Annotated in this window: 59 protein-coding genes and 1 pseudogene (1 of these 60 only partly in view); 29 read left to right on the top strand and 31 right to left on the bottom strand. The window is 47.3% G+C overall.

Translation table 11 applies throughout. The annotated features are described in order from the left end of the window. The 4 genes in view from rpsK to rplQ are tightly spaced (at most 59 nt apart) and all read left to right on the top strand, a layout consistent with a single transcriptional unit that may run on beyond the window. Positions 1-30, top strand: partial view of a 30S ribosomal protein S11 gene (gene rpsK / locus CIK95_RS04960; RefSeq protein ID WP_022311362.1) — the 3' portion only. Its footprint begins 360 nt before the window's first position; the window shows 30 of its 390 coding nt (coding positions 361-390); the start codon falls outside the window, past its left edge; it ends in the stop codon at positions 28-30. Between the two features lie 59 nt (positions 31-89). Next, positions 90-695 carry a 30S ribosomal protein S4 gene (rpsD, locus tag CIK95_RS04955; RefSeq protein WP_022311363.1) on the top strand — a complete coding sequence of 202 codons (606 nt, stop codon included), beginning with the start codon at positions 90-92 and terminating at the stop codon, positions 693-695. Positions 696-712: 17 nt separating this feature from the next. Continuing rightward, positions 713-1,705, top strand: a complete 993-nt coding sequence (locus tag CIK95_RS04950) for a DNA-directed RNA polymerase subunit alpha (protein ID WP_094386834.1) — start codon at positions 713-715, stop codon at positions 1,703-1,705. A 28-nt stretch (positions 1,706-1,733) separates the two neighbouring features. After that, positions 1,734-2,222, top strand: a complete 489-nt coding sequence (gene rplQ, locus CIK95_RS04945) for a 50S ribosomal protein L17 (protein WP_094388296.1) — start codon at positions 1,734-1,736, stop codon at positions 2,220-2,222. 209 nt (positions 2,223-2,431) lie between these two features. On the opposite strand, the gene CIK95_RS04940 is transcribed toward rplQ, so the two are convergent. The 3 genes from CIK95_RS04940 to CIK95_RS04930 are packed head-to-tail and all read right to left on the bottom strand — an operon-like array spanning position 2,432 to position 5,328. Then, the gene (locus tag CIK95_RS04940; RefSeq protein WP_094466445.1) at positions 2,432-3,232 is read right to left on the bottom strand and encodes a hypothetical protein; all 801 of its coding nucleotides are present in this window, start codon (positions 3,230-3,232) and stop codon (positions 2,432-2,434) included. 10 nt (positions 3,233-3,242) lie between these two features. Next, positions 3,243-4,706 (bottom strand): DUF4433 domain-containing protein, encoded by a 1,464-nt coding sequence (locus tag CIK95_RS04935; protein WP_094466444.1) that lies wholly within the window; start codon positions 4,704-4,706, stop codon positions 3,243-3,245. Continuing rightward, positions 4,699-5,328, bottom strand: coding sequence for a hypothetical protein (locus CIK95_RS04930; protein WP_216820582.1), 630 nt, complete (start codon positions 5,326-5,328; stop codon positions 4,699-4,701). Before CIK95_RS04930 ends, CIK95_RS04935 begins: the two co-directional genes overlap by 8 nt. A gap of 454 nt (positions 5,329-5,782) precedes the next feature. On the opposite strand from CIK95_RS04930, the gene CIK95_RS04925 reads away from it, so the two are divergent. The 12 genes from CIK95_RS04925 (at position 5,783) to CIK95_RS13145 (ending at position 14,505) form a co-directional block, all read left to right on the top strand. After that, positions 5,783-6,379 (top strand): DUF6088 family protein, encoded by a 597-nt coding sequence (locus CIK95_RS04925; RefSeq protein ID WP_094387109.1) that lies wholly within the window; start codon positions 5,783-5,785, stop codon positions 6,377-6,379. Continuing rightward, complete coding sequence (locus tag CIK95_RS04920) at positions 6,376-7,428, top strand: nucleotidyl transferase AbiEii/AbiGii toxin family protein (protein ID WP_094387112.1); 1,053 nt, start codon at positions 6,376-6,378, stop codon at positions 7,426-7,428. Before CIK95_RS04925 ends, CIK95_RS04920 begins: the two co-directional genes overlap by 4 nt. Before the next feature lie 94 nt (positions 7,429-7,522). Next, positions 7,523-8,464, top strand: a complete 942-nt coding sequence (locus CIK95_RS04915; protein ID WP_094387108.1) for a YafY family protein — start codon at positions 7,523-7,525, stop codon at positions 8,462-8,464. Continuing rightward, positions 8,461-8,952, top strand: coding sequence for a 3'-5' exonuclease (locus tag CIK95_RS04910; RefSeq protein ID WP_094466443.1), 492 nt, complete (start codon positions 8,461-8,463; stop codon positions 8,950-8,952). Before CIK95_RS04915 ends, CIK95_RS04910 begins: the two co-directional genes overlap by 4 nt. A gap of 27 nt (positions 8,953-8,979) precedes the next feature. Further along, positions 8,980-9,309 carry a hypothetical protein gene (locus CIK95_RS04905; protein WP_144007739.1) on the top strand — a complete coding sequence of 110 codons (330 nt, stop codon included), beginning with the start codon at positions 8,980-8,982 and terminating at the stop codon, positions 9,307-9,309. Between the two features lie 19 nt (positions 9,310-9,328). Continuing rightward, positions 9,329-10,498, top strand: a complete 1,170-nt coding sequence (locus CIK95_RS04900; RefSeq protein ID WP_158215095.1) for a hypothetical protein — start codon at positions 9,329-9,331, stop codon at positions 10,496-10,498. 97 nt (positions 10,499-10,595) lie between these two features. Beyond that, a complete protein-coding gene (locus CIK95_RS04895) occupies positions 10,596-10,895 on the top strand; it encodes a hypothetical protein (protein WP_094466440.1) in 300 nt (99 codons plus the stop codon). Position 10,896: 1 nt separating this feature from the next. Then, positions 10,897-11,922: a DUF6557 family protein gene (locus CIK95_RS04890; protein WP_094466439.1), complete on the top strand. Its 1,026-nt coding sequence runs from the start codon at positions 10,897-10,899 to the stop codon at positions 11,920-11,922. A 7-nt stretch (positions 11,923-11,929) separates the two neighbouring features. After that, the gene (locus CIK95_RS04885) at positions 11,930-13,219 is read left to right on the top strand and encodes a hypothetical protein (protein WP_094466438.1); all 1,290 of its coding nucleotides are present in this window, start codon (positions 11,930-11,932) and stop codon (positions 13,217-13,219) included. A gap of 6 nt (positions 13,220-13,225) precedes the next feature. Continuing rightward, positions 13,226-13,684, top strand: a complete 459-nt coding sequence (locus CIK95_RS04880) for a hypothetical protein (protein WP_144007738.1) — start codon at positions 13,226-13,228, stop codon at positions 13,682-13,684. Between the two features lie 12 nt (positions 13,685-13,696). Then, positions 13,697-14,011, top strand: a complete 315-nt coding sequence (locus CIK95_RS04875) for a hypothetical protein (protein ID WP_094386735.1) — start codon at positions 13,697-13,699, stop codon at positions 14,009-14,011. 260 nt (positions 14,012-14,271) lie between these two features. Next, complete coding sequence (locus CIK95_RS13145) at positions 14,272-14,505, top strand: DUF6140 family protein (protein ID WP_094386736.1); 234 nt, start codon at positions 14,272-14,274, stop codon at positions 14,503-14,505. Between the two features lie 732 nt (positions 14,506-15,237). Here CIK95_RS13145 and CIK95_RS04865 read toward each other — a convergent pair. From CIK95_RS04865 to CIK95_RS04835, 7 genes are all read right to left on the bottom strand, one after another. Beyond that, positions 15,238-15,921, bottom strand: a complete 684-nt coding sequence (locus CIK95_RS04865) for a hypothetical protein (RefSeq protein ID WP_254046425.1) — start codon at positions 15,919-15,921, stop codon at positions 15,238-15,240. Further along, positions 15,842-16,330 carry a hypothetical protein gene (locus CIK95_RS04860; protein ID WP_094466437.1) on the bottom strand — a complete coding sequence of 163 codons (489 nt, stop codon included), beginning with the start codon at positions 16,328-16,330 and terminating at the stop codon, positions 15,842-15,844. The genes CIK95_RS04865 and CIK95_RS04860 overlap by 80 nt, the downstream gene beginning before the upstream one ends. 11 nt (positions 16,331-16,341) lie before the next feature. After that, positions 16,342-16,728: a helix-turn-helix domain-containing protein gene (locus tag CIK95_RS04855; RefSeq protein ID WP_094466436.1), complete on the bottom strand. Its 387-nt coding sequence runs from the start codon at positions 16,726-16,728 to the stop codon at positions 16,342-16,344. Positions 16,729-17,103: 375 nt separating this feature from the next. Beyond that, positions 17,104-17,952: a hypothetical protein gene (locus CIK95_RS04850; RefSeq protein ID WP_094466435.1), complete on the bottom strand. Its 849-nt coding sequence runs from the start codon at positions 17,950-17,952 to the stop codon at positions 17,104-17,106. 273 nt (positions 17,953-18,225) lie between these two features. Further along, entirely contained in the window at positions 18,226-19,371 is a 1,146-nt protein-coding gene (locus tag CIK95_RS04845; RefSeq protein WP_094466434.1) for a site-specific integrase, read from the bottom strand. 176 nt (positions 19,372-19,547) lie between these two features. After that, a complete protein-coding gene (locus CIK95_RS04840; RefSeq protein WP_094466433.1) occupies positions 19,548-20,519 on the bottom strand; it encodes a helix-turn-helix domain-containing protein in 972 nt (323 codons plus the stop codon). 347 nt (positions 20,520-20,866) lie between these two features. Further along, positions 20,867-22,162 (bottom strand): leucine-rich repeat domain-containing protein, encoded by a 1,296-nt coding sequence (locus CIK95_RS04835; protein ID WP_094466432.1) that lies wholly within the window; start codon positions 22,160-22,162, stop codon positions 20,867-20,869. A gap of 343 nt (positions 22,163-22,505) precedes the next feature. On the opposite strand from CIK95_RS04835, the gene CIK95_RS13140 reads away from it, so the two are divergent. The 5 genes from CIK95_RS13140 to CIK95_RS04810 all read left to right on the top strand — a co-directional run bounded on the left by CIK95_RS13140 (position 22,506) and on the right by CIK95_RS04810 (position 29,359). Then, complete coding sequence (locus CIK95_RS13140) at positions 22,506-22,898, top strand: hypothetical protein (protein WP_052485229.1); 393 nt, start codon at positions 22,506-22,508, stop codon at positions 22,896-22,898. Between the two features lie 138 nt (positions 22,899-23,036). Continuing rightward, complete coding sequence (locus tag CIK95_RS04825; protein WP_044074736.1) at positions 23,037-23,807, top strand: phosphatase PAP2 family protein; 771 nt, start codon at positions 23,037-23,039, stop codon at positions 23,805-23,807. Between the two features lie 16 nt (positions 23,808-23,823). Then, positions 23,824-26,949, top strand: coding sequence for an efflux RND transporter permease subunit (locus CIK95_RS04820; RefSeq protein WP_044074737.1), 3,126 nt, complete (start codon positions 23,824-23,826; stop codon positions 26,947-26,949). Further along, positions 26,946-28,187 (top strand): TolC family protein, encoded by a 1,242-nt coding sequence (locus CIK95_RS13285; RefSeq protein ID WP_082030915.1) that lies wholly within the window; start codon positions 26,946-26,948, stop codon positions 28,185-28,187. The genes CIK95_RS04820 and CIK95_RS13285 overlap by 4 nt, the downstream gene beginning before the upstream one ends. Then, a complete protein-coding gene (locus tag CIK95_RS04810) occupies positions 28,184-29,359 on the top strand; it encodes an efflux RND transporter periplasmic adaptor subunit (RefSeq protein ID WP_094387147.1) in 1,176 nt (391 codons plus the stop codon). Before CIK95_RS13285 ends, CIK95_RS04810 begins: the two co-directional genes overlap by 4 nt. A 101-nt stretch (positions 29,360-29,460) precedes the next feature. Here the strand turns inward: CIK95_RS04810 and mobV are convergent, their stop codons facing one another. The 9 genes and pseudogenes from mobV to CIK95_RS04770 all read right to left on the bottom strand — a co-directional run bounded on the left by mobV (position 29,461) and on the right by CIK95_RS04770 (position 39,552). After that, positions 29,461-31,494, bottom strand: coding sequence for a MobV family relaxase (gene mobV, locus CIK95_RS04805; RefSeq protein ID WP_094387146.1), 2,034 nt, complete (start codon positions 31,492-31,494; stop codon positions 29,461-29,463). Between the two features lie 189 nt (positions 31,495-31,683). After that, positions 31,684-32,706 (bottom strand): DUF6371 domain-containing protein, encoded by a 1,023-nt coding sequence (locus CIK95_RS04800; protein WP_173849863.1) that lies wholly within the window; start codon positions 32,704-32,706, stop codon positions 31,684-31,686. A 114-nt stretch (positions 32,707-32,820) separates the two neighbouring features. Next, the gene (locus tag CIK95_RS04795; RefSeq protein WP_371591378.1) at positions 32,821-34,077 is read right to left on the bottom strand and encodes a DUF3987 domain-containing protein; all 1,257 of its coding nucleotides are present in this window, start codon (positions 34,075-34,077) and stop codon (positions 32,821-32,823) included. Beyond that, a pseudogene (locus tag CIK95_RS13635) lies at positions 34,067-34,135 on the bottom strand (hypothetical protein); the annotation flags it as partial. The gene CIK95_RS04795 and the pseudogene CIK95_RS13635, both read right to left, overlap by 11 nt. Positions 34,136-34,216: 81 nt before the next feature. Then, entirely contained in the window at positions 34,217-34,588 is a 372-nt protein-coding gene (locus CIK95_RS04790; RefSeq protein WP_094466430.1) for a helix-turn-helix domain-containing protein, read from the bottom strand. A gap of 108 nt (positions 34,589-34,696) precedes the next feature. Continuing rightward, positions 34,697-35,464 carry a hypothetical protein gene (locus CIK95_RS04785; protein WP_094466429.1) on the bottom strand — a complete coding sequence of 256 codons (768 nt, stop codon included), beginning with the start codon at positions 35,462-35,464 and terminating at the stop codon, positions 34,697-34,699. Between the two features lie 366 nt (positions 35,465-35,830). Further along, on the bottom strand, positions 35,831-36,952 hold the full coding sequence (locus tag CIK95_RS04780; protein WP_094466428.1) for a site-specific integrase: 1,122 nt from the start codon (positions 36,950-36,952) through the stop codon (positions 35,831-35,833). 128 nt (positions 36,953-37,080) lie between these two features. Next, complete coding sequence (locus tag CIK95_RS04775; protein WP_044074745.1) at positions 37,081-38,031, bottom strand: helix-turn-helix domain-containing protein; 951 nt, start codon at positions 38,029-38,031, stop codon at positions 37,081-37,083. A gap of 348 nt (positions 38,032-38,379) precedes the next feature. After that, positions 38,380-39,552 (bottom strand): leucine-rich repeat protein, encoded by a 1,173-nt coding sequence (locus CIK95_RS04770; protein WP_158215094.1) that lies wholly within the window; start codon positions 39,550-39,552, stop codon positions 38,380-38,382. A 69-nt stretch (positions 39,553-39,621) separates the two neighbouring features. Here CIK95_RS04770 and CIK95_RS13630 point away from each other — a divergent pair, with 69 nt between their 5' ends. From CIK95_RS13630 to CIK95_RS04750, 5 genes are all read left to right on the top strand, one after another. Continuing rightward, positions 39,622-40,140, top strand: a complete 519-nt coding sequence (locus tag CIK95_RS13630; protein ID WP_144007737.1) for an ATP-binding protein — start codon at positions 39,622-39,624, stop codon at positions 40,138-40,140. Further along, entirely contained in the window at positions 40,082-40,315 is a 234-nt protein-coding gene (locus tag CIK95_RS13280; RefSeq protein WP_094466426.1) for a Fic family protein, read from the top strand. Before CIK95_RS13630 ends, CIK95_RS13280 begins: the two co-directional genes overlap by 59 nt. Positions 40,316-40,674: 359 nt before the next feature. After that, on the top strand, positions 40,675-41,055 hold the full coding sequence (locus CIK95_RS12775) for a hypothetical protein (RefSeq protein ID WP_144007736.1): 381 nt from the start codon (positions 40,675-40,677) through the stop codon (positions 41,053-41,055). Between the two features lie 58 nt (positions 41,056-41,113). Further along, positions 41,114-41,818, top strand: a complete 705-nt coding sequence (locus tag CIK95_RS04755) for a VWA domain-containing protein (protein ID WP_094466424.1) — start codon at positions 41,114-41,116, stop codon at positions 41,816-41,818. A 56-nt stretch (positions 41,819-41,874) separates the two neighbouring features. Then, positions 41,875-42,993 carry a hypothetical protein gene (locus CIK95_RS04750; protein ID WP_094466423.1) on the top strand — a complete coding sequence of 373 codons (1,119 nt, stop codon included), beginning with the start codon at positions 41,875-41,877 and terminating at the stop codon, positions 42,991-42,993. Positions 42,994-43,128: 135 nt separating this feature from the next. Here the strand turns inward: CIK95_RS04750 and CIK95_RS04745 are convergent, their stop codons facing one another. From CIK95_RS04745 to CIK95_RS04705, 10 genes are all read right to left on the bottom strand, one after another. Then, positions 43,129-44,010 carry a radical SAM/SPASM domain-containing protein gene (locus CIK95_RS04745; protein WP_254046424.1) on the bottom strand — a complete coding sequence of 294 codons (882 nt, stop codon included), beginning with the start codon at positions 44,008-44,010 and terminating at the stop codon, positions 43,129-43,131. A 48-nt stretch (positions 44,011-44,058) separates the two neighbouring features. Beyond that, positions 44,059-44,691, bottom strand: coding sequence for a lysine exporter LysO family protein (locus CIK95_RS04740; protein WP_094466422.1), 633 nt, complete (start codon positions 44,689-44,691; stop codon positions 44,059-44,061). Next, positions 44,688-44,984: a LysO family transporter gene (locus CIK95_RS04735; RefSeq protein ID WP_094466421.1), complete on the bottom strand. Its 297-nt coding sequence runs from the start codon at positions 44,982-44,984 to the stop codon at positions 44,688-44,690. Before CIK95_RS04735 ends, CIK95_RS04740 begins: the two co-directional genes overlap by 4 nt. Positions 44,985-44,991: 7 nt before the next feature. Then, positions 44,992-47,190 carry a CotH kinase family protein gene (locus CIK95_RS04730; protein WP_094466420.1) on the bottom strand — a complete coding sequence of 733 codons (2,199 nt, stop codon included), beginning with the start codon at positions 47,188-47,190 and terminating at the stop codon, positions 44,992-44,994. 288 nt (positions 47,191-47,478) lie between these two features. After that, entirely contained in the window at positions 47,479-48,477 is a 999-nt protein-coding gene (gene tsf, locus CIK95_RS04725) for a translation elongation factor Ts (protein ID WP_022311375.1), read from the bottom strand. A 39-nt stretch (positions 48,478-48,516) separates the two neighbouring features. After that, positions 48,517-49,344, bottom strand: coding sequence for a 30S ribosomal protein S2 (gene rpsB / locus CIK95_RS04720; protein WP_094385699.1), 828 nt, complete (start codon positions 49,342-49,344; stop codon positions 48,517-48,519). 120 nt (positions 49,345-49,464) lie between these two features. Next, on the bottom strand, positions 49,465-49,851 hold the full coding sequence (rpsI, locus tag CIK95_RS04715) for a 30S ribosomal protein S9 (RefSeq protein ID WP_022311377.1): 387 nt from the start codon (positions 49,849-49,851) through the stop codon (positions 49,465-49,467). A gap of 12 nt (positions 49,852-49,863) precedes the next feature. Next, the gene (rplM, locus tag CIK95_RS04710; protein WP_022311378.1) at positions 49,864-50,325 is read right to left on the bottom strand and encodes a 50S ribosomal protein L13; all 462 of its coding nucleotides are present in this window, start codon (positions 50,323-50,325) and stop codon (positions 49,864-49,866) included. Between the two features lie 204 nt (positions 50,326-50,529). Continuing rightward, positions 50,530-50,799, bottom strand: coding sequence for a hypothetical protein (locus tag CIK95_RS12770; protein ID WP_144007735.1), 270 nt, complete (start codon positions 50,797-50,799; stop codon positions 50,530-50,532). Beyond that, a complete protein-coding gene (locus CIK95_RS04705; protein ID WP_144007734.1) occupies positions 50,768-52,402 on the bottom strand; it encodes a hypothetical protein in 1,635 nt (544 codons plus the stop codon). The genes CIK95_RS12770 and CIK95_RS04705 overlap by 32 nt, the downstream gene beginning before the upstream one ends. A 191-nt stretch (positions 52,403-52,593) precedes the next feature. On the opposite strand from CIK95_RS04705, the gene CIK95_RS04695 reads away from it, so the two are divergent. Beyond that, complete coding sequence (locus tag CIK95_RS04695; RefSeq protein ID WP_094466417.1) at positions 52,594-54,030, top strand: amidophosphoribosyltransferase; 1,437 nt, start codon at positions 52,594-52,596, stop codon at positions 54,028-54,030. On the opposite strand, the gene CIK95_RS04690 is transcribed toward CIK95_RS04695, so the two are convergent. Further along, positions 54,008-54,790, bottom strand: a complete 783-nt coding sequence (locus tag CIK95_RS04690) for a glycosyltransferase family 2 protein (RefSeq protein WP_094466416.1) — start codon at positions 54,788-54,790, stop codon at positions 54,008-54,010. The two genes, CIK95_RS04695 and CIK95_RS04690, sit on opposite strands and share 23 nt — an antisense overlap. Continuing rightward, the gene (locus CIK95_RS04685; protein ID WP_094466415.1) at positions 54,787-56,058 is read right to left on the bottom strand and encodes a glycosyltransferase family 4 protein; all 1,272 of its coding nucleotides are present in this window, start codon (positions 56,056-56,058) and stop codon (positions 54,787-54,789) included. The genes CIK95_RS04690 and CIK95_RS04685 overlap by 4 nt, the downstream gene beginning before the upstream one ends. 158 nt (positions 56,059-56,216) lie before the next feature. Between CIK95_RS04685 and CIK95_RS13565 the strand changes: the two genes are divergently transcribed. Together CIK95_RS13565 and CIK95_RS13135 are read left to right on the top strand one after the other, a co-directional pair. Further along, positions 56,217-56,345, top strand: a complete 129-nt coding sequence (locus CIK95_RS13565; RefSeq protein ID WP_256387369.1) for a hypothetical protein — start codon at positions 56,217-56,219, stop codon at positions 56,343-56,345. A gap of 18 nt (positions 56,346-56,363) precedes the next feature. Beyond that, entirely contained in the window at positions 56,364-56,522 is a 159-nt protein-coding gene (locus tag CIK95_RS13135) for a hypothetical protein (RefSeq protein WP_158215093.1), read from the top strand. Positions 56,523-56,562 lie beyond the last annotated feature (40 nt).

Raw genomic sequence — 56,562 nt, 5'->3', positions numbered from 1 at the left:
TGTCGTCCTCCCAAGCGCCGTCGCGTATAATTCAGAGTATTCTCATTATTACTCTATTCACATTTAATCAATAGCATTTATTAAATATTATGGCTAGATATATAGGTCCGAAATCTAAAATTGCACGTCGATTTGGTGAGCCCATCTTCGGCGCAGACAAAGTTTTGTCCAGAAGAAACTTCCCTCCTGGACAGCATGGCAACAGCCGTCGCAGAAAGATGTCTGAGTACGGTGTCATGTTGGCAGAGAAGCAGAAAGCTAAGTACACCTATGGTGTTCTTGAGCGTCAGTTCCGTAATATGTTTGAGAAGTCTGCAAAGGCTGAAGGCATTACCGGTGAGGTTCTTCTTCAGAATTTGGAGAGCCGTCTTGACAACGTCGTATTCCGCCTGGGTATCGCCCCCACTCGTGCAGCTGCACGCCAGTTGGTAGGCCACAAGCACATCGTTGTTGATGGCAAGGTAGTTAACATTCCTTCTTTTTCTGTTAAGCCTGGAATGGTAGTTGGCGTTCGCGAGAAGGCCAAGTCTCTCGAGGTCATCGAGAATGCACTGGCAGGTTTCAACCACAGCAAGTATCCATGGCTCGAGTGGGATGAGAACACCAAGAGCGGTAAGTTCCTCCACAAGCCAGAGCGTGCAGATATTCCTGAGAATATTAAGGAGCAGTTAATCGTTGAGTTGTACTCTAAATAATAAAAATCATTAAGTTAATGGCGATATTAGCATTTCAAAAACCTGATAAAGTCGTAATGTTAGAGGCCAATGAGCGATTCGGTAAATTCGAATTCCGCCCATTGGAGCCCGGCTTTGGTGTTACCATCGGTAACGCGCTTCGCCGCATACTTCTTTCTTCACTTGAGGGCTTTGCTATCAATACCATCCGTATTGCTGGCGTTGAGCATGAGTTTTCATCAGTTCCCGGTGTCAAGGAAGATGTAACTAACATTATCTTGAATCTCAAACAAGTTCGATTCAAGCAAGTAGTAGAAGAATTCGAGAACGAGAAAGTTAGTATCACTGTTGAGAACACTACTGAGTTCAAGGCCGGTGATATAAGTAAGTATCTGACTGGATTTGAAGTGTTAAACCCTGATTTGGTGATTTGTCATTTAGATAGCAAGGCATCAATGCAGATTGAGCTTACCATCAACAAAGGTCGTGGCTATGTCCCCGCCGATGAGAACCGTGAGTTCTGTACCGATGTCAACGTACTCCCAATCGATTCAATCTACACCCCCATCCGTAACGTAAAGTACGCAGTTGAGCCATATCGTGTCGAGCAGAAGACCGACTATGACAAACTCGTTCTCGAAGTTACCACCGATGGTTCCATCCACCCGAAGGATGCCTTGAAAGAGGCTGCCAAGATCCTCATCTATCACTTCATGCTGTTCTCTGACGAGAAGATTACTCTCGAGAATCCTGATCAGGAAGAGAACCAGGAGTTTGATGAAGAGGTACTCCATATGCGTCAGCTGTTGAAGACCAAGCTCGTAGACATGAACTTGTCTGTACGCGCGCTCAACTGTCTTAAGGCAGCTGAGGTCGAGACACTTGGCGACTTGGTACAGTACAACAAGACAGACCTCCTCAAGTTCCGCAACTTCGGTAAGAAATCGCTTTCAGAGCTTGATGATTTGCTCGAGAGTCTGAATCTGTCGTTTGGAACCGATACTTCTAAGTATAAATTAGACAAGGAATAATCCCTTGTAATTAAAGAACAAAACAAAAATGAGACATAACAAGAAATTCAATCATCTGGGCCGTACTGCAAGTCACCGTGGTAGCATGTTGTCCAACATGGCTTCCAGCCTGATTTTGCACAAAAGAATCACTACGACCCTCGCTAAGGCTAAGGCTCTCAAGAAATTCGTTGAGCCCCTGATTACTCGTTCTAAGGTAGGTGATACCAACAACCGTCGTGTTGTTTTCCGTTATCTCCAGAACAAGGAAGCTGTCAAGGAACTTTTCAACGTAGTTGCTGAGAAGGTAGGCGACCGTCCCGGTGGCTACACTCGCGTCATCAAGTTGGGTACCCGTCAGGGTGACGCTGCTCCCATCGCTTTCATCGAGCTCGTTGACTTCGATGAGAACATGGCTAAGGCTCCTAAGGCTGAGAAGAAGACACGTCGTAGCCGTCGTTCTGCCGCCAAGAAGGTAGAAGAGGCTCCCGTAGAGGCTCAGGCAGAAGAGACAGCAACAGAAGCTGCAGCAGAATAATCTTTGAATAGATATCTCACAACAATAAGAATCCCTGGTCTTTTTAAGGCCAGGGATTTTTTTTTCACATCACCTACGAGGATGAGTAGAATCCGAACAACCTCGTCCAACTCTCGTTTGTTTGTGCTTATTTTCCCCTCATCTGCTTAAAGTCGTTTTATTGTTCTGCGGGTTGGTGAGTGTCATCGCAACCAATCCCGAGCATAGGTTTATAAGACAACCAGCGTATAATCGTCTGATTCAATTTCTCTCTTGTCATAAAGAGTGCTCATGAGCGTTCTGAATTCTTTTTCAGAGCCAGCACTGGCCAATAGGGGCGCGAGAATATCCTTCTCGAAGTCAAAATTCTCTTGTTCTGCTACTTGGAGCAACCCCGTATTGTTTGTTTGCTTCATCTGCTCTTCCATCAACTCGCTCGCATACATCGTGCTCTTGGATAGTTCGTACATCATTAGTATATAATGCGACAAGGCATCGCTTGCAGCAAACACCTCGGAGGTATTGTCAAGATGGAATACGCCGCTGTTGAATCCTTCCTCCTCCAGTGGGTCTTTGCAGCTGACGAGTCGTGGAGGATTGCTGAAGTCTGCCAGTCGGGTAAAACTGTGCTCCAGCAGTCCAGTCTTATGGCTGTAGTGAAACACTACGCTGTCACCATAGGCTGCCCACCTACATTCGTTCTCGTCGGTCTTCCATGCTGCCACAATTGTTGCACACGACCCTTCGCTATAAAACTTGTTGAGCAATATGCCGTCGCCTTCTTTTGCACATTCTTCTTTGGCATTATAGAACGCCTCCCAGATACTGTCTACCCATGCATCCAGTTCTATGAACGAGCATATCGGCGTGTCTTTAGGCAGATGTTCTATGAGATACCGCGACCACTCGTCTGCGTAGAGCCCGCAGCCTCCGGCTCCGTCAGACACCGCTATACATTGTGGAGCGCAGAAGACTGCGTCCTCGTTGGGTGCATGGTCGTTCAGTTTGGCTATGCTAACACTTTTTCCCATTTCCCTTGTTTCACTGATTATTGTTTACCAACATGCTCGATAGCGTACCTATCCTCATCATTTTTACCAGACGCTCCATTCCAGCGTTCACACCCATGGCATGATATCTGATGTCTGCCTGCTTGTCGCCAAACAAGTTGCGGATTTGTTCATTGTAGTTCAGCGGTAGCAGACTCGACATGTTGTATAGCCTCTCTCCATATCCATTGCCGTTCAGCTCGCCTGGTGTGGCGGGGAATGTCACCGACTCAACATGTCCTGGAGCTACGTGAATGTTGAAGAACAGCACATTGCCATCGTTGGTAAACATAGACTTCAACTGATTTGACAACTGCATCATCTCGTCATCCGTAGCTCCGTTGTATTCTCCGTCTGTGATGTTTATGATGGTTGGTGGATAGCAGTCCTTGTCGTGGTGTTGGCGCATCCAGTTCTCCAGCAATCCCTCTGCACGTTTCAATGCTTTGTCCATGTAGGTCCAGTTTCCGTCGTGGCGTGCCGTCATCCATTGCTTTCTCTCCACATCCTTTATGACCATGCCTTTGCGTGTGCGCACTTCCTCTTTTACCACCTTTTTCAAGTACGGATTGTTGCGTATCTCTTCCGGCGTGACGAAGTCGCGACCTTCGAGATTGCCGTTCCATGCGCTGTAGGCCTCCTGTCCGTAACCTATCATGGCGATATCAAAGTAATGGCGTGTTTCATTGTTCTTCACGCAACGCTCTACCAACTCGTTTATCTGCTGGTTCACGATGCGTGCCACAGCCTCCGAGAGCGTCATGTCCTCACCGTTGAACGTGGTAAGCCGTCGCATAGACACACTCTGGTCCACCAGGAAGATGAAAGCCGTCGGGTGCTCTCTGTCCACTCGTGCTGTATAGGCTGTCTTGCTCTGCAGTTGCAGCGGATGGCTTGGGATAGGTATTCCGAAGTTGCCTATGTTGGTGATATACTTCAGCGGTATGAAGTTCTTCACCAGTATCTCTGCCTGGAAGAAGGGCTGCTCGTCGATGTCAAGGTCGAAGTGTTTTGAAGCCTTTACCGTCTGGAAATGAATTTTTCTGAAATCGTCCAGCTTGCCACCTACGTTGGCTCCATTGCGTGTGGCGTTGCGGTCGGCGTAGCGTGTGTCTTCGTCGTAGATTACCTGTGGGTCTATCTCCAGTATCACGGGGTTGGATATTCTGTCTTCGTTCATCGCCACAAACATCATCGGGTGGTTGCGCGTGAAACTTACGCGTACATAGCGCTCCAGTCTGTCGCGCTGGTCGAGCGTCCACGATAGCGACCCTTTTCCGCCACCGCCTGGTTTCGGGATGGCGATGCCCCGCTCTTCGCAGTCCTTCCACGAGTACAGACCACCGTTTCTGATGATGCTCTCCAGATTGTCGCGGTCGGTAAAGTGATACAATTTTGTGATATTGTTCTGTTCGAGCAGCCGCTCAAACTCTTCCCAATTACTTCTTCTACTCATAGTTTTGTTCTCCTATGTTTTCAGTTTCTGCCTTCGTCGGTGCTGCTGCATCTTCCGTCGGTCTTGTCTTTTCGTCGTATGGATATATCCCCTCTGCGTATGCTTTTACCAGAAAGGCGTGTGACAGCGGACTCTTCGGGTCGTCCACATCGCTGTTGGTGGTATAGTCCAGCAGCACTATCGTTTTCGTCTTGCTTGCTTCCCTTAACCGTTCGATGATGTTTGCCACTTTGTTTTCCAGCACCCATCTGTATGCTGGCAGATAGATTTGCTTCCTTGCTTCTATATACCCCAGCAGTTCCGTGCCGTTCACTCCTTTTCGGTGTCCGAGTGGTTTGCCAAATCGTCTTACGCTTCGTTTGATGTTCTTCATCGTGTCATTGCCGAACAGCTTCACGTCTACATCGGCTGTCTCAAACACCTTTAGCCCCTGCCATATCGCTTCCACGCATATGGCCGTATAGCCCTCGCTGAATGGTACTGGTATTCCGCCGTGTGGATAAAACGGGCTGAGTTTCACCAGGCCGTCTGTTGCTTGGCTGGTCACATCTGCGATGATTGCATCGGGGTATTTCTTTACAATGTTCTCGCGCTTCTTGCGCTTGGATTCTATTACTATCATAAGCTAAATACTTTTGTGCCAAAACGTTCGATGATGTCATTCTTGATTTGTGGGTTGAGGTTCATGCAGTCTGAGTATTTGTAAATCGCATTATATCAATTACTTGTACTTTAAACGATAGAAAAGTGATTGTCTAGATTCTAAAGATTGGGGAAAAGACGAACATTTAACGTTTTTAACTTTTTTGAACCCCAAATGGCCCGCAAGTGTGCAATAAATTGATTAAGTCATGGTATTTTATTCTTGAAGTCGTCTTTTCTGGCAATATTGCCCCTAATGTAAAAAGCGACACATTATTTATATAGGAATGCCATCTATACAGCAAGAAAAACGCTATAATTTGCCAATGAAACTTAATTTCAACACTTAAAGTAGTGCTGTATAAAAGAAATTTTGTATCTTTGCGGTCGGAAATATTTATTATCATTCCGACCATAATTTATATACAAAATCGATGGAGAATGCAGTAGTACAACAGATTAGAAAAAGGATTACTCGCAGTAAGTTTGGCGAGATATTCTTTGTTTCTTCTTTTCCCCAATATGATGTCGAGTACGTCACAAAACTGCTCGCCATCTTTGAGAAAGAAGGATTGATTACACGAATAGCCAAAGGCGTGTATGTCAAGGCACGTAAAACACGTTTTGGCATCCTTTATCCTTCGGCTTACGAATTAGTGAAAGAGATTACCAAACGAGATAAGGCAAAAGTTATACCTACGGGAGCCACTGCTGCTAATCGCTTAGGATTCTCAACACAAGTACCCATGAACACTATTTTTCTGACTACTGGGTCTGGGCGAAAAATGAAATTAGGGAATCGAACAGTGACTCTGAAGCATGGGGCACCTAAGAACTTTGCATTCCGCGGACGTTTGATGCCAGAATTGGTACAAGCATTACGCAGCATTGGTGAGCATAACATCACTCAGGATGTTGAAGCGAGGATTAGACAACTGTTCTCGGAAACTCCTGAGACTGACACCATAGAATATGATTTGTTGTTGGCTCCTGTATGGATGCGACAAGTTATAAAGAAAGGAATAAAATGAGTAAATGGATTGATTTCTCGCTCGACGAGCGAAAGGCGATGATACAAGGTGTGGTCGAGGCACGGCAAATTGATGAAGCTGCTGCCGAGAAGGACTGGTGGGTAACGGCAGTGTTGTATGCCCTTTTTCACTCCAGTGTATCAGAATATCTGTTATTCAAAGGTGGTACGAGTCTCAGTAAAGGCTGGGATATCATCAACCGATTCAGTGAAGATATTGATTTAGCATTGAGCCGTGACTATTTTCTGAACGTCAAGCAACTCTCTTGTGCAAGCTGTACCAGTAATACGCAAATACATAATCTTCGAGAGAAAGGACAGGACTTCTTGTATGGCGAGTTCAAAGACGAGTTATCGGCGAAACTTGTCGAAATGGGGCTTGAAGTAACAGTTCTCACAGACAATGACATATCCAATGAAAATGGTGAGCCCCAAAAGGTTCCACACGATAAAGACCCATCTGTTCTTTATGTTCAATATCCTTCACTCTACGATAGCCAAGCCGCATACGCAATACCAACGGTTAAAGTAGAGATTAGCGTGTTGTCAATGTCCGAGCCTTACGAGATGAGAAGAATTTCATCACTTATAGAACAGACCTTCAAGGATGAAGATGTGGATTCCGACCTTGTCCAGACAATCCGCACTGTCAGTCCCGCCAGGACTTTCTTGGAAAAAGCTTTCCTCTTGTGTGAAGAGTTCCAGAAGGACGAACCGAGAACGCATAGAATGACACGTCACTTCTACGACTTGGAGAGACTGATGCAAACCCCATACGCAGAAATGGCTCTTAATGATTTGGTGCTCTATCATGAGATTGTGGAACATCGTCGCAAGTTCTATCATGTTGGTTATGTGGATTACGACAAAGAGCTACCTGCCACTATTCAGATTGTACCAAGTGACGAACTGATGTCCTCTTACGAAGCTGACTATAACGAAATGAAGGAGAGCTTCATTTATGGGCAACCTCTGACTTTCGGCGAGTTGATGGAAAAGATAACGAACCTTCAAGAACAATTCCGAGCTTTAGATGTCCCTAAAGGTTGAATGTAGATGAATTTTTAACAAAATCTACTTTTTCTCCAACCTCTGCCACGGCTTGGCGTACCCTTAGAGTAATTTTGCAGAAAAAACATAAAATATGATTAATAACGATAGAGGGCAAAGCCTAATAAGCAAATATGTCTGGGTGATAGAAACTATCTATCGCAGACGTAAAATCTCGTTCAAGGAACTGAACGAGCTGTGGCTGCGAGATGACATCAGCAGAGGGGTCGATATTCCCAAGCGCACCTTCGACAACTGGCGTTATGTCATCTGGGATATGTTCGGCATCAACATAGTCAACGAAAACCGAGGCGAATACCGTTATTACATCGAAAACGAAGAGGATATCAGTAAGAACGGACTCCGTTCATGGTTATATAATACTTTCTGTGTGAGCAATGCCTTAGCCAACAGTCAGAGCATCAAAGACCGCATCATTCTGGAATACGTGCCGTCTGGCCAGAACTACCTTCAGCCCATCATTGAGGCTATGAAGGAAAATCGTATCCTGAACATCACCTATCACAGCTACTGGAAGGACGAAGAGAACAATTTCGACGTGCAACCCTATTGCGTGAAGCTGTTCCGCCAGCGTTGGTACTTGGTGGCTCGCAGCACATATTCTTATTATTACGAGCAGGGGCCACGCATCTATTCCCTTGATCGTATCAAATATCTTCATGCAACAGACGAGACTTTTGAAATGCCAAAGAACTGGACGGCAGAGGATTTCTTTGACGGCTGCTTTGGAATCATTGCTGAACAGTCTGTGAAGGTACAACCAGTCAAACTGAAAGTATCAGCAGGACAAGCCAACTACATCCGTGATTTGAAGATGCACGAGTCGCAGGAAGAGATTGAACGTAATGAAGAATACAGCATATTCACCTTTAATCTCCGTCCAGAGTTCGACTTCCAGCAGGAACTGCTTTGGAATGGAGAAGACATGGAGGTACTTGAACCCTACTGGCTCCGCAAGGAGATTGCCGGTAAGATAAAAAGAATGTGGAACAAATACAAAGATGACCCGAAATGAAGGATTTTGCAGCAATAGATTTTGAGACAGCTAACAACGAGCGTTCTTCGGTTTGTTCTGTTGGTATCGTCATTGTACGAAATGGTGAGATAGTAGATTCGTTCTACTCTCTCATCCAACCAGAACCGAACTATTATAACTATTGGTGCTCACAGGTTCATGGTCTCTGCCATGAAGATACTGACGATGCACCAGTTTTTCCAAAAGTATGGGCTCAGATAGAGCCTCTGATAACGAACTTACCACTCGTTGCTCATAATAAGCCTTTTGACGAAGGTTGTCTGAAGGCAGTGTTCCGCGTCTATCAGATGGACTATCCAGACTATGAGTTCTATGACACCCTTTGTGTCTCACGGCGAGTACTCCCTGATTTAGAAAACCACCAGCTTCAAACTGTAGCTGCTGACTGTGGTTATTGCTTAGAGGATCATCACCATGCATTGGCAGATGCAGAAGCTTGTGCATGGATAGCAAGAGAAATATTGTAAAATGATTAACTTTTAATTTTTATTGTTATGTTTGTATTAATAATGCCAACCATAGAAAGTATTTGTGAAGATTTTGGTCTTGACTATAATGATACCAATGAGGAAGAGCTTTTAGGACAGCAAGGCCAGGAAGCTTATCCAATAGAAGTAAATGATGGCGAGTCTTTTGAGATTCCCCAATGTTTTACTGGTAGAATTGAACAAGACGAGCAGAATTATTATAAAAAAGTCTTAGTAGATGAGGATATGGATTATTATGAGCGAGAGGTAATCCAAGATGATTTGCCTTCTGGCATCTACCAGTTAGATAAAGATGAGATAACTGTGAAACAAATCTACCAAACAGATGTATTCTAATTATAATCCCGATGAAGTTATGAACATTCAAGAAGAAATTGTACAATGGGCTGAAAAAACCGTCAGAGAGTATCATGAAATTGCGAGTCGTAAGGAGGTAAATCTAGCATATTATACCCAATCTGATCTTTCTCTGATTTCAGAAAAACCGGAATTGATGATTGTTGGAATTAATCCGGGTAGTGGAGGTACTTACAAGGAGCAATGTGAAAATAAAAACTGGTCATACTTGTACAATAATAATCAAGACCAGAATCATTTGCTTAAAGGTAATTACTGCAGGGAAGAAGGTAAACCCTCGTCATGGGAGAATCATAGAAAATGGGGCTATTGGAAAGGCTTGAAAAGATGCTTGTCACAGACTAATTTGAATGAAATAATAGAAGATGATAGTAAAATTATTGTCACGAACGCATCATTTTTCAGTACCCCAAAAGCAGATGAGATAAGCGATACCTTATTAGTAGAGACAATCCCATATACACTTCATTTAATAAATATAACCAAATCCAAGCATTTGATATTCCTTAGTGGAAAGAAATGCTTTGAAAGACTTTTAAATTTGTCAAAAATGTCAGAAAATATCCAGTTCAAATACAAGATTGTTTGTGGTAATATTTATGTAGGTGTTCTTAATGGAAAACTATGTATTGGTATCCCACACCCAGCATATAAAACAAATGAAGAGTTGAATCTTGTTGCTTCGGTCATTCCATACCTCATTAGTTCAGATAATTATGAGCATATTGATATCGCATTGATACAAAAAGAATGCGCTAAACAGATCAAAGAATATGAAGAGAGGATCCACAATAAAAAGAGGCAAATAAAGATATCGGATGTGAGGATTCTCGTAGAAAAAGTTATATCAGAATGCAATCTTGAGGCCTATGAAGAAAAGAACCATAGGTATAAGTTGAATAATCAATATGGAATAACGATAACAGATAAAGAGAAAGGTTATATAGCAATAAGACACATTGACTATGATACTAAGGGTTATGACAACAACCAAGATAAAGAAGTCCATAAATTAAAAGAAATATTGAAAGGACGGGGATACAATACTTCTGAAAAGGTTTGGATTGGGAAAAAAGTGTTTTCTCAATTTGGCAATAATGACAACGAGATTATAGAAGGTATTTGCAAGGAAATAAAAGATTTAAAAGAAGAAATCCAGAAGATATAATTATTTTTCACAATAACATCACTTTCCTTTGACCTCTGCCACCAGTTGGCGGAGGTCTTTGTTTATTTTGCAGTGTAATTTGAAAAGAAGCAGCAATATGGTTCACTTACATGATTACGACATTGAACTCATCGAGAGAGAGATTCTATGGAAATACAACGACAATCGGCACGATTATTCCGATTGCGACTGCCTGTTATCCTTGCGTAAAAGCATGATAAATGAGAACTTCACCCCTTGCAAGGTGAAGAACGAGAAGAACTTTGGGCGCAATCTGTGGCACCTTCATAGTGCATTTCACAACCTCTTTGACCACATGAACTTCGCTATCACTGACTTCATATATGTACGGAAGTTTGAGACTGAGATTAACATAGAAGTCAACAAAAAGGTTTGATATGACATTCAAGGAACTTCTAGACAGCGTACGGTATGAGGATGTGGCTCCTCATATTGTCAGGATGTACCCAGACATGAGGCAAAGTCTTGGCTGGTACAAAATCCATATTGACATGCTGCGTCTGTTACAACCAGTTTTCCATGAGGATGCCAATGACAAGGTGTGTCACATAACCATGGAAGACTGGGAGGACGGTAGCGGACTGCATCTTAACGCTTATCCGATGGAGGGTGACTTGTGGGAGCACTCGCTTACCAAAGAGTTGATAGTAGCACTAGACGTAAAAGCAACCAAAGAAGAACTGGCTGCTTGTTGCTTGTGGCATACATCTTTCTATGGATTCGTTGAAAAACATGTAAAAGAACGCTTCAGAACCGAAGATTTGGACTTAGATACGTTAAACAGATGGGACGATAGCTTGTACTATAAAGCAAAAGCTTTACAGAATTTCAGTATAATACGAGAACATGGTGGCTTCATACCGACCATAAGACAACTATCCAAGTCGAAGAAAGCAGAGCTTATCAAACAAGCGAAGGACTCTATGTTCTTGGGTAGCACTCCCATGAACAGAATAAAACGGAAGAAACATTTTAGAATAGAGTTCTTGGAACACTACTATGAGCGAATGTCCGTTATCAGTGATTTTATAGTTCAAGCCATACCGGCATTGAAAGGTGTCAGAAACTATATACTCGTTGAACAACTCTGTGAGCTTTTCCATTCTGAGTTGTTCTGTACTGAGGAAATCATGTCGTATGCCTCTAATGGTAAAAGTGGCGCAAAGTATCTATACGAGTTGTTTACATCGTATGATATGATACCAAAGATGGACGGAATCGTTGTCCGTCTTGTCACAGGAACAGAGCATGAAGTTCTGACGGAAGACGAGATTCTTTTATGCAATCTGTTGGCAGAAGGACGCAAGTATGGCGACCTCATCCTTGACTATGACCCTGCACTTGGTAATCAAGTGGTCATCAGTTATGCTGCATACAATTCCAATAACCCATTAGTAAAATAACTACTATATGGAAACAGCAATAGAACAATTAAGAAAGCTCGTCATAGAAGGGAAAGAGAGCATTCCCAATCGTGGAGTCAGAACATTTACCTTGTTACAGGAACTCACTTTTATTGAGAATAGGAAGCAGGTCGATTACTTCTTGACGATGCACCGATACGTGAAAGAACTAACGTCTATGCCTGATGCACTTATCGGACCAGGCCGCAGATGGATGACCGCTTCGCATGTTTGTCATGCACTTGGAATTACTAACATTTGCCTTGGAAGTATCAGCCTTACACCGATAGACTTTTGGGGCGATGAAGATAGTGATACGACGATGGACATTGAGGTTGATGAAGATACCTATGACTGGGCATATTTCAAGGCTACAGAAGTATTCGGGTATGACAATGTTGCCCGCACATCAGACATAGACAACATTCAGAGTGAAGAAGAAATCAATACGTTTCGTGGATATAGGAAGAAGCAGAAAGGCTATTCTATAGTTGTCTGTCCTGATGGTGTAGCAGAACATTATAAGGTTTATGAAGTGGAAGGAGATGACGGATTAGATACGCTTTGCATTGACGGTGATGTTGAGCCGACAGACAACATACATATATTCAGATTTAACGTCATCCGCTCAGATACGCTGACTCGCATCAAGCGCATTCAACATGAAATCGTCAAGGCTGGCAAGGTATGTCCAGACATGTATCATCGTGGAAGTGCAAACATTCTGTATTATTCAAATGGTTATCAGACATTGTTTGATGAAGAAGACAGAAGCATTCCTTTCTTTGGTGACAAGTTGGCAAAGGAAATGGCTGAGATACTTTTCGGTAAGATAACTTCTATGGAAGACCTGCTTACCATTACTGCCCTATACAGTGCACGGCTGATTTACGAAATTCACGTCCATAACATTGAAGACTATAAGAAGAAGCACGGTGTAGTACGGCTATTTGACAAATGGCGATTCCCATACGGATTCCTATATAGAGAGGATGTCTGCTGGTTCATGACGGGCTGGATAGGTATGACTTGGAAAGAGTCAGCAAGGATTGTTCAGCTGATGTCTGGCCAGAACCCACTTGAAGCGGAATGCCTTAAACATGTTTATCTGCATCGGGGAATGGATAACGGCTTTAGGGAGGACGAGCTAAATCATATCTGGAGTTCACTCTTTGACAGGGCAACCAAGAGACCTTTGCCAAGCATGGCACACTTTGTCGGTTCGATGTATCAGTATGCTTTCCTTGCCATGCTAAAGAAAGACTTCCCAGAAGAGTATCAATCAATAAAAGGATAGATGATTATGGAAGAACAGAAATGCATGATAGGGCCAGAATACATGAGACCCGTTTTTGCCCTCATTGACGAAAAAGTTACAATAGAAGAAGAGCACAGACAGGTTAAACGCTGCATCATGGATGTGCTCAACGCTCCTAAGGGTCTTGCGAGCATCGATGTTAACGATGTGAGAGACCTGTTTCAGGAAGGTGGAGAAATTCATGCCTTTGATGTTTCTGTAGATGCCTTAATGGCAAACAGAATGAATCTGATGATGGTCGAAATAACAAGAAATTCCACACATCTTGAACCATTCAATCATGCTCTAGTGTTTTTCTTCTTTCCCGAAGAACAGCCTTTACGGATGGATGAGCTACAACCGTTTAGCGACTGGATTGAGTCTATAACAGGAGAGTTTTTGATTAAGTGGGGTATGGCACCCCAATCTAAACAAGAACTTCGAGCAATTGTGTTATTACAATAATAGAAATGGAATATGGCAAAACTGAGAAATAAGGACTCTACCGAGAACTGGAGCCACAAGAACGACTATCCCATTGAAGAGGTTTGGAATACGTACCATACTTTGGCTCGGTTAATCGTTCCACGCTTACAGGCTTTTAAGGCACTAGAGAAACATGGCTATTGTCCCGACTTCAAAGGTATGCGCGAGTGGAACTGTGCTATTCAAAAGATGATTGACGCTTTTGAGTTGATGAAGTATGCAAATACATATTCGGAAGATGAAAAAAGGACAATCGAGCAAGGTCTTGATTTGTTCCGAAAGCATTTTTTTAATTTATGGGATTAAAAGATTCTGAAGTATCACTATACAAGCTGAAAGAAATGAAAGACAATAAGGAACTATTTACAGATGAAGATGATATGATCCTGTTTTGGACACAAAAAAAGACCTACAGAATTTTATCTGAGTCACTTACTTGATTTGAACTTTGTATATCATGATAATAAAGAAGAGAACGTCAAAGATTTAAACGATCTCATTCAGGCAATAGAAAAGTATCGAGACTCACTGTAGTCTCACAGTATTCACATTAAAACAAATGTATTATGGCACTCTGGAGAATTGTTGTCAAGAACAGCGGTAACGCTGCTTGCAAGAACAAGAGACAACGCCTTGAAAAAGGTATGTTCATCGAAACAAGCACAACATCCACGACACCGCCAATAGGTGTTACTCGCGAGCAGCCGATGTTGGCTCAGCTTTTCATGAACAAGTATGGCATTGAGATTGATTCACACCACATGAATCGGTCGTATTTCGACTGTGACAAGATTGGGTGATGACTTTAAGCAGAGGACAACGTATTTGACTCTGTTCAAATTTACAAGAAATGGTTGCTGCGCAAAATTACAAGCAGTGACCATTTTTATTTGGTGTGCAAAGCTGGCATCCCGTTTTTACATAATCCCTTCAGACGACGTACCCATATGGTCACTTATTCCTTGATTTGTATTGGGGTGTATGAAGAACACGCAATCATATTGGGTAGTCTTATCCAATAAGATAAGCCAAGAAACCAGACAATAACGGCTTGCCTTGGAATGGCAGACTTCAATCAAGCAAAGCGAGGATGGGGTATTAGGCTGCCCCTCTTTACCGTTGAATGGCTAACGGAGCGAGCTCCGGCGTGTCGGAAACGGATTTCTGGAACCTCACGAAACTGCTGCGATTTTTAACGCTTGGGGACGCTTGCGTCTAACAGTGTTTTGAAAAAACGCTAAGCCTAATTAGTGTTAACTGTTATTAACACGATTTGGAAGGTCACCTTCTGCTACGCGGAGCAAGCTCGTTTGAAGTAAAGAAAAGTCGTTGCCATAGCATCATGCCATCAGTTTCCATTCGTGAGGATGACAGCCGCCCGAAGAGATTTCAAAGTCACTATAAACCCCATTGCTTGCAATTTTATCTGGTCAGTCTCCCAAGCCTCGAATGAAGGCAGGGGTATTAGGCTTCCCGATGCCAGAATAATCTGGAACATGGGCAAGCCCAATGCCCGAAGATTTGGAATGCAACTAACCACGTGTCGCAAATTTGTCTATACGATAAGTACAATTGTTGAACACGATTTTCTTGACCATCTCATTGAGCCTGTCGGCAATACGGTCACCATAATGCCCTCGGATTTGCTGCGGAGTGAGGTTGGTCGTGATAATGGTGAAAAGCTGCTCTTCGTAACGCTTTGTCAGCAGGTCAATGACAGGTGTATAGATGTTACCATAGTCCAATACCTCTGATGGTTCCGTGCCAAGGTCATCTATGCCAAGCATATCAACATTTATGAGTTTACGGTATGCCTCATAGTTGTTCTGGCAGAGGTACGCAATGTACTTTGCATCCACAATTCGGATTCCATATGTTCCTTCGTTGTATGGTTTGGGAATATGCAGTGTGTTCAGCAATTGTTGGAATGCTTTAAGCATTGTACTCTTGCCATTTCCACATCCACCGCACAGCAGGATGCCGAAATGGGATGATGGTGTGGTAAGCCAATGGGCCATCTCCTGAAGTTGCTTCTCCATATCTTCGTTAGAACAGAAGACACGGTGTCGATATTCCACCTCAGCCATAATTGCAGCCAACAGATAGGAATAAGCCTTTTCCTCTGACATGGACAGCTTAAAACGAGCCTTCATAGGACGACGCTGCAGCATGGATTTCTTTAATTCCTCTACGTCTATTTTGAGTATTGTTTTCATTATTCCTTTCTCTTTCTTTGATTGATAGATTTTTCGAATCGCCTTTTATTAAATTGTCTTTGTCTTTATCTTTTATATGTGTCAAGTCATGCGTCAAGCCATCTGTCAAGCCTACTGTCAAGTCATCCGTCCAATTTGTGAGCGTATAGGTTGACGGTAGATGGCGTGATTTGCCTTCGGTGAACGAGATAAGTCTGCGCTTGACAAGATGCTCCCTTGCCGTGATGACCGTCTGTCTTGAAACACGGAGGTCATCACTTATCCTTGTAGTGGAACAGGCAAAGGGCATCTGCCAGAAACGCTTGTTACATTCGTTCACAAGATAGGCAAACAAGGCAATCTCACTTGCTGGCATTGGCGACTTCATGGCAGAACGCCACATTTGATTCATCAAGCCGATGTAATTCATATCTCTATCTGTTAATCATGCCAGCAGGACTTGTTCGGTTTGCGCTTGTGCGAAGAGAGAATGGCATCGTTCTCTTCGTCTGCTGTCAGCGGCACGGCATTCTTTCGGTTCGCCTCCAGCCACTTGTCAAGTTCGTCCTGATAGAGGACGTAACGTTTGCCTGGCTTGGTGGCTGGTATCGTCCCATCACCGAGTTTCATGTACAGCGTCCCTAAAGGAATGCGTGTGTACTCAGCCGCTTCCTCCACAGTCATGGGCTTGTGACGGCTCTCGCGAACATGATGTTTCCGATTCTCTTCCTGCTGTTTGATAAGCAGTATTTTCATACCCATCACCTCATTCCGAAGCTGGGCGACGACCTGTGGGAGGTCGTTGAATGTCAATTCATTTTGTTCCATAATTTTCACGGCCTTTGGTTAGAGACCGGGTGCAAAGGAACTGAATGAAGCATCCGTGCTGATGGAAACTTATGGTAATTCGCAAATCACTTTATAATAACTTGAAAAGGTATGATTATCAGATGATTGTTGAATAACAACAGAGACTTTCTCCAGGTATCTTCATGATATTAGCAAGTAAGCATAAATAACCCACTGCAAAAACTGTCGTATGATTCGACTATTTTTGCTGTAGGACTATGAAGGCAGACGAAGTTCTATATACTGGCAGGGAAAGATAGTCTGTTTTGTGAAAGGTACATGGATACAGGACCAGCCGCATCTGACAATATAAGTCGGATGCGGCTGGTTGTAAACGATGAGAGGAAAGTGTTACTACTTTATGGATTGAGATATATGAAACGATATTCCGTCTTTGCCAGGCAAGTCTATATGAATTTTGTCCGATGTTGATGTGACTCTCAGGTTCTTCAAGGTGGAATTATCAAGGTCCTTGCAAAGGTCTGGGAACATGGTACGGATGAAATTGATGCATAGTTCCACGCTGTATGGTTTGCCCTTGCCGAGTCCTAACCTTGAAGTGATGTTCCATATCAGATGGCGCACGTCAAAACTGGTTAGTGTACCTTTTAACCCGACAAACGGCTTAGGCTCGTATGCTGGGTTGATGGCAAACGACATTATTTCAGCACAGAATGTCTCCATGTCATCCTGTTTGATAAACGGAGCCATGGTATAATGAAGATATTCCATGATCTTGTCAAGCTGCTCTTTCCTATGAGCCGCTTGATTCCTGTAAAAATCATCACAACCCTGTCTGTAAAGGTCAATCATAGAGGAAGGAGTAATGATGTCTTTCGTTTCTTCTTTCATTGCCAATAGCATTTCCGGCTCCCCAGAAACGACTTCCTCATTTGGTAACTTTGATCCGGGTTGTTCTTCTGCGACAATTAATTTCTCATCCATCGCTTTGTTGGCTAATATGGATTCATAGATTTTCATTGGCACACATAAGAAGCACCATACCATAAACTCCAATAACACAGTAAAGCCTGCGAAGGAAATGTAGAAGAAGCTCACATCTTGTGAGAATATACCGCTGATTATTCGTGCCGGTATGATAGCAATGAACAACACCGCTATGCTTACCAGCAAATATAGCATGGTCTTGAAGTTTATTGTAGGGAATACCGGTTCACCATTTATAACTGATGTCTCTTTCATTGTTTTTACCTTTTACTATCGTAATTACTCTTGTTCGTTGCCTGCGATTGGCTCTTTCGGTGTGCAAAGTTACTTTGGTTGTTTCTGACAGCTGATGATTGTCAAAATAATCTGCTTCTTTTTAATTTTAGTTGGCTATCGAGTATGATTTTACGGCGTTTTTCATACTATAAGGATTGTAAGTCAAGAATAAACGAAAAGGTACGAAACAAAAAAAAGGAGAAGCAAAGCCTCTCCCCAATGATGATACATATATTGAACAGATATAGGTAGTTATTGCCCAACGACCTTTAGTTGCGCTGTCTTCGCTGGTCTAAGAGTGATACGGTTTACCGACTCGCGTTTGCTCTCGTCCGCCATGTTCGCATAGATTTGCGTGGTTGAGACGTTCTTATGACCCAACATGTGCTGGACAGTATAGACGCTCGTACCAGCATCCACTTGTAGAGAACCGAATGTATGGCGGCTACAATGGAACGAAATCTTCTTGGTGATGCCAGCGGCTTTCAGCCAGTTCTTCAAGGGTGTCTGGGTAAGTTTGTCAGTGAAACCTGTGAAGACAATGCCAGTTCCACGTTCACCAATCAGTTCAAGCGCCTCGTCACTGATGGGGTTGTTCACCAGTTCCTTTGTCTTCTGCATACGGAGTGTCACGTACATGCCTCCGTCACCGTATGGCTGTATATTCTCCCATGTGAGCTGCTTGATGTCGCTCTTTCTCAGTCCCGTCAGACAGGCAAAGAGGAAGGCTGTCTTCAACACACGATATTCGCAAGGCGTGTTTGCCAGCCTTATAAGTTCATCCTTGGATAAATGTTCTTTCTCTGTTGGAATAGTATCAATGCGTTCCAGAAAGCCATTGGGATTCTCCATAATCTTGTGTTCCCTATAGGCGGTATGGAGTACAGCGCGGAAGGTTGACCAATAACCGGCCACACTATTTATGTGCAGTTTGTGCTCTTTGTGGATAGTTTGTGGGGCATTCAAAAGATACTCGCGGAACTTGTTGCACAAGTCAACGGTGATTTCATCGAAACGGCACTTGTTGTTGCAGAATCGGGCAAAGTGCTTATAGACGTGCTGCCACTTGCAGTTCTTCTTGTCTGCTTTCTGCTTGAAGTAGGCAAGAAAATCGCCCTTCATCTTCTCCTTGTCAAAGAAATCATATCTTTCATTTACTATAGACTCATAGCGACGACAGCGAAGGGCTTCCGCTTTCTCACGCATACGTTCGTTGTAGTCCTTTTCTCGTTGGTTCTTCGGCTTGGCATAGATGTAGATGCCGAGCGATTCATGACGCATGACCTTCATCGTACTCTCATCCCTATAGCCGGGATAGTAGTCGAGATAGAAGGATAGCTGTTCACCGCCTTTGATTTTGCGTGTGCGGAGTGTCACGGTCTTGCAGATGTTACTCATAATAATACTTTTTGGATTTTACTTTTTACTGAATGCTGATGGCTGTTGCCGGCAATTCGGGTACAAAGTAACCGAATGGTGCACCCGTGATGATGAAAACTTATCGTAACTTGTGAATAATTGAGGAATAACTGGATTTTGCTCAAAATCGTGGATGTAACTTCTGTTTTCCATCGTCATTGAACCCGATAGGAACCAAATTGAGCCAGCCTCTCGGCCATTACCTTTTCAAGTTCATCTTTGACGATGAGGTTTTGGACACCGACTTTTATCTTGGTTATTTTCTCTTTCTTGATGATAACGCAGATATTGCTCTTGGTCATACCGTATTTCTCGGCTGCATCTGCTGTGGTGCAATAGGCATCGCTTGCTTTCAAGTCAGGACGGAAGATGTCATCAAGATGTTTCTTTGAATAATAGGTCTTGCCATATTCTCGTTTGGTGGGAATATGGCGACGGTATGCTTGGGTGCGCAATGATTCCTTGGTTGTGGAGTAGAGAGTTTCCGCCTTCTCGGTCGTGAGCCACTCTGTTAGGGCTTCTATCTCGGCAGTAACTCCGAAAAGTTCATCCATGTGTTTACGGCTATAATAGTTCTTGCCTGCAATCTTGCACATAGGTATGTTGTTTCTCTTGGCTGATGTGTATAGCCATGACTTCTTTATTTTGTAAGTAGCCATAACATCCTCACCCGAGATATAGTCAAGAACTTCGTCTTGGATAGTGGATTTTGAACAAGAGGGAGAAGAGGAGTTCTGTGTCTTGGAAGAGACAAACTTCTTGTTTCCCTTTTGTTGTGTTCCAATCAATACACGATGATAGGGATTGCCAGCAAGCATCGCCTCTATATCGGTCCTACGGATGAAGGACATTCGCGAACTGATGCGTGATGCCGGCAGTTTGTTCTCAGCAACAAGTTTGTAGATGTACTGTCGTGAACAGCCCATGAGGATGGCTGCCTTTGAAAAAGAGAGATATTCTGCGCCCTGAATATCCATGATGGGTGCGGTGGCTTTGAGGAAGTCTCGCTGACGAGCCTTTTTCTGCTGTTTGGCTTTCTCAGCACATTCTTCACTACAATACTTCTGTATTCCGCTGTTTGTGGTGAAGACCTTGCCACAGTAAGCGCATTTTCTGGTCTTTGGCATACTTGCATATTTATGGGTTCAACATTCCTTTTGTTGTACCTATCCGCAAGTAATCACAAGTAAACTATTGACAACCTTTGTCAACTTTCTCCACGATATTGCTTTTCGCAAAAGCAGGTCAAAAAGATGTCAACTCTTGTAACCAGTCGTAAACCATTGTCAACTATGTTCATGATATGACAAAAATAAAGCCACGTAAATTCCCTGCGGTAGAAATACGTTGCAAATTTATAGGGAATTTCCGAAGCAACCAAAAACAGCCTTTGAAGTGTTAAATTCTAAAAGTATTTGTATTTCAATAGTTTAGATTTGGTTAGTTTTTGTTGTTCATGGTAGTTTCGGAGTCTCTAAATACAGTATGAAAACGCCGATTCTCCAATGCTTGTCACACTGCTTGGAATGTTGATGCTGGTCAGTGATTCGCACTCGGAAAACGCCTTGTCTCCAATGATTATTACACCTTCCTGTATGTTGATGTTGGCCAGTGATTTACACTTGTAAAACGCCGAGTCTCCAATGCTTGTCACACTGTCCGGGATGTTGATGTTGGTCAGTGATTTGCAGTATGAAAACGCCGAGTCTCCAATGCTTGTCACACTGTCCGGGATGTTGATGTTGGTCAGTGATTTGCAGTATGAAAACGCCGAGTCTCCAATGCTTGTTACACTGCTTGGAATGTTGATGCTGGTCAGTGATTCGCACTCGGAAAACGCCCTATCTCCAATGGTTGCCACACTGTTTGAAATGTTGATACTGGTTAGAGATCTGCACCCGTAAAACGCCATGTCTCCAATGGTTGTCACACTGTTTGAAATGTTGATACTGGTTAGAGATCTGCACTCGTGAAACGCTCCGTCTCCAATGCTCGTCACACTGTCAGGGACGTTGATGCTGGTCAGAGATTTGCACTTGAAAAAAGTAGTTTCTCCAATGCTCGTTACGCTGTTCGGAATGTTGATGCTGGTCAGAGATATGCATTCGAAAAACGCCGAATTACCAATGCTCATCACGCTGTTTGGTATGCTGATGTTGGTCAGAGATTTGCACCCGTAAAACGCCCCGCCTTCAATGCTTGTCACACTGTCTGGTATGTTGATGCTGGCCAGAGATTCGCACCTGGCAAACGCTGAGTTTCCAATGCTTGTCACATTGTCTGGTATGTTGATGCTGGCCAGAGATTTGCACTCGGCAAACGCTGAGTTTCCAATGCTTGTCACACTGTTTGGTATGTTGATGCTGGTCAGTGATTCGCACTCGGAAAACGCCTTGTCTCCAATGATTATTACACCTTCCTGTATGTTGATGTTGGCCAGTGATTTACACTTGTAAAACGCCGAGTCTCCAATGCTTGTCACGCTGTTTGAAATGTTGATACTGGTTAGAGATCTGCACTCGTAAAACGCCGAGTTTCCCATGGTTATAACACTGTTCGGTATGTTGATACTGGTCAGAGAACTGCACCACTGAAACGCCGAGTCTCCAATGCTCGTCACAGTAGTCGGGATGTTATATATATTATCTTCTGCTCTATATGCGATAATAGTAGTCTTGTCAGCATTGAATAATACATGGCTTTCATATATAAATGATTTTGATTCACAACATAAAGAGCCATGCCAAAGTACAAATGGATTTCCTTCCATATTGATAACACTGTCTGGTATGTTGATGCTGGCCAAAGAATAGCACCAGGAGTATCTATTATTAGTTGATTATCAGTATTATAGGCTCTAAACGGTAGAAAAGTGGCTATGTGGATTCTGTTTAGATACGAAAAGGTAATATTTAACGTATTTAACTTTTAGTTACACCAAAAACCAATGAAAAGGGATAGGATGAGGTGTTTCTACTGAAACCGCAGTATGAAAAGCAAAGGAGTCATACAGATTTTACTATGGTTCACGCATCTAAAAAATGGTATACATATAACTTTGCAACCGAGTTGCAAAGTTTATTTGCTATCTTTGCAGCCAAATTGAAAATATAATGAAGCAGAAGCTCTACATAACTATTTTGGCTTTGACAACAATTGTTTTGTTGGCATTGTCGTTTATACCGCACCATCATCACGAAAGTGCGGTATGTACCGTTGTGGAGCATTGCAATAGCGACAACGCTGACAATGACAAACATACGTCACATAAGGACGATGGAACAAAGTGCTTCGAACAAGGCAGTTGGGATGTTGTGTCAGTAAAGACTTTACATACAAGTAACATACATTATTTATATCATGCAATAGTATGGGCTTTATCTCGTATTATGGGATGGGTGTCAGAACCAACTAAGACGGTGTTTGACACTCGCATACCTATTATTATAAAGGCGGAACTATTGCGGATAAATGGACTTAGGGCACCTCCTTTTTATCGTTTCTAATAGCGTTGTTTCTTTTAAGGGGGGCAACGTACAGCGACTATACCTATTCATATGGAAGGTATAGTTACAAATCAATCATTTTTATTATGAACTTGCAAGTGCTTCAGTGTTTGGAGCACAGGCATTAGTTATTGCAAAATGTCAATTAAGGAAATTCTGGCGCTTGGCGCACTGGCTTTTCCTCTTTTGTCGTATGCACAAAGCAAAGACAGCTTGACATTCACACAAGATAGCACAGACATGACTTCTATGAAGAGGTCAAGTGTCGTGCCTTATATTATACCAATGTCACTTATGTCGTATGGAACGGCAGAGGCTATTGTTATGAATAAAGGCAGGATGCTGAACTATGCTATCGGACATGAGGTTATAACCCACAAGCCAATAGCCATAGGGATTGATGACTATACACAGTATGTGCCAGCTGTAAGCGTATTGGCATTAAATCTGTGCGGAGTAAAAAGTTGTCATAACCTAAAAGAACAAACGATGCTGTTGGGGTTGTCAAGTTTGCTGACGGCTATATCCGTAAATGGCTTGAAATACACAGTAAGAGAGATGCGTCCTAATGGCTCACGTCGCAATTCTTTTCCATCTGGGCATACAACAGTTGCCTTCATGGGGGCAGAACTCTTGTGGCAAGAATACAAGGACACTTCACCGTGGATAGGTATAGGTGGTTATGTCATAGCTGCAAGTACAGGAGCATTGCGTGTGTATAACAACAAGCATTGGATAGGAGACGTGGCATTTGGAGCAGGATTGGGTATTCTGTGTACGAAATTGGCATACAAGTTATATGAGCCGATTTCACGCAAGATGCACAACAAACAGTCCAAGCGAACAAACACTGTCTATCCATATTATAACGGACAACAAGGAGGACTAGCACTAACTATACAATTATAATTAGAACGATAAAGAAATGTTTCAAAAAATAATTCAATTATCAATCAAGAACAAGGTAACTATAGGTATGTTGACCTTGGTGCTCATTATATGGGGCACATGGTCGTTGTCGCAGTTGCCTTTTGACTCTACACCTGATATTACAAATAATCAAGTACAGGTGATAACCCAAGCTCCATCATTGGGAGCGCAAGAGGTAGAGCAGTTTATAACCACTCCAGTAGAAATGGCTTTGGCCAACATTCCACGTGTGGAAGAACGCAGAAGCATCAGTAGCAGCGGCTTGTCTGTCATTACATTGGTTTTTGATGACGATGCAGATGTATATTGGGCTCGGCAGCAGGTAAGCCAACAACTAAAGGAGGCAGAGGAAGTCATACCACAAGGTAAGGCAACCATAGGTATGGCTCCTGTCACTACTGGTTTGGGAGAAATATTCCATTATACCATTCGTGCAAAGAAGGGATATGAGGACAAATACAGTTTGTCAGATTTACGTACCATCCAAGATTGGATAGTCCGCAAGCAATTGTCAGGAACACCTGGCGTTGCAGAAGTCAGCGGCTGGGGTGGATATGTGAAGCAGTATGAAGTGGCTGTGGATGCCGACCGTCTCAATGCTGTTGGTCTTACAGTTACAGAAGTTTACGATGCCCTTGAAGCAGGCAACGAGAACACAGGCGGAAGCTACATAGAGAAAAATAGTAACCAGTATTTTATCAGAGGCTTGGGACTTGTTTCAACACTCGAAGACATAGAGCGTATCCCTGTCAAGACAGTCAATGGCACGCCTATCTTGATACGTGACATTGCAAAAGTACAATATGGTTATGCCACACGTTATGGTGCAGTTACACGCAATGGCGAGGGTGAAGTGGTGGCAGGTATCTCACTGATGCTGAAAGGTGAGAATTTCCAGCAAGTTATTAAGAACGTAAAAGAGCGTATTGCGCAGATTCAGAAGAGTCTGCCAGAGGGTGTAGTCATAGAACCATTCATAGACCGCACTCAGTTGGTAGACCGTGTTACTGGAACCATCACCCGCAACCTTATCGAGGGTGGCCTCATTGTTGTGTTCATACTCGTTCTGTTCTTGGGTAATTATAGGGCAGGATTGGTGGTGGCATCCGTCATTCCGCTCGCTATGCTGTTTGCTTTTGGTATGATGCGGTTGTTTGGTGTCAGCGGAAACCTCATGAGTTTGGGAGCCATTGATTTTGGCTTGATCGTGGATGGCGCAGTGATTATCGTAGAAGCCGTATGCCACCATATAGGTATCAGTCGTGACAAATACCATGGCTTGCGCTTAACACAAGAGCAGATGGACAAGGAGATATATCATTCCGCTTCCAAGATTCGTAAGAGTGCAGCCTTTGGCGAAATCATTATCATGACGGTATATCTGCCATTGCTTACATTGGCTGGTATAGAAGGAAAGATGTTCCGTCCGATGGCACTTACCATTTTCTTCGCCATCCTTGGAGCGTTTATCCTTTCGCTTACCTACGTACCAATGGCAAGTGCTCTGTTTCTTAGCAAGGAAAGTGTACATAAGACTAATTTGTCAGACCGTCTGATAAACAAGTTACAGAGTTGGTATAAGCCTATCATCACCAAAAGTCTGCAACATAGCAAGGTGCTCATAGCTTCCATGGTGCTGCTGTTCGGCATCAGCCTTTTCGCTTTCACTCGTTTGGGCGGTGAGTTTATCCCGAATCTTGAAGAAGGTGACTTTGCAGCCGAAATCAGCATGGCACAAGGTACATCACTCTCTCAGATGGTGAAGACCTGCACTCAGGCAGAAAAGATATTGAAGTCTAAGTTCCCGGAGGTGAAGCAGGTGGTAACTCGCATCGGTAGTTCAGAGATTCCAACCGACCCAATGCCTATAGAACGAGCAGACATGCTTATAGCCCTCTATCCGAAAGCAGAATGGACATCTGCCAAGACAAAGGACGAACTCATGGAAAAGATGGAAGAAGCCTTGGGAGCTATTCCTGGAATGGAAGCCGAATTGACACAGCCAATCCAAATGCGAAACAACGAACTGATTACAGGTATTAAGCAGGATGTCGCCATCAAGATATACGGCAACGACCTTGATGCTCTGCAAGCATCCGCAAAGCGAGTGGCATCTCTTATCAAGCGTGTTGACGGGGTGTCTGACCCATTTGTCGAGAAAGTACAAGGTTTGCCACAGATTCAAGTAAAGTACAACCGAGATCAGCTGGCTAAATATGGCATTTCGATAAGAACTGCCAACAAGGTGCTTGAAACTGCTTTTGCAGGAAGCCGCTCGGGATATGTGTTTGAGGGCGACAAGCGATTCGACTTGGTGGTGCGTATGGACAAGGACTTACGTAATGATATAAAAGCTATAGAAAGTCTGTACCTTCCTCTGCCCGATGGTGGAACAATTCCTCTCCAGCAAGTAGCACAGATTACATTGACTGATGCACCTGCACAGGTTACACATGAGGATGGACAGCGAAGGATATTTGTCGGTTTCAATGTAAGAGGACGAGACATACAGACCACAGTAGATGAAATTCAGGAGGTTTTAGACAAGGAACTAAAATTGCCAGCAGGTTATTATTACACTTATGGCGGTCAATTCCAAAATCTTCAAGAGGCAACCGGTCGTTTGATGCTGGCAGTTCCTTTGGCATTGCTCGTCATTTTGGGTTTGCTGTATGCTACGTTGAAGAATATCAGGGAAACCTTGTTCGTATTCTCAGCCATTCCTCTCTCTGCCATTGGTGGTGTGTGGGCTTTATGCCTGCGAGGTATGCCTTTCAGCATTTCCGCAGGTGTAGGTTTCATTGCCCTCTTTGGTGTGGCTGTACTGAACGGTATTGTACTGATAGGACAGTTCAATACTTTTGAGAAAGAAGGCGTGACGGATGTAAAAAAACGAGTGATAGATGGTTGTATGCTCCGTCTTCGTCCTGTCATCATGACCGCATTGGTAGCTTCCTTAGGTTTTATGCCTATGGCCTTGTCAACTGGTGACGGTGCTGAGGTTCAACGACCGTTGGCTACTGTGGTCATCGGCGGATTGGTAACAGCCACGATATTGACACTTGTTGTCTTGCCATCTATTTATAAGACATTCACCAAGAAAAAAGAAACAAACGTATGACAAGAATAAGATTGTTTATATTAGGCGTACTGTCTATGGCATTCGCCTCCATGTACGCACAAAATGAGAGTTGGTCTTTGCAACAATGCATAGACCTCGCTCTTGACAACAGCCTATATATGAGAAATGGGCAAATTGCAGTTGGAAAAGCTAAAGACTTGCAGGGTACAACATTTGATATTGAAAAGACCTCTATAACGCTCAGCCAAGATCCGACATCTGGCGGAAGTCCAGACAATGGCATTTTGATAAGCCAGACCTTTGATTTTCCTACGGTGTATAACGCCCGAAACAAGTTCTTGAAAGCTGAGACTGCCGTTGCGCAAAGTCAGGTGGCAATAGTAGGCAACCAGTTGGTAAGAGATGTAACATCTGCATATTACTCGTGGCTTCATGCACATAGCACTTTGCTCGTGTTGCAAAAGCAAGACAGCGTATATCAGCACTTTCTGCAACTGGCATCGGCTAAGTACAAATCGGGGGAGGCTAACCAGTTGGAACAGATGAATGCACAACGATTGCTGAATGAAAATCGGATAAGTTTGCAAAGAGCAGAGAATGACTGCAAGAAATATTTATTGCAGTTGAAACAGCTCATCAATACCAATACTGACTTCACTCCTCAAAACGAGGGGTTGGCAAAACTACATGACGCGAATCTTGGGGAAACTAATTTCTCAGACACGCCACTTGGACGAAACATGCAAGCACGCCTCATAAGCAATGAACGTAGTGTTTCGCTTGCCAAGCAGGGGTATATGCCAAGCTTCACTCTCGGCTTTACAACACAGGCTGTCATCAAAGGATTCAATCCTTACAATGTTGACAGAAGTAGGTTTTCCAAAGGTAACTTCATGGGATTTGAGGTAGGCATCGGCATACCCCTGTTTTGGAAAAGCAATCGGTCAAAAGTCAAGGCTGCCAAACGTGATGTGGAGTTGGTGCAGAATGAGCGTGCATTGGCAGAACAGCAGCAGAAAACGCTTATGCGTGATGCCACAAATGAGTATATGAGAGCAAAACAAGTTCTTGATTATTACGAAAGACAAGGCAACGCCGAGGCAGCACTCATGGCGAAACTATCTCAGATAAACTACGAGAACGGAGAAATGGGGTATGTGGAATACATACAAAACCAAACTTCGGCTCTTGATGTACAACTTCGTTACATAGATGCTGTCAACGACTATAATCAAGCTATCATCAATATCAATTATCTCAACGGAAATAAACAATGAAAACATTTAATATCATCATCATTGCTGTCATCAGCATATTTCTTGCATCATGCACAAAAGGCAAGCAGGAAGAAGTAAAGGAAAACAAAGTAGAGGAGCAAGGCTATGAAACCATTGAACTTACTCAAGAACAGATAAAGACGGTTGGCATTACGCTCGGCAAGGTTGAGAGTCGCTCTCTCAACAATGTGATACGTGCCAATGGCGAACTTCAGCTCAACCCGCAGGATATGGCAGACGTGACTTCTCTCGTAGGAGGTGTTGTCCGCAAAATTTATGTAACAGAAGGACAGCTGGTGAAAGCAGGTCAAGTGGTTGCACACATAGAGAATACCGAAATCGTAGGATTGCAGAAAGACTATCTCATTGCTGTAAAAGAGACCAATGTAACACATCAGGAGTTGCTACGCCAAAAGACATTGGCTTCACAGAAGGCAGGAGTGGAAAAGACCTTGCAACAGGCATCAGCAGCATACGAGATGGCACTGGCTCGCCAGACAGGGCTTTACAACCAGCTCCGTCAAATTGGCATTAACACCAACCTTGTGAAACAAGACAGAATCATACGGCAGGTAGCTATCTCTGCTCCAATTTCTGGCATCGTGACGAAGATAAGCATAAAGAGTGGAAGCTATACGGAAAGTTCACAATCATTGATGCAAGTAGCCAACAATGCCGCTGTGTTCTGCAACTTGAATGTTTTTGAGCGCAATATCAATCAAGTTGCTAAAGGGCAGAAAGTAGATTTCGTCATCACCAATAGCCCGAATATTCATTTCAAGGGAACAGTAAGAGAAATTAATCGCTCGATGGATTCTGACACCAAGGCTATATCCGTACGTGTCGGTATTGATACAAAGAACATCACTGAACTTATTCCTGGCATGTATGTGACAGGCATCATCAGTATGGGCAAACAAAATGTGCCAGCCTTGCCTGACGATGCTATTGTAAATGCCAATGGCAAGCAATATGTGTTCGTGCTTGAAAAAAAACACAAAGAAGGCAATGACGTAAAATATCAATTCAAGCAGATGGAAGTCGTTGCAGGTGTAAGCGAATTGGGATATACGCAAATAGATTTCGTCGCTCCTATTAGCAAGAATGCAACTGTTGTCACTTCCAATGCCTTCTACATAGCGTCTATGACGGCAGACTATGGGGAAGAATAAAAGGAAGAAACACAAATGAAATAATATACCTTTATAGTCAAGATGTGAGATAAGCTTTAGATAATCTCACATCTTGATTTTTACAACCTTTTATACAATACTTATCTTCGTGATGAACGATAGGGCTTATTATTAATTGCTCCCAATCCTATCTTCTGTGTTCCATCCCAATTCGTCAGTTGGTCGGCACAACCATTGGAGCCACCAAGCGAAACGTATGTGTCTGCACTGCATGACATGTGGTCAACAAAAGCGAGGAAGTTGTCAATAGCTTTGTCTGTGAATTGAACTTCATTTGTGGCGAAGAGTTTTGTCCAACTGGTGACACATTCCTGCTTGAAGTCTGTAAAACCATGCCAAGACATATCAGACAAGAACCTTTTTGTTGCCGATTCTATACAGGCTTTAGAGTCCAATCCAATATTATGCTTTACAGCAGATGCCATAATGCCATAGTATATGGAAGCCGATTCTTTCTCGTTGAAGTTGACTCTATCTGTCTTGGCAAAGGAAGATAGAGCTTCATGTCCCTCATGGATGAACTTGTCAAGCACTCCTATGTATCTATTTTGCCGAGCCATGCTTTCACGTTTAGCTTCGGCTTCTTGCCGAGCCTTTTCTTTTGCACCTTCCTCCTTTCGTGCTTCCACTCGTCTCCATGCATCAGTCATTTCTGGCTCTTGCCAAATGGCATTCCAACGAGCCTTCAAATCATTGTACATTTCCATAAGTGTGGTATTATAACTTTTGGCACTGGCGAGTTCTTCCTTCGCATAGACAAGTTGAGTAGTCACTCGCTCCACAGCCTTCTCGTCAAGTTGAGAGATGCGTTGTTTGACTTTGTTGTTTTCTGCCTTTAGCGCATCATTCTCGGCACGAAGTGACTTGTTCTCCTCTATCTGCTTATTGAGATTCTGCATATAGTAAGTGTATGTCTTGTTGACAGACTTGCGTACACCTTCATTCTGTTTGTCACGTTCTGCATTGATGGCTACGACAAGAGCTTTGATAGCTGCGTTGATGTTGTTTACACGCTCCTCACGCCATGCCTTTTGTCCGATAAGAGTAGGAATAGGGATGGCAAGTTCTTTCTTTACGGCATCCATTGCCTCTTGAACAGGTGTCTTGATATTGAGAAGAGGGAAGGTGAGATCTTGCTTGTCAATAGTGGCAAGAACAGCGTATTTTTCCACCTTGTCAAGAGCGACTTTTGCCTGACGTTCCGCTTCAAGTACCACCTTGTTCTTATGCTTGCGTCCCCGTTTCTCTTCCTCTGAAAGTTCATCATAGGAGAAACCTCTTGCCAAGCCATACTTATGACCGACCTTGTTGTAATAGTCGGTATGAAGTTGTGATAAGTACTGTGACTTATCCTTTGCTCGTTCTCCCCACACTTTGGCATAAGAGACCCTTTCAACAACACCCTTTGCAACTTCCGATTTTGTGTAGTTGTCACGTTCTTCTTTTGGAAGTGCTCTCCATTCCTTTGTAGAGAGAACCTTTTCTGGATTATCCTTGTGAATGTACTTGCTTCCGATGCGCCCACGTTTCTTTACTTGTTCTACAGGCACGGTCTGCACATGGGCATGGATGCTTGTCTCGTCACAATGCACATCAAAGCCGATGACATTCTCTTCTCCCCATTTCTCACATGCAAAGCGGTAGGTGTCCAATGCCCAGTCATAGATGCCTTTTTGTAATGTCACATTGCTGTGGTCAGCATTTGGATCTGACGTGTTGAGTTTCTGTTCACCAAAGGCAAGCCTGTTAAGCACATCATGGTCACCACTGAAGATGATGCCGACAGTGCAGTTCGGACTGTTCCTTGAAACTTGGTCGGGACGCTTGGCATCCATATACGGCTTGAAGCCAAGTTCATCAAGTCTGTGCTGCAAGCGTTCATGCAACGGCACCGACTGGGAACCAAGAGGCACTATCTTTCCATCCTTGACTATCTCAAAGTTGAGTCTCTTGCGTGAGTAGTTATAATGGTTGTTCTTGTCTATGTCCGCGTTTTTTAGTTGGTAACGCTTCTCGTCCCAACCTCTGCGTTCCGCCTCGTTACCCACTTGGGACGAGAACGATTTCTTGTCTGTGCCTACATGAATGGCGGCACGTGGTATGTTTCTTTCCATAAGAATCTTGTTGGAGTTTGTAACATTGTTATAGTATGACTGGTGACAGGTCTCGGGCGGAGCCTGAGCATAATAGAAGGATTTTTTAAGTGAACAGCGTCAGCAAGTGAATCTAAAAGTCCCTATTATGTTTAGGACTTTTGTGAAAGTCCGTCACGCAAGCGTGCTCGCAGATCCTTACCCACTCTGCTATGGCTCTTCCACCAACACCAACCCAAGACTGTCTATCAGATGTTGGAGTGGCGGATGTTGCTTTTTCAGCCTTTGTAGCGCCATCTGCGGTGTTTCCGTCATCAGCAGGAAGTCGGCAATGTCAAGACCTTTGGTCTTTTGTTCATCGGTGGCATTGTCTTCCAAGATGTTGCTTATGACAACCCTTTTGCAAACAGATTGCAGCAATGGAATTTTTGATTTCCATTTGTCCGTTGCTCCAAGGTCAGGGAACAGAATGATGTCCCGACCTCCCAATACCTTGACAGCGATTTGGTTGAGACAGCCATGCATACCTCCAGTTGCCAGCCAGATGAAATTGGGGATGAAATGGGATGCGATTATGGCAGTTTTTTCACTCTCGACAATAGCGACCGACATTGTGGGATGCTGTGCCAGCAAATGCTCACCAAAGAAACATTGGCACAAGTTGAAATCTGGAAGATGAAGAAAAGCATGCGCCCATCCAACATAAGAACGTGGCTCTTTCACACGATGTCCGTCTTTGGGATTATATAGCATGACCTTGCCAGTCCTCACCTTATCATCCTTGTCAACTTGCCAATAAATGGTTGAGCCTCCCCACTTATAGGATGTTCCGACATGATACATCTTCATCAGCCTTTCTGTCTCTTGTTCACCAAAGACCTTGGAAAGGTACTGGTATAACGGATTGATTCCGTAATGAGACAAGGAACGCTCCATAATAGCGTTGGCAATATAGGACATAGGCTTTTCTACGACTTTCGGTTGGGTATTCCTTCTTGTCGGATAAGGCAATTTGTCCTTAGACAGAAAGTCTGGATGCTCACGGAAATAGTCTTTAGGAGTATAGTGATACCCACAACTATGCTCATGGTCGCATTTGCCTACATTGTCAGGGAAGGATACTTCCCCCTCATCATCTATGTATCTTGTGAAACAACGCTTGCGCTCACAATTCGGGCATGTGTAACGATTACCCGATCTGTATTTCTCCAAGTGAAATCTATACTCGTTCATCATCGTAACTGAAATGAATTATTGGTGAATTTCAGCTTTCAGTTCTTTCATGTTTTCAGTTACGCACTTGTCAACTGAAAAACTGAAACAAATGAATACTGAAAACAGGTTGGTTTATGTTTCAGTTGCCTGTCCTGTTTCGAACTTTACTTTTTCGTAAAATCCTTTCTTTGCCTTTGTGATTAGTCCAGACTTCATAAGCTCCTTTATATAGTTCATCACAGTACGGTCTGTAACATGCAGATTCTCCATTCCTGTTTTTATGGCTGTTTTTGTGTCAAAACTGTCTTCCAACAGATACAGCAACTCCTTGGACATAGAATCACATGTGTCTTCAGCAACAAAGGCTCGGCAGCGTTGATAACAATTCTCACAATATTCATTGAGCAGTAATGCTCCTTTTATGGAATCCACATCAATACTTTGCAGATGACTCTCGCCACAGGCGTATCTTAGAGCTTGGAGCAATAAGGCAATGCGTGCGACGTGGGTATTGTGCTTCATCACCCTCGTTTCAACATCTTCATCGTCCTCTATGGCATTGATGGCATCCACATTTCTGTTCCACCAACCAAAGAAAAGGGAGTGTGCGTCCTTGTCCATATAAAGGATATTTGGACAACATTCATTTGTGTCATTACACCTTGCATAGTCAAGTCCAAAGATTTTCCCGATGATGTCAGCCCATTTTCTTGAAGCCTCGCTCTGGCGCACATGGCCGTCTTCCTCATCCAGCCAGTGTGGAACTTTCTTGGATTTGGGATATACAACCAGAATACGGTCAAGAAAACCTGTATCCATGAATTTGGAAGCCATCAGTTCCTTCATTCGTTTGGTCTGTGTTGTACCGATGATGTTGACACATGGCTCTTCTACACGTTGTGGGCGGTCATTCTTGACACGTGTGTTCTCCAAGTGGCATCCGCTCCAGATGGAAAGTAGGCGTTCAAGCATGGGATTTTTCCCATACCTGTCTGTATTGGCAAGCAGTCCGAGAATTTCATCATAGTTGATGGCTATGCCACGCAAGTTGTTGTAATGCTCCAATACCAGAGCCTCCAATGTAAAGTCATCCAATGTGACCCTTTTCAGAATAGGCTTCTTCATTTCCTTGCTTCCGCTTTCCTTTGTTGCACATGCTGCCTCATATAGGTCAAGTTCATAGCAAAACTTGTCAAACAGCTTTCGTTCATACTCCCGAATTGGCTTGTATGCAAGCTGTAATGGTGGAGTTTTGCCCATGCCAGGTCTGCCAACCAATATGATATAAAGGGCGGCATTCGTGTCCCAATCCTGCTTAACGTGAATACGATAGGTATTGCCAAGAGCCGCAGATGCTGCCGACAGCATAGACATGGCGACATAATCCACCTTGAAATTGCCATGCACCACCATGTCTATGATGATGGACTGCATTTTTTGTGGAAATACCTCAAGAGGGAAGCCTGAGTCCGCTAAAGACTCGGCTTCCATGTTGATTTTGTTACATAGTTCAAGCGCATCCATGATATTACCAGTTTAAGGGTTTCGGCTTGCGCTTGTTGCCTGCAAGAATGGCTGCATTCTCCTCCTCTGCTGTGAGAGGTACAGGATTCTTGCGGTTAGTCTCCAGCCACTTGTCAAGTTCATCCTGATAGAGGCAATAACGCTTGCCAGGTTTGGTGGCGGGAATGCTGCCGTTGCCAAGTTTCATGTAGAGAGTTGCCATCGGCATTTTCAGGTATGCCGATGCTTCCTCCACACTCATAGGTATGTGCGTGTTCGCCTTGTGTGGCTTGTTCTGTGATTGCAGACTGCTGATCATCTGCTTCATGCCCACCACTTCATCCCGAAGCTGGGCAACGACCATTGGAAGGTCGTTGAAAGTTAATTCCTTATTCATTCTGATACTTTGTTAATAACTGGTGCAAAGGAACAGAATGATGCTTCCGTTACTGAGGTTCGTGACAGTCATTTGTCATTCACGAAGGAATAACTCTAACAATGGGGATTATTCGGGATTTTCCTCCGTCACATCATGGAAATCATATTCACCATTGGCAGGCTCGTCAATAGGAATGACATCATTGGAACATGGTGCTTTCAGGTTCTTCAATGTGCTGTAGTCCAAGCCTTCAAACGGCTTTGGAAATAAAGCCTTGACAAAGGCTATTCGCATTGCCATTGTGTAATCACGCTTACCCAAACGTTCTGCGATATTCCACACGAAGTGCCTTAAAGGAATATTCTCAACCGTCTTCTTGAAACGGTTTATTGCTATCGGGGTATAGTTGGTGTCGTTGCTCCATTCCTTGACAGCCTCAATTACCTTGTACAAATCTTCCTCATAAAGAAACCTTGACATGGTACGATGCACATAGTCAAGTACGGCTCTTGTTCGCTTGTCCTTTTCCTCCTGCGCTTCTTTTTCTTGTGCCTCTACACGCTTGGCATAGTCTTCATGACTGTATTGTGCTGGCTCTGTTTGTGGTAAGGTTTGCATTGGCTGTTCTTGTTCTGTTGCTGACTCTGCTTCTACAACGTTTTTCTTTGTCTTGCTGTTGCTACCAATGGTCATCAGTTCATAGGGATAATTCACCATAGAAATGAATATCGCCCAAAGCAGGATGTTGCTTCCTACAAAGATGATTGACTCGACAAACAGACTTTGGTGAAAGTCATTGCCTACATACATCGCCACGACAAGAGAGATGGCAAGAATTGCTGTACCAACAAAAGCGTAGATGGTACAATCTGAAGTTGTCTTGTTTTCTATCATTATTGTATTCGTTTTATTGTTATTCGTTCAAAAACTTCCACAAAATTAGATGCAGAAGCATGTAAAAACCGTATTTACGTTCTCTGGCACTCTTTCTTTTACGCTTTATTAGCGTTCTAATATGATATCATACTCTGAATCATACTTTAAACTTCTCGTTAACGTCAGTTGCTGCTAATTGCTGACTACAAAGGTAAGGGCAAAGAAAAGGGATATTTGCAGTTCCTCCTCAATATCAACAGAAATTGGAATGTATTTGTCGAATTGGTTCTATCCACGACAGCAAATAGAACCAACAAAACGAGAAAAGGACTATTGGAACACTATCATTCCAACAGTCCTTTTCTGCGTATTATTGTCAAATGGTTACTTCTTCAAGGTGATACAGCCAACCGAAGCACGCTTCTGAGCATCGGAAATCTTGGCATACACTTCTGTTGTTGCCACATTCTTGTGACCGAGATAACGCTGTACTACGGCAATACTTGTTCCTGCGTCCAACTGGAGACAGGCAAAGCTGTGGCGTGAGCAATGATAGGAGATATGCTTGGTAATCCCTGCATCTTTCAGCCAGTTCTTCAATGGTGCCTGCGTCATGGAGTCTTTGAAATCGGGGAACACCTTGCCTCGTTTATCTGGTGAATAGCCTATCAGTTCCAAGGCTTCCTCACTGATTGGGTTATGCACGATGTCTTTTGTCTTCTGCATTCGTGTGGTGACATACATCACACCATCGCTGCCGTATGGCTGTATCTCCTCCCAAGTGAGCTTCTTGATGTCGCTCTTTCGCAATGCCGTTAGGCAAGAGAACAGGAAGGCTCGCTTCAAGGCAGGAGCAGAGCATGGTGTGGATGCCAAGCGGATAACCTCGTCTTGTGAAAGATGCTCCTTGTCAGTCGGGATTGTCTCGATACGCTCCAAGAAACCGTTCGGGTTCTCCTTTATCTTGCGGTCACGATAGGCAGTGTGGATTGAAGCACGGAAAGTTGACCAGTAGTTGGCTGCCGAGTTGATATGTAGCTTTCTGTTCTTATGCAGTCCCTGTGGTGCTGTCAGCAGATACTCACGAAACCTGTTGCACAAATCCACGTTAATCTCTCCAAAGGTACACTTGCCTTGCGTGAAGGTACGAAAGTGCATATAGACGTGTTGCCACTTGGAGTTCTTCTTGTCCGCCAGTTTCTTGAAGTAGGCGAGGAAATCTCCTTTCATCTTCTCCTTGTCGAAGAAATCATAACGCTCGTTGACGATAGCCTCGAAGCGACGGCAGCGTATCGCCTCGGCTCTTGCCGTAAGGTTGAGGTTGTACTTCTGTTCCGTCTGGTTCTTCGGCTTGGCATAGATGTAGATGCCAAGCGACTCATGGCGGATGACTTTCATCGTGCTCTCGTCACGATAGCCAGGATAATAGTCAAGATAATAGGACAGCATGTGTCCGTCCTTGATTTTGCGTGTACGCAATGATACGGTCTTGCAAATGTTGCTCATAACTGATATGTATTATTGATGATTATTCATGGTGAAGTGTCTCTTCACGGCTGCAAAATAACTGAATGATACTTCCGTGACTCCAATTATTTGCAGTCATTGATGGATAATGCTGAAATCATTTGAAATCACAGTCCTTTTGCTGCTCTTTCCGCCATTGCTCGCTCCACATCCGTCTTCAAAAGCAAGTTCTTTACACCCACTTTTACCTTGCTAATATGGTGAACTCTCACAATATGGCAGATATTGGCACTTGTCAGACCATACAACAGCTGCACTTGTTCGGTGGTATAATAGTTGTCATCGCTCATGAGGTCAGTCCTGCGCAGTTCTTCAAGATGTTCCTTGGAATAATAGGTGCGACCATACTCACGTTTGGTGGGTATCTTATGACGATATGCATATGCCCTGAGTGCCGACTTGCTCATACTGAAAGCATCCTCTACATCATCAGCAGTCACCCATTCCGTGATGCTGTTGATGTCAACGGCAGTACCGAAGAACTCATCAATATGCCGTTTGCTGTAATAGTTCTTGCCAGCGATACGGCACATCGGTATCTGGTTGCGCTTGGCGGAGGTGTAGAGCCAAGACTTCTTGACCTTATAAATGGACATCACTTCCTCACCAGAATAATAGTCAAGCACCTCATTCTCCTCTTTCCCTTTTGTCGGTTCCTGCTTTCGTATTTGCTTTTCTGCTTTTGCCTTTTTATTGGGTTTGCTCTTGCTGGCAGGAATCACACGCTTGTAGGGATTACCCTCAAACATCTTCTCTATATCAGCCTTTCTTACGAATGCCATTCTGCTGCTCAATCTTGATGCCTTCAACTTTCCGTTAGCCACAAGTTTGTAGATATACTGTCGGGTGCATCCCATCAGAATGGCAGCTTTGGAGAAGGTAAGATACTCCTGATGTTGCAGATCCATGATTGGCTCAATACCGTTAATCAATTCCTGCTGTCTTTTCTTCCTAAGACGTTTTGCCTCTGCCTGACATTCCTCGGAACAGTATTTCTGCATACCGCTTCTTGGCACGAATGTCTTGCCACAAAATTCACATTTTCTTGTCGGTCTCATACTCTATGATATTGCTATGTTCTACATACTTTGAGTATTCCACCTATGGAGTAAACGGAAGTGAACCATTGACAACCTTTGTCAACCCAATCCACGATATAACGCTTTTTGCCTATCAGCTTCAAATCTGTCCTTCATCGTAACCACTCGTAAACCCTTGTCAACTACGTTCACAATATGACAAAATAAAAGCTCCGCAAATTCTCCACGGTAGAAATACGCTGCAAAAATATGTGGAAAATCGGGAACTGCCAAAAAGCACTCAGAAAGTATTAAAAAACAAAGAGTGTTGAAAATCAATACTTTATGGTTAGTTAGTCATAGTAAGTTATGGTTAGTTATAAGGCTCTAAATACATTCATAAAATGCAGAGTTCCCAATGCTTGTCACACAGTCCGGTATATTGATGCTGGTCAGAGATCTGCAGTTGGAAAACGCCTCATTGCAAATTACTTTTGTGCCTTCCTTTATCATATAGTGGCCAGATAAAGCCCTTCCAAGAGCTTTTAGCAGCCTTTCCCCATCCTTGCTATACGTCACGCCCCGTTCATCTCTGATACCATTCTTTATATCTTCTTCCGTCACCTCGGTACCCAGCACCTCTTCCTCCTTCGGCTGCTCGCAGTGGGGCACTTTTAGACCAAACAGACTGAATGAGCACATGGACAGACTTTTCTTGGCGCTTGCCATGAGAAACATGGACAGCAGGGTTTTGAGTTCTTCGTCGGCCAGCAGGCTCTGCAATGCCGCCAATACCTTGCTCTTGCTCAGGTCAAGAAAATCGCTGGCTGCGAACAGCAGACGGTCTGAGGTTCCGTAGGTGGTGTAGAGAGACGGGTCGAGAGATATGGCCTTGAGCGAGAGGGCGATGACTGCCAACGCAAAGTCGTCGATGGTCTCGTCGAAATCGTCTACGGTGCGCAGTGGATGCGCAAAGTCCTTGGTGCCGATGGTTGGCGACTTCTTACCTTTCATGGTTGCTACATACATGCCGTCGTAATCTACCAGCGTCAGAGTGCTGTCGGGGCGCACCATGATGTTGTCGGGCTTGATGTCGCCGTGGGCGAATGACTGCGCGCGGAGCCATGCTGCCATTTCGCAGAAACGGTAGCAGAGCATGGCCATGGCATGGCTGTCGGCATAGTGGTCGGCAATGTAGGTCTCCATCGTCTCGCCGTCTACCCAGTCCATCAGCAGCACGGGAAACGCCTCGTCATTGACACTTAGCTCCTGTTCCAGATACTTAACTGCAGTGATATATGTCGAGTCGACAGACGCCAGTTCCTCGGTTATCTGCCGATAAGCCTCGCCCCTGCCTTCCTGTTCGTCGGTAAAGCACTTCAAGGCATAGTTTCGCCCCGTCTTCGGGTCTTTCATCTTGAACACTACGGCAAAGTCGCCGTTGCTGCGACAGGGCTCGCCGTGATTGTCGAGTACTGGCTCCAAGTAAGCCAATTTGTCCAGATTTTCCTTTGCGTCGCGTATGGCTGCTACATATTCTGAAATCAGAGGGTATTGCATAGGTCTTCGGTTTGTATTCATGCCAGGGGCAGAGATGCCACCCCGGCTCGGTTTGACGATTGCTGGGTCATGGTGCCCAGCCCACCTGAAAACGATAAGTTTTCAATCATCCAAAATTACGAATTGTTTTATATCCAGCAAAACATTTCCACCACTTTTTGTTATATAAACCACTGCGCCCATTCATGCCCATGGCTGCGATGCGGGCGCAGTGGTGGTACACCTATTTATATATATGTGCAGACATCGGGCGGCGGAAACTGCGCAGAATACCATCTTCTTTGCGCTTCTTGTGCTAAGAATCTATTATTACCATCATCTCATTCCCATCCATTCAATCCTACGATTGCTGATGTGCTCTACCTCTCTACTTGTCTTGAGAGTTGGGGATCTGGTGCCAAGAGAATCATGGATGAATGCAAAGGACAGAATATCAAGGAGCCTGATTGGTATCAAGAAGGTCATAATGTTGTGATAAAATTTGCCAGAGAGAGCATGATGTCGGGCGAACAACCGATATCAAACCGACATGATACCGACATCAAATCAACAACAGAAAACAGTATTATCTGTGTTGCTGACTGGTGAAAAGCACATTCAAGAATTGATGGATGTATGTGGCTATAAGGATAGGGATAGCTTCCGAAAGTCTGTACTCAATGTGATGATCGAAAAAGAGTGGGTAGCAATGACTCTACCAGACAAGCCAAAGAGTAAGGCTCAAAGATATATCATAACAGAAAAAGGCAAAAATGCAATTTGAATCAATATTTTTGAAGGTCGTTTGGCTTATCCAGACGACCTTTATTCTTGGAAAATCATTAATGCCTGTTAAAATCAGGACCAGCTAAATATTAACCTGAGTTCGGGATAGGCGATAAACGTTTTTTCTTGCTATGCCAGGTTTCCGACAGATGCATATTTACAACCATAGAAGTAATAGAAATTATTGAGATTACAACTTTTATAAAGATTTTCTTATCCCGAACTCGGGTTATTACTTTTGTCGTATAAATCAAAGCGCCCATTCATGTCCGTGCCCGCGATGCGGGCGCAGCGGGGGTATAGCAGATGCACACCTATTTATATATACACCTCCATCCTGAAACCGAAGTGCGAATTATGGAAATACAACTCGGATACCTCCGTTTCAGCCTTTGCCATGATGATTTCGCGACGCAAATCGCACTTGACATCCCCCTCCGCAGCGTATTTCTCCACCTTCGCCACAAAAACCTTGCTGAAATCATCCGCGATATCCAAAATATCACTAACTTTGTCGACGGCGACTATGACGATGGTCATTTGCCGACGATTGATAGCAAGCCTCTTGATGTCCAACGGCTATGCCCGACAGCCCATTCTTCGGTCGCCCACGCTCCGACAGCCTCGGCGTGGGGTGGGGGAGCGACGGGAGAGGGCTGGACCTGGCAGAGGGCGCAGCGGCGAGAGACCCCAGCTTTGCAAGTCTTGCAAAATGTTTTTTCTTGGCAAGGTGGCTGAAACTGCCTACATTTGCACTGTCAAACAACAAGAAGTTCAACATTTTCAAAACACAAGTATGGAAACTCAGAAGATTTACAACCTCGTCATCCTCGATGCCTCAGGCTCGATGGAAGTCATCTACAACCAGGCACTCACAGGCGTAAACGAGACCCTTGCCACCATTAGCAGGGCGCAGGAGACCCACCCCGAGCTGCAGCAGTATGTTACTCTGGCATCGTTCAGTGCCGGCGATGATTTCCTCAACCGCATCTATTCTGCCAAGCCCATCGCCGAAGCCCGCAACATCACAAGCGCCGACTATCCTCTGCTCGGATGCACAGCCCTCTACGACGCCATGGGCACCTGCATCAGCGAGCTCCAGCAGCGGGTCTGCCACGGCGACCGCGTGCTCGTCACCATCATCACCGACGGCTATGAGAATGCGTCGCGCACCTGGAATGGTCGCCAGATTAAGTCGCTCGTCCAGGAACTCCGTCAGATGGGTTGGACCTTCACCTACATCGGTGCCGACCAGGATGTGGAGAAGGTGGCTGGCGAGATAGGCGTGTGCAATGCGCTCCGCTTCTCGGCCAATGCCGAAGATACCGCCGCTATGTTCGAGAAAGAGGGGCGCAGCCGTACCAGGTTCTACGACAAGGTGTGCTGCGAGATGCGAGCGCCTGAGGCTTCGCTGGCAGAATCCGATGATTATTTCGCCGATGATGACACTCCGGAGGCCCTCGAGGATATCCTCAAGAGCGAGGCGAAGGGCAATCGATGACATGCCACCCATGGCGCTGGCAGGGATGACTTGCCGGCGCACTGACAATCATAACAATGAACACTAATACGATACTATTCTGCAATCTGCCGTTCCGTCCCGAACCCAATCAGGTGTTCTTTATCGAGAATGGCTACGATGAGGATGTCAATGACCTCATCCGCGACGTCTATCTGCGCCTAAAAGCCAAGTTCGCCCGTGCTGGTATGGATTTCTACTACATGCCCTACCTGCTCAGCGAGCACGACATCGAGGCCAAGCTGCGTTACTATGCGCCCTATCTCTCTTCCCAGCCTCTGGTCGGCGAGGTCAGGAGCGATGCGTTCGCTCCCTATATCTCTGACGAAGACCAGCGCAAGCGTCTGAAGCCATCGCTCATCTTCGGGGCTACGCGGGAGGGGTACGCGGGTGATGTCAGATTCCGGCAAGTGGCCTTGTCCGATGTCGACTTTGTTTCTTCCGCAGCCATGGACGCCCTGGTACATCTGATAAGTCAAAGGCTTGCCGCATCCTGTGGCGTAGATGCCGATATGGCGCCAATCAGTCCTTGCCTGGCGAGCGTCCCGATGGAAGATAAGTCAGAGTGCCTTCTTTCTCAGGAGTTTCTGGAGCCTGCTGCAGAGTCCGCCATGCCCGCCTCTGCGGAAGAAACTGCCGAGAAGCTGAGCTTTATTGCTACAGAGGATGTCCTGCGCGAGCTTCGCATGACCGTCCAGAAGCTCAGGCTCGAAGGCGTGTCACTCATGGCCATCCACGGGTTCATCGACAAGCAGGAACCCCTGTCGCGCATGATTGTCACCCCCGATTATCGCATCTTTCTGCCCGACTACAACGGCATGGAAATCGAGATGGGTGCCCTGCCCAAAGCCATCTATTTCCTCTACCTGCGCTATCCCGAAGGCATCATCTACAAGCACATGCAAGACTATTACACCGAGCTGCTCAACATCTACCGACAGCTGCGCCCCAGTACCGACGAGGTCCGGCTCAACCTCACCATAACCAAGGTCGTCAACCCGCTGGGCAACGCCCTCAATGAGAACCTCGCCCGAATCAGAAAGGCATTCGTAGAGAAGTTCGACGAGCATCTCGCCATCAACTACATAGTCACCGGCGAGCGTGGCTCCCGCTACGCCATCCCCCTGGACAGAGATTTGGTTGTTTGGGAGGAGTAACACTAAGGGCTGAATTCCAAGCGAGGAATCCAGCCCTAATTCTTTATGTTCCAAAAAGTTTTAGCGGACAGCAATAATATGATGTATAGCGACGCCCCTACGCCTTCGCCAACTATGGATCCCTCTCACCCACCTCTATTTCCTAAACCGTTTCGACACGGCGGAGTAGGCGCAGCGCTGGCAGAGGGGCTCGGTGGCGGTGTGGTTGGTGAAGCCCTGATAGATGGCGTGGGCGCGCGGCGACGCGAGGATCTCCTCCAGACTCTGGGTGTAGAGGTTGCCCAAGTCCATGTCGCCGTTATGGTCCAGGCAGCAGGGGACCACGGTGCCGTCGACGAGCACGCCAAGCTGGTTGCGGAGAGCATAGCAGAACACCTCTTCGCCGGCGTAGGATTCGTGCTGGAGGTCAGGCCATTCAAACATATTGTCGCTCTCGATATACAGGTTCTCTGCCAGTCGCCAGCCATCGTTTCGCTCAACCCACGGGCGAGGCTGGTGGTTGGCTATCAGACGGATAATCTCTTCGTTCATGCTGTTGTGGCCGCCTTCGTTCCACAGCCGCAGCACGATGATGCATCCTCGACGAGCTGCTTCTTTGGCGAAGGTCATCACCTCGTCGATATATTGCTTGAGGTCCTCCTTGCCGTTACCCTCGTGCGAGTGCAGGGAAATCTGCAGCTTATGGGGCAGAGCCTCGAGCATATCCTCCCGCTTCGACAGCAGCGTGCCGTTGGTGGTAATCACCGGGATAAATCCTTTCTGTCGAGCCATCTCCACAAATTGGGGCAGATGGGGATGAAGGAAAGGTTCGCCCATGAGGTGGAAATACAGAAACTTGACCCTACCTGCGAGCCTGCTGGTCAGCAGGTCAAACTCCTCAAGCGTCATCGTGCGCTTTGGACGCGTGGTCTTGGGGCAGAAGACGCAGTTGAGGTTGCAGACATCTGTCGTTTCAAGATAACAACGTGTAATCATATCATCGGCAAATTCATTGATTTTTATTATATTCTCATCCATGATGCCAGCCACTCAGCCTGGCGCCATCTTAGCCACAGTCTCCCAAACTCAAGCCCCCAGCATGCACCACATGGTCACGAGGAAGGGCACGGAGAAGTCGGTGGCAAAGCCGTGGAAGATGCTCAGCGCCACATAGCGCTGGCCTATCGTCTGGGTGATGATGGGCAGCGTGGTGTCCATCGTCGTGGCTCCACCCGAGGATATCGGCGCCAGTGGCCCAAACCACTTCGCCATCAGTGGCGTCATCAGCAGCGTAATCATCTCACGGATGATATTGGTCAGCAGAGCGATGGTGCCCAGCTCGGCACCGCGATATTCGGTGATGAAGATACTCGACAGCGAGTAGTAGGCAAAACCGCTGTCTATGGCCAGGCAGTCTGTGAGTCCGCGGGGCTGGATGATGCCCCCGTCGCCGCCCAGCATGATGGCGAAAGCCACCATCGCGCCCACCCACGAGCCCAGGATAGTGGCTATGGGCAGGAGCGCCAGCCTCGGATTGAGACTCTTGAAATCGCTCTTCATATCGGGGTTGAGGCCAATGCTCATACCCACACAGAGCAGCAGTCCGCACAGCGCCACAAAGCTCAGTCCGCCTTCTGCCATCCATGCGGGCAGCGCGTCCATGCGACCCGCCACGAGGCCGAGGATGAAGAAGCCCACCACAATCAGACTGCCTTTCATGCGCGGTCTCCTTTCACGCTCTTCCACAGTGCCCAAGCCAGCACGCAGCAGCCCAATACGCTGCAAACTGCCAGCAGCAGAGCCTCTACGCCCAGGGTGGGCAGGGCGGCGATTATCTGCTCGTTGCCGCCCACCTCGGCTCCCAGCATAAAGAGCAGGAGCCATATCAACCATGTCGTGGCCCTGGCTGTCCAGGTGCCCACCGCCTTGGCGCGGGCCTGTGCCGCCAGTCTTGTGCGTACGGTGTAGCCCAAGCCGATGCCGAGAAATATAAATGCGATTACTATAAACATATTCTTATTAGTTGTTGCAGCTGCGTCCAGCCACAATCTTCTTCACGCTGCCGTCGCTGTATTTGACGATGGTGATGCCGCTGCCCGGGCGTGCTATGCGCACTCCGTTGGGCGTGTAGTAACCCACCGCCTTGAGCTCTCCAGTGGCGGGGCTGTCGATGCCCACGGTCTGTACCACCTTGTAGGCCACACCCATCACCAAGGCGCGACCTCCGCGGGTACTGGCGAGACGCACGCCTCTGAGCTTGCGACTCTTGTCGGTGCCGATGGCGTGGTCAAAGAGACAGAAGGCGAAGCTCTGGCTGTAGGTGTCCGTGCGCTTGTTGATGCGGCTCAGTCCGCTGATGGCCTCTTCGCCCGACAGACTCTTTACCGACCAGTCTGCCACAGTGAGCGCGATGCCCTCGCCCTGGCTGCCGTCGCTGTAGAGTGGGGTAGCCGTCAGGTCGCTGCTGCCGTCGCCGCTGGTGGCGAGGATGTAGAGCTGGCTGGTCGTTATGGGCGCGCCGAAGATGAGGTCGCCTCCTTCGCCCGTCTTGATGACGAGGGCGTTGCTGGCGGCATAGTCGCCTAACTGGAAGTTGGCTCCCGATGGGGCGTTGACGACGCCGTCTGTAGGCAGTCCGCCAGACGCCTTGAGCCCGGCAGAGTAGAAGGTGTTGTCGGCACCGTCGCCGGCATTGTCGGCATGGCTGCTTGCGGGCAGCGCCTCGACCACCACGTCGGCATTATACCCCGACGCCACCGTCACGGGTCGTATGTCTGTCTTCTCCTGCGGCAGCAGTTTCTTGTCCATGAATGTCAGACGGTTCTTTATCCATCGCTTCAGGTAGCTTATCTCGTCGTTGAAGCTGTAGCCCACATAGGCGTTGGGCCATACATATCTGCCAAACATGCCCCAGGCTGCCTCGTTGCGCTCCATCGCGCCTCCCGAGGTGAGCAGCGTGGCGAGCGAGTCTATCTTGGCGTTGATGCGGTTGTCGGCATACTGACCCTCGCGATACTCCGCCCAGCGGGCCTTCAGGTCGGTCTGATAGGCAGGGTCGTCTATCAGCCTTTTCCACCAGAACGGCACCAGCTGGTTGTCGGTCTCGCGGCTGTTCATGTCGTACTGCCACAGGTCGGTACGCGAGCCCTTGTAGTAGTCGGCGTTGCCCAGCGCGATGTTGAAGTCCCAGAGCGTACACTTCCAGCGGCTGTCGAGCCCCTCGTTCTTGGCGCGCGTCTCGCTGTACTTGTACATGTGCGAACTCAGACGGTAGCCGTCCACGTTGAACGTGAACTCGGTCGAGAGCATATAGTCGATAAACGAGGTTACGTCGATATACTTCCGATAGCCGTTGACGGGGTCTTTGTAGTTGTCGCCGGCAAAGCAGTCTTCCATGTCGTCTATCGACTTTTGGATGGCCTTCTCCGTTCCGGCGGGCAGGTCGGCAAAGTCCTCATACTCAGGGTCGTCGTATTGGTAGGTGATGTATTTGGTATTGTCCACCGTTCCGTAGCGGCCATAGGGGTGATACTTGGAGCGGTAGTAGTGGTCTTCGTCGTCGCGGTCTATCTCCACGCGCCAGTCGCCCGTCAGGTCGCCTCCGTCCTCGCCGGGGTCATGCAGGTTCAGGCGGTTCTTGCCCTTGCCAGGACGCTCGGTGAGGATGTAGATGCCGTAGTATTTGCCGTCGACCACCACCTCGACATGGCGCGAGCTGGGCACCCAGTCCAGGTAGGGACGCCCCAGCTCGAAGGTGAGCACGTCGCGTATCATCGACTTGTCAGCGAAAGGTGCCAGCAGCACCCAGTCGTTGTCTTTGCCCAGTCCCAGCAGGCTCACCTTCACCTTCTTGCCGCCTTCTTCCAGTGGTTTGGCGATGGTCTTGAAGCCGTAGGGCTTCTTGTCAGACGAGTTGAACGACGAGTTGCCGCGATATTTCAGACTGATATATCCCTCATAGTCCACCTTCTGGTCGGGGTGGGCAGCGAGGTCGGCATAGTTGGTCTTGCCCGTGCCGTTGTCTATGATTTTGATTTTTGCGGTGATACGCTCTTCGCGGAGTATCATCTTGCCGTCTACGTCGATGAAGACGATGGGCAGATTGGTTTCGCTCAGCTTGACCTGGGCGTTCTTGGTGGGCGGATAGTTGTCGGCCCTCTGCGCATATAAGGCTGTCAGACAGAGCAGCATGCACAGCAGTGTGGATATACGTTTCATTGTTATATAGGTTTTTATTTCTCCTTGTGGTGGCCTGTCCTTGACGGGTGGGTAGATGGGTTCATAGGTGATTGTTTGTTATTGATACACAAAGTTACACAATAATTCTGACAGTGCTTGCGCAAAAGCCGGTAAAATCATTGGTGCAGGGCAAAATAGCCCTGGCCACGCCTGCCGTCGCGACGCTGCATCCGGCTGCCCCCGCCACTGCCATGCACTAAAAAAGGACTGCATCCCTCGAAAGGGGTACAGTCCTTATTATTATTTCGATTTTAACTATATCGAAAATTAGTCAGCCAGGAGGGTGAAGCGCTTGTAAGCAACGATGTTGAGATCGCCCTGCTTCTTCAACCAGTCCTTAACTGAAATCTTGCCATCCTCGTCGGCGAACTGGAACTCCTGGTCTACCAGGCAGTTCTCCTTGAAGAACTTGGCCATACGGCCCTTGGCAATGTTCTGGATCATCTGCTCGTTCAGGTTGGCAGCCTTCTCAGCGCCTACGGTCTGCTTGATTTCGCGGGCCTTGTCAGCCTCCTCCTGTGTGAGCCATCCCTTCTTCATGTTAGACTCGATGTGGTCATCGCTGTCTACGAGGTTAGGATTGATGCCAGCCTTCTTGATAGCGGCAACTACAGCCTTCTCTACCTGCTCTTCCTTGGTCTTCTGGATAGCCACCTTGAGCTCCTCGTCCTTAACGGCCTGAGGAACAGAAGCCTCGTCGAGAGCTACAGGCTTCATTGCTGCAACCTGCATAGCTACCTTGTGAGCAGCCTCTTCGTTGTCCTTGTCCAGCTGTACCATGGTAGCCAGAGTGTGGCGGCCCATGTGGTCGTATACAGAGATGTTGTCACCTACGAGATAGTTGTAGCCATCGAGCTCCATCTTCTCACCGGTAACACCTGAGCGATGCTGTACGGCGGTGGCAGCGTCGTCGCCATTGGCGAGCTTCAGCGCCTTAACCTCGTCGAGGTTGGTGCAGCGTGCGGCGATAGCAGCGTCGAGGATTTCGCCTACGAGGGCGATGAAGTCCTTACCGGCAGCTACGAAGTCGGTCTCACACTTCACGGCAACCATTGCGGCGAAGCCATCAACCTTCTTAACCAGTACGCAACCATTTGATGTCTCACGGTCTGAACGCTTGGCAGCGATGGCGAGACCACGCTCACGCAGGAGCTCCTTAGCCTTGTCGAAATCGCCTTCAGCCTCGTTCAGGGCGTTCTTTACATCAGCCAGACCGGCGCCAGTCATAGCGCGCAGCTTTTTGATATCTTCTATTGTAACAGCCATAATTGTTATTTCTTAAACTTGGGTTTGTGATTCTATTGATTACTCAGCGGCGGGAGCCTCTGTAGCAGCAGCCTCAGCGGCGGGAGCCTCTTCCTTGCGGGCCTTGCGTGTGCGGCGGGGCTTAGCCTCTGCCACTTCCTCAGCCTGCTCAGCAGCAGCCTTCTCGTCAGCCTTCTCAGCCTTGCGCTCCTCGAGACCTTCTGCGATAGCACCGCAGCAGGCGTTCAGTATAACCTCGATAGAGTCCTTGGCGTCGTCGTTGGCAGGAATCAGGTAGTCTACAGCCTTGGGATCAGAATTGGTATCCACGATAGCGAATACTGGGATGCCCAGACGCTGAGCCTCTTTCACTGCGATGTGCTCCTTCATTACGTCGATAACGAAGAGGGCAGAGGGCAGACGAGTCAGGTCAGAGATTGAACCGAGGTTCTTCTCCAGCTTGGCACGCTGACGGGTTACCTGCAGCAACTCGCGCTTAGAGAGGTTAGAGAATGTACCGTCGTTCATCAGCTTGTCGATGTTTGCCATTTTCTTAACAGCCTTGCGGATGGTTGGGAAGTTGGTAAGCATACCACCGGGCCAACGCTCGATTACGTAAGGCATGTTAACTGATGCAGCCTTCTCGGCTACGATGTCCTTTGCCTGTTTTTTAGTAGCGACAAACATGATTTTCTTGCCTGACTTGGCGATACCCTTCAGCGCCTCTGCTGCCTCGTCGATCTTGGCAACAGTCTTGTTGAGGTCTATGATATGGATGCCATTGCGCTCCATGAAGATGTAAGGAGCCATAGCGGGATTCCACTTGCGACGGAGGTGGCCAAAGTGGCAACCTGCCTGGAGTAACTGGTCAAAATTAGTTCTTGACATTGCTTTTTCTTTTTGAGTTGTTTACTTTCTTTTTTAATTCTATATTGCTTAGAACCAACCCACAGGTAATCGCCAGCAGAGGCAAGTCTTATGGGTTTAGATGCTAAACGGTTCAGTATATTAACGCTTACTGAACTGGAAGCGACGACGAGCCTTGGGCTGACCTGGCTTCTTACGCTCAACAGCACGAGAGTCGCGTGTGAGGAAACCCTGGTCCTTCAGAGCCTTCTTGTCTTCGGCGTTAACCTTAACGAGGGCACGGGCGATAGCGAGGCGGAGAGCCTGGCTCTGGCCGGTGAAACCACCACCGTCGAGGTTGGCCTTTATATCATACTTCTCAGCAACTTCCAGAAGGTTCAGTGGCTGCTTAACCACATACTGAAGGATAGCTGATGGGAAGAAATCTTTCAAATCTTTCTTGTTGATTGTGATCTTACCGGTACCTTCGGTGAGGTAAACACGAGCTACAGAGCTCTTGCGGCGACCGATTGCATTAATCATTTCCATCTTTAGTTCCTATTATTTATACTGGTTAATATCGATTGACTTTGGCTTCTGAGCCTCGTGCTTGTGCTCTGTGCCCTCATATACATAGAGGTTGTCGAGCAGTGCGCGACCGAGAGGACCCTTGGGGAGCATACCCTTGACAGCGTGGCGAACAATCTTGTCGACACCGTTCTTGCGAGTACGGAGGTCGGCAGGAGTGTTGAAGCGCTGACCACCGGGATAGCCGGTATAGCGGGTGTAAACCTTGTCAGTTTCCTTCTTACCAGTGAAGCGAACCTTAGCGGCATTGATAATGATTACGTTGTCTCCACAGTCCACGTGGGGAGTGAAGTTTGGCTTGTACTTACCACGGAGCAACTTTGCAACCTTTGAGCAAAGACGACCTACAATCTGGTCGGTGGCGTCGATAACGACCCACTCCTTGGTAGCTGTTTCCTTGTTAACGGAAATAGTCTTGTAACTTAAAGTGTTCATTTTTAATTTTAATTTTTACTACTAAAAAACGTTTTTATTTCTCTTGATGTGCAGGCGATTCACTAACCATGACGCTCGGCCAAAAGCGCCACTATTAACACGCTCACACGGGGGACTCTAAGTGTGTCCCCGAAATAATCGGCGTGCAAAATTACACATTATTTTTATATCAGCCATTATCGAGACGCTCCCAATGATGAAGATTTATGAATATTTAACAGTATTCGTGGCTTTTCTCATCATCTTGGCGCCAGCAGCGATGGTCGCGGTGGCGATGGGGATGACCTTCGGATTCATCGAGGTGACCTTTGGAATCCTCGAGATGACCTTTGGAATCCTCGAGATGACCTTCGGATTTGCGTCGTTTGTCTCAGGCAGCGTGGAGATGATTTTTGATGCCGTGGGGGTGTCCTCCGGATGGGAGGTGATGGCTTGGGGCTGGTTAGAAGTACCCGTGGGTATCCACGTCGCCATAGTTGAGGGTGAGTTCCACGCGTTTCAGCGTGACGGGAGTGCTCCCGGCGGGGGCTGTGATGGTGATGGTGTTGTCGCCGTGGCGCAGGGCGTCGGCAGGCATGGTCACGGCATACTGGTGCTCGCCCTCTGCCAGTCTGCGGCAGCGGTCGTAGAGCGCAGGGTAGTCTGCGCGGGTGGCAGTCATGGGCTTGCCGTTGAGGCTCAGGCTGAGCAGCGCCTCGCCGCGGGTGCGGAAGAAGACGATGACTTCGCGCGGACGGATAGAGTCCATGTGGTCGCCCACGTAGATGGTTACATCGCGACGCTCTCCGCCCTTGAGCGCGAGCGGAAGTGGTGTGTTGGGGCGCAGCCCGTACTGCCGTTTGCCGTCCGAGAGCCAGTAGGTCTTGTTGCGACCCTCGAGCATCTGCCGGCTACCCAGTTCGTGGAGCATACGAGGGTGCGCCGTGCGGCATACCTGCCCTCCGTGCTCCAGCTGGTAGTGGCCGCTCACATAGCGGTTGAAGAAGTAGTTGAAGAGATAGATGCCGTCGGCGCCCTGGTCCAGGGCAGCCGAGCAGAAGCCGCGCATCATACCCTCCGAGACGGGCTCGTTCTCGGTGTAGGTCATCATGTCGGTGCTGGCGTAGAGGGGTGTGTTGAGCGCATTGCCCAACTCGCTGCGCATCTGGGCTATGGGCTGAGCCGGGTCTATCAGCGTGTGGGTGCCCACGCTCACCAGGTCTATCAGGCCTTCCTCGAGCCACTCGCGTAGGTCTATTCCCTTCTCCAGATTCTCTGCCAGCGACGGCGCCACCCTCACGGCGAGCTTTATGCGTCCTGGCTGCTTGCGGCGTGACGACTCGCGGTCTGCCCGACGCCTTATCTGCCTCATCATATCGGTCATCTCAGCCGTGTGGCGCTTGCCTTCGCCCCGCTTGAAGTAGCAGAAGAAGCGCATGAAGTCCAGCATATACCAGTCGATGTCGTCGCGGTAACGGCTGAGTTGTTCGGCGATGATGCTCACCTTGCGGTTGCGCACGGCGCGATGGGCAAAGTCGTAGGCGCCGGCACTGTGCCATCCCAGCGTGGGGTCGCCGATGCGGTATTCGGGATGCTTGATCCACCATTCTGCCCACATCACGGGACAGTCTGTCTCGGCGTCGGCAAAGTGGAGGTCGTTCATGCGGTAGACTATCATCGCCGCCATGCCGTGGCGCCGAGCCAGCTGCAGCGAAGACCGCATAAACTCACCTCCCTCGGCCTCGATGCGGAGCAGATTGTCATAGCAGGTGCGCATATTGTTGTAGAGCGCCGTGTTGCCGCCATGGTCTATGTGGCCGCGGTCGTCGCCGTAGTAGCGGCAGTAGCGCGAGGGATAGCATACGAAGTCGCTGCCCGAGCAGATGGAGTAGGTGGCCACCTGCGAGCCCGCGGCAAGACTCGTGAGCGAGTCGAGGTGGGCGAGCGTGAGCGGTGCGCCGTTCCAGTAGGTGTTCAGCAGCAGCTCGGTGCCGTCGTTGTCGTAGATCATGTTGGGTTGGGCTGCGACGGCAATCCATGTTGCGGTCGCGACGATGGTGGCGACGATGCGTTTTGTACTGTTTAGGATGCGTATCATTCTATATTATATAATAAGGTGTAGATTTGTTAACGCAGCAAAGATACCCATAAATGCCGGCATGGGCAAGAGAGCCATGGTATTTTGTCACAAAAAAGTAGGAAAAAATAACAAAAACTATATATTCAACCCCAAGATTTTTACGTAACTTTGCAGCGCGTAATTACACTGTTAGTATATTATTATCATTTATGGGAGGCATTTTCGGAACTATTTCCAAGAAAAGCTGCGTTGCCGATTTGTTCTACGGAACCGACTACAATTCACACCTCGGTACCCGTCGTGGCGGTATGGCAACCTATAGTGAGGATAAGGGCTTCGTCCGCTCTATCCATAACCTCGAAAGTTCTTATTTTCGTTCTAAATTTGAGGCTTCGCTCAACAAGTTTGAAGGCTGCTGTTCAGGTATAGGTGTCATCAGTGATACCGATGCACAGCCATTGGTCATGAACTCTCATCTGGGGCAGTTTGCCATCTGCACGGTGTCCAAGATTGCCAACATGGAGCAACTCGAGGCCGAGATGCTCAGCCACAATATGCACTTCGCCGAGATGTCGTCGGGCAAGACCAATACCACCGAGCTTGTGGCGCTCCACATCATCCAGGGCAAGACATTCCGCGAGGGCATCGAGAATGTATATCATCATGTCAAGGGCTCGTGCACGATGCTCATCCTTACCACCGACGGCATCATCTGTGCCCGCGACAGTTGGGGGCGCACCCCGCTCATCATCGGCAAGAAGGATGGCGCCTACGCCGTGACGAGCGAGACCACCTCGTTCCCCAACCTCGGCTTCGAGCCTTGCTACGAGCTGGGTCCGGGCGAGATTGTGCGCATCACAGCCGATGGCACCGAGCAGATACGCCCTGCCAACAAGAAGATGCAGATTTGCTCCTTCCTCTGGGTTTACTATGGCTTCCCTACCTCTACCTATGAGGGCAGGAATGTCGAGAAGGTGCGCTTCGACAATGGCTACCAGATGGCGCTCACCGACGATACCGAGGTAGACTGCTGCAGTGGCATCCCCGACTCCGGCACGGGTATGGCCATGGGCTACGCTGCCGGCAAGCGGGTGCCCTATCAGCGCTGTATCGCCAAGTACACCCCCACCTGGCCCCGCTCCTTCACTCCCGCCAACCAGGCTATGCGCTCGCTGGTCGCCAAGATGAAGCTCATCCCCAATGTGGCTATGCTCAAGGGCAAGCGCGTGCTGTTCTGCGACGACTCCATCGTGCGCGGGACCCAGTTGAGAGACAATGTCAAGGTGTTGTTTGACCAGGCACAGGTCAAGGAGTGCCACATGCGTATAGCCTGTCCGCCCCTGGTCTACGGCTGTCCGTTTATCAACTTTACCTCGTCCAAGAGTGATATGGAACTCATCACCCGACGCATCATCGAGCGCTTCGAGGGCGATGCTAACAAGAATCTGGATAAATATGCCACCACCGGGTCGCCCGAGTACGAGCGTATGGTGGCGGCTATAGCTGAGGAGCTTGGACTTACCTCGCTCCGCTTCAATAGTGTGGAAGAGCTGATCCGTGCCATCGGTCTTCCCAAGTGTCAGGTCTGCACCCACTGCTTCGACGGCAGCAGCGCCTACACCCTCAACGAGTGCGCCGATGACTGATGACGCCGCGCAGGGCAAACCAGAGATGCATCACCACCGTGCTGGCCACGCCGTAGTGGTGGCACATCACGCTGAAACGTTCGCGGAGCGAACGGCGATGATATGTGGTGGTCATGCCACCATCGAGAAAACAAGCCAACACTGCATGTGTGTTGACAAGAGGAAGTCGGTAGCTTGCTGCCGACTTCATTATTTTTATACACCAGTCCACATCGGCAGAGTAGCGGTACTTCAGGTCGTAGGGGATGGCCTTGGCCAGGTCGGTGCGGGCGTAAAACGCCTGGTGGCATACCAGCATGCCGTGGCGGAACGACTTCCAGCTGAGCGCCTCGGGCGGAGCCAGACGGCGGCGGCCCACATAGTGGCCTCGGTCGTCGATGATGTCGGTGTCGCCATAGATTACCGCCGGCTTCTCGTCGGGCATGAGCGCCGCATGAGCCACCCGCTGCAGCGTGTGCTCGTCCTTGAAGGTGTCGCCGGCGTTGAGGAATACGAGGTAGTCGCCCTCAGCCATCTGGATGCCTTTGTTCATCGCGTCGTAGAGTCCGCCGTCGGGCTCCGAGACGGCCCTTATCCGGTGGGGAGACGCTCCCCGCGATTTTTCTTCATACTCCCTTACCAGTTTCATGGTGTCATCCTTCGACTTGCCGTCGATGATGAGATGCTCCACTTGGTCATAGTCCTGGCTCTCCACGCTCGCCAGCGTCCGCGGCAGTTCGTCCGCGGCGTTGTAGGTACATGTGATAACGGTTATGGTCATGCTTCCAGATAGTCTTTGCCTGCAAGGCGGTTGTAGATATTGATATAGCGTGCGGCGACGGCGCGCTGGCTGTAGTGCTGTGCCACCTTCTTCACGGCTTCCTCGCCCAGAGTCTTGCGGTCGGCCTCGTCGAGCGTCCAGTGCAGACCGCGAGCCAGGTCGTCGGCATCCTTGTATTCAGCCACATATCCGTTGACCTTGTGGTCTATCTCTTCGGGTATGCCGCCCACGCGGAAGCCGATGCAGGGCACACCGCAGGCCATCGCCTCCATGATGGTGTTGGGCAGGTTTTCAGAGAGCGACGGCAGCACGAAGGCGTCGGCGGCGTTGTAGACATCCACCATGCGGCGCGGGTCGTTGACATACCCTAAGGGGTAAGCCTGTAGCGGCAGGCGGTCGGCTATCTCTTCGGCGTGGCCGCCCACGATGATGAGGCCCGTGTTCTCGCGTATCTCCGGATGCTCCTGCTCCCATTTTCGGCAAGCCTCGATGAGATAGTCCATGCCCTTGTTCACGTTGGTCACGCGCTGCGAGGCAAAGAGTATCAGTCTTCGGTCGGCGGGGAGCCCCAGTCTTCTTCGGGCTTCGGCCTTGTCGGCAGGGGCGAAGAGGCGGGCGTCGATGGGGTTGGGTATGGCGCAGGTCTCCTGTCCCTCCAGGAGCCGGCTCTGGCGCGCTTCGCTCTCCATCCAGTGGCTGCACGCTACAAAGGTGATGTGTCTGCCGGTGAGCATGCGCTCCTTGCGTCGCCAGGTGGCGTCGGCGAGGTCGTGGCTGCTGTCTCCGGGCAGATAGGGGCAGTGGGCGCAGTGGCTCTTGAACCGCTCACATCCCAGGGTGAGGTGGCATATCGCCGTAGCGGCCCAGATGTCGTGCATCGTCCATACCACCGGCTTTCCCGAGTCGAGTATTTTGCGGATATTCTTCAGCGAGAGCATGCCCTGGTTGACCCAGTGCAGATGGATGATGTCTGCCTCCTTGAATTCGGGCAGCCTTGTGATGTCGTTGCCCGCGTTGGCGGTATCTATCTCCCACAGATGGCGGCGGTTCAGCCGCAGATGGAGATATATCGTCAGTCTTTCCCACAGGAAATTGAAGTGGTGGCGCCACGACTTGGGCAGACTGCACACCGCGATGTGCTCTGTCTCCTTGTCGCGCACCAGCATCTTGGCTTTTACGCCGCTGTTGTTGAGCGCTTCCATCAGCCGTCGTGCAGCCACAGCCGCTCCGCCAGCCCTCTCGCTCGTGTTGACGATTAGTACACGCATACCTTATTATATTATATATATCTTTTGTCCTTTGTTCTTGCTTCCGGCGACCTGGCGCATAGTCCCGGCGACCTGGCGCATAGTCCCAGCGACCTGGCGCATAGTCCCGGCGACCATGGTGCATAGCCCCAGTGACCTGGCGCATAGTCCCGGCGACCATGGCGCATAGTCCCGGCCGCCTGCAGAGTTGTCTGACCGCCGCCGTCGGTACCTCCACGCTCTTGGAGATGACGTTGGCAGGAGCCGGAGCCACCTCTGCATCGGGCAAAGGTAAACATAAAATCTGAAAAACCCACACAGCCTCCTTGTTTTTTGCAGTATTCGCCCCCGACTGCCCCTCTGCCCTCCGCGTCCTGGCTGCCGCCGGTCTGCCCGCAGCCGTCGGTACCTCCACGCTCTTGGAGATGACGTTGGCAGGAGCCGGAGCCACCTCTGCATCGGGCAAAGGTAAACATAAAATCTGAAAAACCCACACAGCCTCCTTGTTTTTTGCAGTATTCGCCC

This window comes from Prevotella sp. P5-108 (assembly GCF_002251385.1).
Classification (GTDB): Bacteria; Bacteroidota; Bacteroidia; order Bacteroidales; family Bacteroidaceae; genus Prevotella.
This window is presented reverse-complemented; position numbering and strand designations above follow the sequence as displayed.

Bases quoted from the DNA above. Each gene is read 5' to 3' on its own strand.
- CIK95_RS04840 (WP_094466433.1), bottom strand. From the start codon at position 20,519: ATGCCAAAGACCAGAAAATGCGCTTACTGTGGCAAGGTCTTCACCACA.
- rpsI (WP_022311377.1), bottom strand. From the start codon at position 49,851: ATGGAAATGATTAATGCAATCGGTCGCCGCAAGAGCTCTGTAGCTCGT.
- CIK95_RS04930 (WP_216820582.1), bottom strand. From the start codon at position 5,328: ATGATAGTAATAGAATCCAAGCGCAAGAAGCGCGAGAACATTGTAAAG.
- CIK95_RS04690 (WP_094466416.1), bottom strand. From the start codon at position 54,790: ATGACCATAACCGTTATCACATGTACCTACAACGCCGCGGACGAACTG.
- CIK95_RS13565 (WP_256387369.1), top strand. From the start codon at position 56,217: ATGGCGCATAGTCCCGGCCGCCTGCAGAGTTGTCTGACCGCCGCCGTC.
- CIK95_RS04860 (WP_094466437.1), bottom strand. From the start codon at position 16,330: ATGAATTACATCGGCTTGATGAATCAAATGTGGCGTTCTGCCATGAAG.
- CIK95_RS04900 (WP_158215095.1), top strand. From the start codon at position 9,329: ATGAACATTCAAGAAGAAATTGTACAATGGGCTGAAAAAACCGTCAGA.
- CIK95_RS04790 (WP_094466430.1), bottom strand. From the start codon at position 34,588: ATGAATAAGGAATTAACTTTCAACGACCTTCCAATGGTCGTTGCCCAG.
- CIK95_RS04745 (WP_254046424.1), bottom strand. From the start codon at position 44,010: ATGGATGAGAATATAATAAAAATCAATGAATTTGCCGATGATATGATT.
- CIK95_RS04835 (WP_094466432.1), bottom strand. From the start codon at position 22,162: ATGGAAGGAAATCCATTTGTACTTTGGCATGGCTCTTTATGTTGTGAA.
- CIK95_RS12775 (WP_144007736.1), top strand. From the start codon at position 40,675: ATGGAAATACAACTCGGATACCTCCGTTTCAGCCTTTGCCATGATGAT.
- CIK95_RS04895 (WP_094466440.1), top strand. From the start codon at position 10,596: ATGGTTCACTTACATGATTACGACATTGAACTCATCGAGAGAGAGATT.
- CIK95_RS04705 (WP_144007734.1), bottom strand. From the start codon at position 52,402: ATGATACGCATCCTAAACAGTACAAAACGCATCGTCGCCACCATCGTC.
- CIK95_RS04905 (WP_144007739.1), top strand. From the start codon at position 8,980: ATGTTTGTATTAATAATGCCAACCATAGAAAGTATTTGTGAAGATTTT.
- CIK95_RS04920 (WP_094387112.1), top strand. From the start codon at position 6,376: ATGAGTAAATGGATTGATTTCTCGCTCGACGAGCGAAAGGCGATGATA.
- CIK95_RS13140 (WP_052485229.1), top strand. From the start codon at position 22,506: ATGAAGCAGAAGCTCTACATAACTATTTTGGCTTTGACAACAATTGTT.
- CIK95_RS04825 (WP_044074736.1), top strand. From the start codon at position 23,037: ATGTCAATTAAGGAAATTCTGGCGCTTGGCGCACTGGCTTTTCCTCTT.
- CIK95_RS04890 (WP_094466439.1), top strand. From the start codon at position 10,897: ATGACATTCAAGGAACTTCTAGACAGCGTACGGTATGAGGATGTGGCT.
- CIK95_RS04940 (WP_094466445.1), bottom strand. From the start codon at position 3,232: ATGGGAAAAAGTGTTAGCATAGCCAAACTGAACGACCATGCACCCAAC.
- CIK95_RS04770 (WP_158215094.1), bottom strand. From the start codon at position 39,552: ATGCAATACCCTCTGATTTCAGAATATGTAGCAGCCATACGCGACGCA.
- CIK95_RS04820 (WP_044074737.1), top strand. From the start codon at position 23,824: ATGTTTCAAAAAATAATTCAATTATCAATCAAGAACAAGGTAACTATA.
- CIK95_RS04845 (WP_094466434.1), bottom strand. From the start codon at position 19,371: ATGAGTAACATCTGCAAGACCGTGACACTCCGCACACGCAAAATCAAA.
- CIK95_RS04925 (WP_094387109.1), top strand. From the start codon at position 5,783: ATGGAGAATGCAGTAGTACAACAGATTAGAAAAAGGATTACTCGCAGT.
- CIK95_RS04850 (WP_094466435.1), bottom strand. From the start codon at position 17,952: ATGAAAGAGACATCAGTTATAAATGGTGAACCGGTATTCCCTACAATA.
- CIK95_RS13285 (WP_082030915.1), top strand. From the start codon at position 26,946: ATGACAAGAATAAGATTGTTTATATTAGGCGTACTGTCTATGGCATTC.
- CIK95_RS13280 (WP_094466426.1), top strand. From the start codon at position 40,082: ATGATACCGACATCAAATCAACAACAGAAAACAGTATTATCTGTGTTG.
- CIK95_RS04950 (WP_094386834.1), top strand. From the start codon at position 713: ATGGCGATATTAGCATTTCAAAAACCTGATAAAGTCGTAATGTTAGAG.
- CIK95_RS04775 (WP_044074745.1), bottom strand. From the start codon at position 38,031: ATGAGACCGACAAGAAAATGTGAATTTTGTGGCAAGACATTCGTGCCA.
- CIK95_RS12770 (WP_144007735.1), bottom strand. From the start codon at position 50,799: ATGGCGACGTGGATACCCACGGGTACTTCTAACCAGCCCCAAGCCATC.
- CIK95_RS04785 (WP_094466429.1), bottom strand. From the start codon at position 35,464: ATGATAGAAAACAAGACAACTTCAGATTGTACCATCTACGCTTTTGTT.
- CIK95_RS04750 (WP_094466423.1), top strand. From the start codon at position 41,875: ATGAACACTAATACGATACTATTCTGCAATCTGCCGTTCCGTCCCGAA.
- CIK95_RS04800 (WP_173849863.1), bottom strand. From the start codon at position 32,706: ATGAACGAGTATAGATTTCACTTGGAGAAATACAGATCGGGTAATCGT.
- rpsD (WP_022311363.1), top strand. From the start codon at position 90: ATGGCTAGATATATAGGTCCGAAATCTAAAATTGCACGTCGATTTGGT.
- CIK95_RS04740 (WP_094466422.1), bottom strand. From the start codon at position 44,691: ATGAAAGGCAGTCTGATTGTGGTGGGCTTCTTCATCCTCGGCCTCGTG.
- CIK95_RS04780 (WP_094466428.1), bottom strand. From the start codon at position 36,952: ATGAGCAACATTTGCAAGACCGTATCATTGCGTACACGCAAAATCAAG.
- CIK95_RS04735 (WP_094466421.1), bottom strand. From the start codon at position 44,984: ATGTTTATAGTAATCGCATTTATATTTCTCGGCATCGGCTTGGGCTAC.
- rplM (WP_022311378.1), bottom strand. From the start codon at position 50,325: ATGAACACTTTAAGTTACAAGACTATTTCCGTTAACAAGGAAACAGCT.
- CIK95_RS04855 (WP_094466436.1), bottom strand. From the start codon at position 16,728: ATGGAACAAAATGAATTGACATTCAACGACCTCCCACAGGTCGTCGCC.
- CIK95_RS04880 (WP_144007738.1), top strand. From the start codon at position 13,226: ATGGAAGAACAGAAATGCATGATAGGGCCAGAATACATGAGACCCGTT.
- CIK95_RS04910 (WP_094466443.1), top strand. From the start codon at position 8,461: ATGAAGGATTTTGCAGCAATAGATTTTGAGACAGCTAACAACGAGCGT.
- CIK95_RS04810 (WP_094387147.1), top strand. From the start codon at position 28,184: ATGAAAACATTTAATATCATCATCATTGCTGTCATCAGCATATTTCTT.
- CIK95_RS04865 (WP_254046425.1), bottom strand. From the start codon at position 15,921: ATGAAAACAATACTCAAAATAGACGTAGAGGAATTAAAGAAATCCATG.
- mobV (WP_094387146.1), bottom strand. From the start codon at position 31,494: ATGGAAAGAAACATACCACGTGCCGCCATTCATGTAGGCACAGACAAG.
- CIK95_RS13145 (WP_094386736.1), top strand. From the start codon at position 14,272: ATGGCACTCTGGAGAATTGTTGTCAAGAACAGCGGTAACGCTGCTTGC.
- CIK95_RS04695 (WP_094466417.1), top strand. From the start codon at position 52,594: ATGGGAGGCATTTTCGGAACTATTTCCAAGAAAAGCTGCGTTGCCGAT.
- CIK95_RS13630 (WP_144007737.1), top strand. From the start codon at position 39,622: ATGGTGCCCAGCCCACCTGAAAACGATAAGTTTTCAATCATCCAAAAT.
- CIK95_RS04875 (WP_094386735.1), top strand. From the start codon at position 13,697: ATGGCAAAACTGAGAAATAAGGACTCTACCGAGAACTGGAGCCACAAG.
- CIK95_RS04885 (WP_094466438.1), top strand. From the start codon at position 11,930: ATGGAAACAGCAATAGAACAATTAAGAAAGCTCGTCATAGAAGGGAAA.
- rpsB (WP_094385699.1), bottom strand. From the start codon at position 49,344: ATGTCAAGAACTAATTTTGACCAGTTACTCCAGGCAGGTTGCCACTTT.
- CIK95_RS04685 (WP_094466415.1), bottom strand. From the start codon at position 56,058: ATGCGTGTACTAATCGTCAACACGAGCGAGAGGGCTGGCGGAGCGGCT.
- tsf (WP_022311375.1), bottom strand. From the start codon at position 48,477: ATGGCTGTTACAATAGAAGATATCAAAAAGCTGCGCGCTATGACTGGC.
- rplQ (WP_094388296.1), top strand. From the start codon at position 1,734: ATGAGACATAACAAGAAATTCAATCATCTGGGCCGTACTGCAAGTCAC.
- CIK95_RS04915 (WP_094387108.1), top strand. From the start codon at position 7,523: ATGATTAATAACGATAGAGGGCAAAGCCTAATAAGCAAATATGTCTGG.
- CIK95_RS04935 (WP_094466444.1), bottom strand. From the start codon at position 4,706: ATGAGTAGAAGAAGTAATTGGGAAGAGTTTGAGCGGCTGCTCGAACAG.
- CIK95_RS04730 (WP_094466420.1), bottom strand. From the start codon at position 47,190: ATGAAACGTATATCCACACTGCTGTGCATGCTGCTCTGTCTGACAGCC.
- CIK95_RS04755 (WP_094466424.1), top strand. From the start codon at position 41,114: ATGGAAACTCAGAAGATTTACAACCTCGTCATCCTCGATGCCTCAGGC.